60 protein-coding genes, 1 tRNA gene and 1 pseudogene (1 of these 62 cut by a window edge) are annotated in these 54,271 nt (G+C 67.0%); 29 read left to right on the forward strand and 33 right to left on the reverse strand.

Features of this window, described 5'->3' with window-relative positions:
- Window positions 1-79: 79 nt before the first annotated feature.
- From ACQP2T_RS60125 to ACQP2T_RS60140, 4 genes are all read right to left on the reverse strand, one after another.
- The gene (locus tag ACQP2T_RS60125) at window positions 80-370 is read right to left on the reverse strand and encodes a hypothetical protein (protein WP_433513575.1); all 291 of its coding nucleotides are present in this window, start codon (window positions 368-370) and stop codon (window positions 80-82) included.
- 4 nt (window positions 371-374) lie between these two features.
- The gene (locus ACQP2T_RS60130) at window positions 375-782 is read right to left on the reverse strand and encodes a hypothetical protein (RefSeq protein WP_433513576.1); all 408 of its coding nucleotides are present in this window, start codon (window positions 780-782) and stop codon (window positions 375-377) included.
- A 147-nt stretch (window positions 783-929) separates the two neighbouring features.
- Complete coding sequence (locus ACQP2T_RS60135; RefSeq protein WP_433513577.1) at window positions 930-1,319, reverse strand: hypothetical protein; 390 nt, start codon at window positions 1,317-1,319, stop codon at window positions 930-932.
- Window positions 1,316-2,074, reverse strand: coding sequence for an SAM-dependent methyltransferase (locus ACQP2T_RS60140; RefSeq protein WP_433513578.1), 759 nt, complete (start codon window positions 2,072-2,074; stop codon window positions 1,316-1,318). The genes ACQP2T_RS60135 and ACQP2T_RS60140 overlap by 4 nt, the downstream gene beginning before the upstream one ends.
- A 261-nt stretch (window positions 2,075-2,335) precedes the next feature.
- Between ACQP2T_RS60140 and ACQP2T_RS60145 the strand changes: the two genes are divergently transcribed.
- Entirely contained in the window at window positions 2,336-2,575 is a 240-nt protein-coding gene (locus ACQP2T_RS60145; RefSeq protein ID WP_433513579.1) for a GntR family transcriptional regulator, read from the forward strand.
- Between the two features lie 1,770 nt (window positions 2,576-4,345).
- Here the strand turns inward: ACQP2T_RS60145 and ACQP2T_RS60150 are convergent.
- The 3 genes from ACQP2T_RS60150 to ACQP2T_RS60160 form a co-directional block, all read right to left on the reverse strand.
- A complete protein-coding gene (locus ACQP2T_RS60150; protein ID WP_433513580.1) occupies window positions 4,346-4,858 on the reverse strand; it encodes an SDR family NAD(P)-dependent oxidoreductase in 513 nt (170 codons plus the stop codon).
- Window positions 4,859-4,954: 96 nt separating this feature from the next.
- Window positions 4,955-5,392, reverse strand: coding sequence for a hypothetical protein (locus tag ACQP2T_RS60155; RefSeq protein WP_358550202.1), 438 nt, complete (start codon window positions 5,390-5,392; stop codon window positions 4,955-4,957).
- 10 nt (window positions 5,393-5,402) lie between these two features.
- Entirely contained in the window at window positions 5,403-6,473 is a 1,071-nt protein-coding gene (locus ACQP2T_RS60160; RefSeq protein ID WP_433513581.1) for a DUF6745 domain-containing protein, read from the reverse strand.
- A gap of 140 nt (window positions 6,474-6,613) precedes the next feature.
- Here ACQP2T_RS60160 and ACQP2T_RS60165 point away from each other — a divergent pair, with 140 nt between their 5' ends.
- Both ACQP2T_RS60165 and ACQP2T_RS60170 read left to right on the forward strand, forming a co-directional pair.
- Window positions 6,614-7,156 carry an RNA polymerase sigma factor gene (locus ACQP2T_RS60165; RefSeq protein WP_433513582.1) on the forward strand — a complete coding sequence of 181 codons (543 nt, stop codon included), beginning with the start codon at window positions 6,614-6,616 and terminating at the stop codon, window positions 7,154-7,156.
- Window positions 7,153-8,082 (forward strand): hypothetical protein, encoded by a 930-nt coding sequence (locus tag ACQP2T_RS60170; RefSeq protein WP_433513583.1) that lies wholly within the window; start codon window positions 7,153-7,155, stop codon window positions 8,080-8,082. The genes ACQP2T_RS60165 and ACQP2T_RS60170 overlap by 4 nt, the downstream gene beginning before the upstream one ends.
- Before the next feature lie 9 nt (window positions 8,083-8,091).
- On the opposite strand, the gene ACQP2T_RS60175 is transcribed toward ACQP2T_RS60170, so the two are convergent.
- Window positions 8,092-9,300 carry a cytochrome P450 gene (locus tag ACQP2T_RS60175; RefSeq protein ID WP_433513584.1) on the reverse strand — a complete coding sequence of 403 codons (1,209 nt, stop codon included), beginning with the start codon at window positions 9,298-9,300 and terminating at the stop codon, window positions 8,092-8,094.
- Window positions 9,301-9,463: 163 nt separating this feature from the next.
- On the opposite strand from ACQP2T_RS60175, the gene ACQP2T_RS60180 reads away from it, so the two are divergent.
- The 6 genes from ACQP2T_RS60180 to ACQP2T_RS60205 all read left to right on the forward strand — a co-directional run bounded on the left by ACQP2T_RS60180 (window position 9,464) and on the right by ACQP2T_RS60205 (window position 14,216).
- Window positions 9,464-9,835, forward strand: a complete 372-nt coding sequence (locus ACQP2T_RS60180; protein WP_433513585.1) for a hypothetical protein — start codon at window positions 9,464-9,466, stop codon at window positions 9,833-9,835.
- A gap of 315 nt (window positions 9,836-10,150) precedes the next feature.
- Window positions 10,151-10,528: a DUF4180 domain-containing protein gene (locus ACQP2T_RS60185; RefSeq protein ID WP_433513586.1), complete on the forward strand. Its 378-nt coding sequence runs from the start codon at window positions 10,151-10,153 to the stop codon at window positions 10,526-10,528.
- 14 nt (window positions 10,529-10,542) lie between these two features.
- Window positions 10,543-10,614: transfer RNA gene (locus ACQP2T_RS60190), tRNA-Cys, on the forward strand.
- Between the two features lie 125 nt (window positions 10,615-10,739).
- Window positions 10,740-12,851, forward strand: a complete 2,112-nt coding sequence (locus ACQP2T_RS60195; protein WP_433513587.1) for a transglycosylase domain-containing protein — start codon at window positions 10,740-10,742, stop codon at window positions 12,849-12,851.
- A 162-nt stretch (window positions 12,852-13,013) separates the two neighbouring features.
- Window positions 13,014-13,430 carry a hypothetical protein gene (locus tag ACQP2T_RS60200; protein ID WP_433513588.1) on the forward strand — a complete coding sequence of 139 codons (417 nt, stop codon included), beginning with the start codon at window positions 13,014-13,016 and terminating at the stop codon, window positions 13,428-13,430.
- Between the two features lie 132 nt (window positions 13,431-13,562).
- Window positions 13,563-14,216, forward strand: a complete 654-nt coding sequence (locus ACQP2T_RS60205; RefSeq protein WP_433513589.1) for an HNH endonuclease family protein — start codon at window positions 13,563-13,565, stop codon at window positions 14,214-14,216.
- Window positions 14,217-14,227: 11 nt separating this feature from the next.
- Here ACQP2T_RS60205 and ACQP2T_RS60210 read toward each other — a convergent pair whose 3' ends face one another.
- The 5 genes from ACQP2T_RS60210 to ACQP2T_RS60230 form a co-directional block, all read right to left on the reverse strand.
- Window positions 14,228-14,641: a DUF2871 domain-containing protein gene (locus ACQP2T_RS60210; protein WP_433513590.1), complete on the reverse strand. Its 414-nt coding sequence runs from the start codon at window positions 14,639-14,641 to the stop codon at window positions 14,228-14,230.
- 27 nt (window positions 14,642-14,668) lie between these two features.
- On the reverse strand, window positions 14,669-15,175 hold the full coding sequence (locus ACQP2T_RS60215; RefSeq protein WP_433513591.1) for a cupin domain-containing protein: 507 nt from the start codon (window positions 15,173-15,175) through the stop codon (window positions 14,669-14,671).
- A 406-nt stretch (window positions 15,176-15,581) separates the two neighbouring features.
- The gene (locus tag ACQP2T_RS60220; RefSeq protein ID WP_433513592.1) at window positions 15,582-15,953 is read right to left on the reverse strand and encodes a DUF4267 domain-containing protein; all 372 of its coding nucleotides are present in this window, start codon (window positions 15,951-15,953) and stop codon (window positions 15,582-15,584) included.
- Between the two features lie 156 nt (window positions 15,954-16,109).
- Window positions 16,110-17,027, reverse strand: a complete 918-nt coding sequence (locus ACQP2T_RS60225) for an aminoglycoside phosphotransferase family protein (protein ID WP_433513593.1) — start codon at window positions 17,025-17,027, stop codon at window positions 16,110-16,112.
- Window positions 17,028-17,115: 88 nt separating this feature from the next.
- Window positions 17,116-18,708: a sensor histidine kinase gene (locus ACQP2T_RS60230; protein WP_433513594.1), complete on the reverse strand. Its 1,593-nt coding sequence runs from the start codon at window positions 18,706-18,708 to the stop codon at window positions 17,116-17,118.
- Window positions 18,709-18,838: 130 nt separating this feature from the next.
- On the opposite strand from ACQP2T_RS60230, the gene ACQP2T_RS60235 reads away from it, so the two are divergent.
- Together ACQP2T_RS60235 and ACQP2T_RS60240 are read left to right on the forward strand one after the other, a co-directional pair.
- Window positions 18,839-19,723 carry an ABC transporter ATP-binding protein gene (locus ACQP2T_RS60235; protein WP_433513595.1) on the forward strand — a complete coding sequence of 295 codons (885 nt, stop codon included), beginning with the start codon at window positions 18,839-18,841 and terminating at the stop codon, window positions 19,721-19,723.
- Complete coding sequence (locus ACQP2T_RS60240) at window positions 19,720-20,463, forward strand: hypothetical protein (RefSeq protein WP_433513596.1); 744 nt, start codon at window positions 19,720-19,722, stop codon at window positions 20,461-20,463. The genes ACQP2T_RS60235 and ACQP2T_RS60240 overlap by 4 nt, the downstream gene beginning before the upstream one ends.
- A gap of 55 nt (window positions 20,464-20,518) precedes the next feature.
- Here the strand turns inward: ACQP2T_RS60240 and ACQP2T_RS60245 are convergent, their stop codons facing one another.
- Together ACQP2T_RS60245 and ACQP2T_RS60250 are read right to left on the reverse strand one after the other, a co-directional pair.
- Window positions 20,519-21,175: a response regulator gene (locus ACQP2T_RS60245; RefSeq protein WP_433513597.1), complete on the reverse strand. Its 657-nt coding sequence runs from the start codon at window positions 21,173-21,175 to the stop codon at window positions 20,519-20,521.
- Window positions 21,176-21,213: 38 nt separating this feature from the next.
- The gene (locus ACQP2T_RS60250; RefSeq protein WP_433513598.1) at window positions 21,214-21,771 is read right to left on the reverse strand and encodes a TetR/AcrR family transcriptional regulator; all 558 of its coding nucleotides are present in this window, start codon (window positions 21,769-21,771) and stop codon (window positions 21,214-21,216) included.
- 103 nt (window positions 21,772-21,874) lie between these two features.
- Between ACQP2T_RS60250 and ACQP2T_RS60255 the strand changes: the two genes are divergently transcribed.
- From ACQP2T_RS60255 to ACQP2T_RS60280, 6 genes and pseudogenes are all read left to right on the forward strand, one after another.
- Window positions 21,875-22,522, forward strand: a complete 648-nt coding sequence (locus ACQP2T_RS60255) for a VC0807 family protein (protein WP_433513599.1) — start codon at window positions 21,875-21,877, stop codon at window positions 22,520-22,522.
- A gap of 40 nt (window positions 22,523-22,562) precedes the next feature.
- Window positions 22,563-22,838, forward strand: a pseudogene (locus ACQP2T_RS60260) (NmrA family NAD(P)-binding protein); the annotation flags it as partial.
- A gap of 91 nt (window positions 22,839-22,929) precedes the next feature.
- On the forward strand, window positions 22,930-23,094 hold the full coding sequence (locus ACQP2T_RS60265; RefSeq protein WP_433520015.1) for a hypothetical protein: 165 nt from the start codon (window positions 22,930-22,932) through the stop codon (window positions 23,092-23,094).
- Window positions 23,094-23,267: a hypothetical protein gene (locus ACQP2T_RS60270; RefSeq protein WP_433520016.1), complete on the forward strand. Its 174-nt coding sequence runs from the start codon at window positions 23,094-23,096 to the stop codon at window positions 23,265-23,267. The genes ACQP2T_RS60265 and ACQP2T_RS60270 overlap by 1 nt, the downstream gene beginning before the upstream one ends.
- Before the next feature lie 59 nt (window positions 23,268-23,326).
- Window positions 23,327-23,935, forward strand: coding sequence for an RNA polymerase sigma factor (locus ACQP2T_RS60275; RefSeq protein ID WP_433513600.1), 609 nt, complete (start codon window positions 23,327-23,329; stop codon window positions 23,933-23,935).
- On the forward strand, window positions 23,935-24,894 hold the full coding sequence (locus ACQP2T_RS60280; RefSeq protein WP_433513601.1) for a CU044_5270 family protein: 960 nt from the start codon (window positions 23,935-23,937) through the stop codon (window positions 24,892-24,894). The genes ACQP2T_RS60275 and ACQP2T_RS60280 overlap by 1 nt, the downstream gene beginning before the upstream one ends.
- 139 nt (window positions 24,895-25,033) lie before the next feature.
- On the opposite strand, the gene ACQP2T_RS60285 is transcribed toward ACQP2T_RS60280, so the two are convergent.
- Window positions 25,034-25,963: a CPBP family intramembrane glutamic endopeptidase gene (locus ACQP2T_RS60285; RefSeq protein ID WP_433513602.1), complete on the reverse strand. Its 930-nt coding sequence runs from the start codon at window positions 25,961-25,963 to the stop codon at window positions 25,034-25,036.
- Between the two features lie 428 nt (window positions 25,964-26,391).
- Between ACQP2T_RS60285 and ACQP2T_RS60290 the strand changes: the two genes are divergently transcribed.
- Entirely contained in the window at window positions 26,392-27,666 is a 1,275-nt protein-coding gene (locus ACQP2T_RS60290; protein ID WP_433513603.1) for a hypothetical protein, read from the forward strand.
- 312 nt (window positions 27,667-27,978) lie between these two features.
- Here ACQP2T_RS60290 and ACQP2T_RS60295 read toward each other — a convergent pair whose 3' ends face one another.
- The 4 genes from ACQP2T_RS60295 to ACQP2T_RS60310 form a co-directional block, all read right to left on the reverse strand.
- The gene (locus tag ACQP2T_RS60295) at window positions 27,979-29,739 is read right to left on the reverse strand and encodes an ATP-binding protein (protein WP_433513604.1); all 1,761 of its coding nucleotides are present in this window, start codon (window positions 29,737-29,739) and stop codon (window positions 27,979-27,981) included.
- Window positions 29,740-30,291: 552 nt separating this feature from the next.
- A complete protein-coding gene (locus ACQP2T_RS60300) occupies window positions 30,292-30,546 on the reverse strand; it encodes a GntR family transcriptional regulator (protein WP_433513605.1) in 255 nt (84 codons plus the stop codon).
- A 353-nt stretch (window positions 30,547-30,899) separates the two neighbouring features.
- Entirely contained in the window at window positions 30,900-31,232 is a 333-nt protein-coding gene (locus tag ACQP2T_RS60305; protein WP_433513606.1) for a YnfA family protein, read from the reverse strand.
- Complete coding sequence (locus tag ACQP2T_RS60310) at window positions 31,229-31,471, reverse strand: hypothetical protein (RefSeq protein ID WP_433513607.1); 243 nt, start codon at window positions 31,469-31,471, stop codon at window positions 31,229-31,231. The genes ACQP2T_RS60305 and ACQP2T_RS60310 overlap by 4 nt, the downstream gene beginning before the upstream one ends.
- A 102-nt stretch (window positions 31,472-31,573) precedes the next feature.
- Here ACQP2T_RS60310 and ACQP2T_RS60315 point away from each other — a divergent pair, with 102 nt between their 5' ends.
- Genes ACQP2T_RS60315 through ACQP2T_RS60335 form a run of 5 tightly spaced genes read left to right on the forward strand, consistent with a single transcriptional unit; the run spans window position 31,574 to window position 34,968 of the window.
- Window positions 31,574-31,987: a TOBE domain-containing protein gene (locus tag ACQP2T_RS60315; protein WP_433513608.1), complete on the forward strand. Its 414-nt coding sequence runs from the start codon at window positions 31,574-31,576 to the stop codon at window positions 31,985-31,987.
- 10 nt (window positions 31,988-31,997) lie between these two features.
- Complete coding sequence (modA, locus tag ACQP2T_RS60320) at window positions 31,998-32,813, forward strand: molybdate ABC transporter substrate-binding protein (RefSeq protein WP_433513609.1); 816 nt, start codon at window positions 31,998-32,000, stop codon at window positions 32,811-32,813.
- 6 nt (window positions 32,814-32,819) lie between these two features.
- Window positions 32,820-33,683, forward strand: coding sequence for an ABC transporter permease (locus tag ACQP2T_RS60325; protein WP_433513610.1), 864 nt, complete (start codon window positions 32,820-32,822; stop codon window positions 33,681-33,683).
- The gene (locus tag ACQP2T_RS60330; protein ID WP_433513611.1) at window positions 33,680-34,711 is read left to right on the forward strand and encodes an ABC transporter ATP-binding protein; all 1,032 of its coding nucleotides are present in this window, start codon (window positions 33,680-33,682) and stop codon (window positions 34,709-34,711) included. Before ACQP2T_RS60325 ends, ACQP2T_RS60330 begins: the two co-directional genes overlap by 4 nt.
- Entirely contained in the window at window positions 34,708-34,968 is a 261-nt protein-coding gene (locus ACQP2T_RS60335) for a hypothetical protein (RefSeq protein WP_433513612.1), read from the forward strand. The genes ACQP2T_RS60330 and ACQP2T_RS60335 overlap by 4 nt, the downstream gene beginning before the upstream one ends.
- A 35-nt stretch (window positions 34,969-35,003) precedes the next feature.
- Here ACQP2T_RS60335 and ACQP2T_RS60340 read toward each other — a convergent pair whose 3' ends face one another.
- Entirely contained in the window at window positions 35,004-35,474 is a 471-nt protein-coding gene (locus tag ACQP2T_RS60340; protein ID WP_433513613.1) for a hypothetical protein, read from the reverse strand.
- A 229-nt stretch (window positions 35,475-35,703) separates the two neighbouring features.
- Between ACQP2T_RS60340 and ACQP2T_RS60345 the strand changes: the two genes are divergently transcribed.
- Window positions 35,704-37,191 (forward strand): aldehyde dehydrogenase family protein, encoded by a 1,488-nt coding sequence (locus tag ACQP2T_RS60345; RefSeq protein ID WP_433513614.1) that lies wholly within the window; start codon window positions 35,704-35,706, stop codon window positions 37,189-37,191.
- Between the two features lie 113 nt (window positions 37,192-37,304).
- Here ACQP2T_RS60345 and ACQP2T_RS60350 read toward each other — a convergent pair whose 3' ends face one another.
- Window positions 37,305-37,517 (reverse strand): hypothetical protein, encoded by a 213-nt coding sequence (locus ACQP2T_RS60350; protein ID WP_433513615.1) that lies wholly within the window; start codon window positions 37,515-37,517, stop codon window positions 37,305-37,307.
- A 126-nt stretch (window positions 37,518-37,643) separates the two neighbouring features.
- Between ACQP2T_RS60350 and ACQP2T_RS60355 the strand changes: the two genes are divergently transcribed.
- Window positions 37,644-38,162 carry a PadR family transcriptional regulator gene (locus ACQP2T_RS60355; protein WP_433513616.1) on the forward strand — a complete coding sequence of 173 codons (519 nt, stop codon included), beginning with the start codon at window positions 37,644-37,646 and terminating at the stop codon, window positions 38,160-38,162.
- A gap of 13 nt (window positions 38,163-38,175) precedes the next feature.
- Here the strand turns inward: ACQP2T_RS60355 and ACQP2T_RS60360 are convergent, their stop codons facing one another.
- The 7 genes from ACQP2T_RS60360 to ACQP2T_RS60390 all read right to left on the reverse strand — a co-directional run bounded on the left by ACQP2T_RS60360 (window position 38,176) and on the right by ACQP2T_RS60390 (window position 48,673).
- Complete coding sequence (locus ACQP2T_RS60360) at window positions 38,176-42,312, reverse strand: molybdopterin-dependent oxidoreductase (protein ID WP_433513617.1); 4,137 nt, start codon at window positions 42,310-42,312, stop codon at window positions 38,176-38,178.
- 342 nt (window positions 42,313-42,654) lie between these two features.
- The gene (locus ACQP2T_RS60365) at window positions 42,655-43,890 is read right to left on the reverse strand and encodes a Gfo/Idh/MocA family protein (RefSeq protein ID WP_433513618.1); all 1,236 of its coding nucleotides are present in this window, start codon (window positions 43,888-43,890) and stop codon (window positions 42,655-42,657) included.
- A gap of 154 nt (window positions 43,891-44,044) precedes the next feature.
- Window positions 44,045-45,322, reverse strand: coding sequence for an ABC transporter substrate-binding protein (locus ACQP2T_RS60370; RefSeq protein ID WP_433513619.1), 1,278 nt, complete (start codon window positions 45,320-45,322; stop codon window positions 44,045-44,047).
- 34 nt (window positions 45,323-45,356) lie between these two features.
- On the reverse strand, window positions 45,357-46,226 hold the full coding sequence (locus ACQP2T_RS60375; protein WP_433513620.1) for a carbohydrate ABC transporter permease: 870 nt from the start codon (window positions 46,224-46,226) through the stop codon (window positions 45,357-45,359).
- Complete coding sequence (locus ACQP2T_RS60380; RefSeq protein ID WP_433513621.1) at window positions 46,210-47,193, reverse strand: carbohydrate ABC transporter permease; 984 nt, start codon at window positions 47,191-47,193, stop codon at window positions 46,210-46,212. Before ACQP2T_RS60380 ends, ACQP2T_RS60375 begins: the two co-directional genes overlap by 17 nt.
- 290 nt (window positions 47,194-47,483) lie before the next feature.
- A complete protein-coding gene (locus ACQP2T_RS60385) occupies window positions 47,484-48,047 on the reverse strand; it encodes a YdeI/OmpD-associated family protein (protein WP_433513622.1) in 564 nt (187 codons plus the stop codon).
- Window positions 48,047-48,673, reverse strand: a complete 627-nt coding sequence (locus ACQP2T_RS60390; protein ID WP_433513623.1) for a TetR/AcrR family transcriptional regulator — start codon at window positions 48,671-48,673, stop codon at window positions 48,047-48,049. The genes ACQP2T_RS60385 and ACQP2T_RS60390 overlap by 1 nt, the downstream gene beginning before the upstream one ends.
- A 113-nt stretch (window positions 48,674-48,786) precedes the next feature.
- On the opposite strand from ACQP2T_RS60390, the gene ACQP2T_RS60395 reads away from it, so the two are divergent.
- Both ACQP2T_RS60395 and ACQP2T_RS60400 read left to right on the forward strand, forming a co-directional pair.
- Window positions 48,787-49,785, forward strand: coding sequence for an NADPH:quinone oxidoreductase family protein (locus ACQP2T_RS60395; RefSeq protein ID WP_433513624.1), 999 nt, complete (start codon window positions 48,787-48,789; stop codon window positions 49,783-49,785).
- 89 nt (window positions 49,786-49,874) lie between these two features.
- A complete protein-coding gene (locus ACQP2T_RS60400) occupies window positions 49,875-50,594 on the forward strand; it encodes an SDR family NAD(P)-dependent oxidoreductase (RefSeq protein WP_433513625.1) in 720 nt (239 codons plus the stop codon).
- Between the two features lie 65 nt (window positions 50,595-50,659).
- Here ACQP2T_RS60400 and ACQP2T_RS60405 read toward each other — a convergent pair whose 3' ends face one another.
- The 4 genes from ACQP2T_RS60405 to ACQP2T_RS60420 form a co-directional block, all read right to left on the reverse strand.
- Entirely contained in the window at window positions 50,660-51,055 is a 396-nt protein-coding gene (locus ACQP2T_RS60405) for an MmcQ/YjbR family DNA-binding protein (RefSeq protein ID WP_433513626.1), read from the reverse strand.
- Window positions 51,056-51,193: 138 nt separating this feature from the next.
- The gene (locus ACQP2T_RS60410) at window positions 51,194-52,087 is read right to left on the reverse strand and encodes a hypothetical protein (protein ID WP_433513627.1); all 894 of its coding nucleotides are present in this window, start codon (window positions 52,085-52,087) and stop codon (window positions 51,194-51,196) included.
- A gap of 98 nt (window positions 52,088-52,185) precedes the next feature.
- The gene (locus ACQP2T_RS60415; protein WP_433513628.1) at window positions 52,186-52,371 is read right to left on the reverse strand and encodes a hypothetical protein; all 186 of its coding nucleotides are present in this window, start codon (window positions 52,369-52,371) and stop codon (window positions 52,186-52,188) included.
- Between the two features lie 22 nt (window positions 52,372-52,393).
- Window positions 52,394-53,071: a carboxymuconolactone decarboxylase family protein gene (locus ACQP2T_RS60420; RefSeq protein WP_433513629.1), complete on the reverse strand. Its 678-nt coding sequence runs from the start codon at window positions 53,069-53,071 to the stop codon at window positions 52,394-52,396.
- A 75-nt stretch (window positions 53,072-53,146) separates the two neighbouring features.
- Here ACQP2T_RS60420 and ACQP2T_RS60425 point away from each other — a divergent pair, with 75 nt between their 5' ends.
- On the forward strand, window positions 53,147-53,773 hold the full coding sequence (locus ACQP2T_RS60425; RefSeq protein ID WP_433513630.1) for a TetR/AcrR family transcriptional regulator: 627 nt from the start codon (window positions 53,147-53,149) through the stop codon (window positions 53,771-53,773).
- Window positions 53,774-53,816: 43 nt separating this feature from the next.
- On the forward strand, window positions 53,817-54,271 hold the 5' portion of the coding sequence (locus ACQP2T_RS60430) for a GNAT family N-acetyltransferase (RefSeq protein WP_433513631.1). Its footprint extends 82 nt past the window's final position; only the first 455 of its 537 coding nucleotides appear in the window; it begins with the start codon at window positions 53,817-53,819; its stop codon lies beyond the right edge, outside the window.

The following is a 54,271-nucleotide window of genomic DNA, read 5'->3' on the forward strand; positions in this document are numbered from 1 at the left end:
ATGGATGGCAGTAAGTCCCTGAGCGGGTGGAGACACTTGTGAGGAGTCGTTTCCTTCGATCGTGAAATTCACCTTTTTGTCATGCCCGTCTCTTAGGTTCGCTCTCAACCGGAGAGTTAGCGAGGCGGAGCCCTAGATCCGCCAAGAACTGACGAAGCAGTACGTTGGCGCGGTCCTTGGCCAGCTGCGTAGAGAAGAATTCCTCTGACTTGGGCTTCATCCCTTTCTCATCAGGAAGCCGGGGAGAAAGAACGCAACGCCCCTCTCCCGTCTGCCTTCTGGTGATCGAGAATGCCTTGACTTTTCCCACGAAACCGTATTCGGTATCGGCGAAATTGGACGCCTTCCATTCGATCCTGAATTCGAGCATTAATCTATTCTCGCGTTTCGCCTGGAGTCGTATCCTGAACGTAAATGGTTTCCGAATAGGTAGCGCTAACGGGTCGCAGCGGGCAGGCATGGGGTACATGCCGGTTGGGGCAGCAGACGACGGCAATAGAAATAAACATGCCGCCTTTTAGCCATTCGTTCCATTGCACGTCCATGGCGCGTGACAGGAGTGTCATTGCGAAATCAAGGCGGTGCTTTAGCTTCATGCGAACCGGCAAGAGGAATGACTTGTGCACCTGTAGATACTCACGTACCAGCCAGTCAGCGACCGGAGAGGGAGAAGAGAACGTCTCGGCGATTCGTGTTGCAGGTTTGAGTAGCCAATCGCCTACTTCAATCGGAGGTAGAGGTGAGTCGATGAAATGAGGCGATTCCGCATGGCGTTCTGCCATCCGTGCTCGCTCCGCTCCGGTTCCGGTCCAGGTATAGGCGTGCCAGTGCATCTGTCTAGCGCTCCCGTAAAGGTGGCGAGGTAGAGGCCCGAACCTGCCGTAATGTGGGGAAGGCGCATACGGCGGGCTCGGGCGGCTTTTGGTTTGTCAGCGGCCAGTACGAAAATCCTTCTCGTTGGAGACCGGGGCACAGGCGAGTTTCAATAGTCCCGACTGGGACATGCCCTGTAGTTCTCGATACCGTTGGTGAATCCGGCTGACTGCTTTCTCTAGAGCGTTGGCGTGACAGTAGGTCCATACTTTTAGTCCGATATCAGTGGTATCGCCTGACCACCACTTGAACCGATATCCGACCGGCCCCTTCTCGCACCACACGGACAGAGAAACGCCGTCCACCGGCACCGCTACCATTGCCACATCGACGCCTTCGACGTCGGTGTATAGTTCGGTCTCGATGTGGAGCTTGGCGAGTTTCCGGCATAGGTCGATTGCCATCCGATGCGTCCGGCTAGAAGCCGCATGACGTTGCCCGCTCACGATTTCGTCGCTACTCCCGCTAAGAAATCGATGTGGTCAGCCTCAGCGACCGCAAAGGGATCGATGTAGTCGGGCTGCCACAGAGGAACCCGCACCACCCCTGGATCTATCAGCGACAGGTGGGCATCGGTGAAGAATCGGTTGATCTCCTTTTCCGTGCGGAGGACGGTAGGTGCCGACGCGTTCTCGTAGGCTTTAATAGCGCGAATCGTTCTCGGCGCCTCTAATACATGTGTCAGTACTAGATAGCTTCCGGGCGCCATAGCCTCCATGAGACTCGCCACGATTCCGTGCGGATTGTCATCGGGCGGGATGAAATGCAAGACCGCCACGGCCAGCACGCCCACTGGACGCGTAAAGTCCAGCACGCTGAAGGCGTCAGCCTCGCACGCCCCACACCAAAAGAGGAAGTCGGGATCGCGTAGGTCGATTGGCAACATCTTCGTACGCGGATCGGTGGCCAGCAGTGCGCGCCCGTGGGTAACAACGACCGGATCATTGTCCACATACAGGGTGCGTGCTTCAGGGTTGAATTCTTGTGCGACCTCATGCACATTTCCCTGACTTGGAAAGCCCGTTCCTATATCAAGGAATTGGGATATTCCTTGGCGCGCCAGATATTCTACTACCCGCTTGATGAACGCTCGGTTTGCTCGTGCGCAGTCCTTTGCGTAGGGGTTCAGTTTAGAAGCTTGATCAGCGGCTTTGACATCTGCTTCGTAGTTGTCCTTGCCGTCTAACCAGTAGTCATACATGCGCGCCACATTGGGCACGTGTGGATTGACCTTGGAGGATGATAAGAATGGCAGCCCGTTTGCACCTACCGGGCTAGTCGGTGGCATAGAACCTCCCGTCGGGTCATGCGCGTTTGATCGCCTGCCTTCACTTGGGCAGTCGGGAACACAGCCGCTTCAGAAGCCTTTGGGCTTTGAGTTGGCCATGGGGACACCATACTTCAGGCTTGCTAGGCATGCTAGGGATGCCGCTATCGCTTGGCAGTCCTGGTGGTGCATAGCGTGTTGATCGTGATCGAGTGGAAGCCAGATACGCCCCGATGGATCCAGGTCTATGAGGCGATCAAGGCAAGGATCGAGTCGGGCGAGTACGCCCCCGGTGACAAGCTGCCCTCGGTTCTCAAGCTCCAAGAAGAGTTCGGGATCGCTACCGCAACCGGGCAGAAGGTCTTGCATCAACTTCGCGCGGATGGGCTGACCTACACGCAGCCAGGTATGGGGACCTTCGTGAAGAGGCCGTGAAGAGGCCGGGATGACTCCGGCCATGAAGCGGGACTCCAGCAGGCGACGATTAAGGACTAGAGCGCACCTGCGGGCGCGGGATGCCGCCTCATGGCGGAGTACCCACCCGACCCTGACGAGCCGTCCGCGATCCTGCCCCACCGCTCGCGTGAACAGGACCCGTATCCGGAGTCTCCGCAGGCCGAAGGGGTGTCCAAATCCGCCGGCAAGCCGCCTAAAAAACGATCTTGAAACCGTCGCTGACGGGTATGGAGATCAGTTCGGACGGAACTTAACTATCCCCCCGGAGTCAAGTGATTACGCATGGTTTCCGCCGTACGGTCAGGGAAGCCCCTGATTTAGGAGGATGCAATGCCTGGATGCGGCTCGTGTGATTGCTTCATCGTGGAGACCGGGGGTCTCTTGGTTGGCCAGGTAGACGGCGATTAGAGGGTCCGTGACAGACCCCGTGGAGCCCTAAAAACCAGGAAGCGGCATCGTGGCGTACGACCACGATGCCGCTTCCTGGCTGTTAGATGCCGTTTTGCCGTGCGTGTTGTTTAGAACACGATGCGGGCGCACGGGGCTGCGAGCCAGCCGCTAATACCCTGCCTGCTCACGGCGTACCACTCGAATCCTCCTTGACCACATTTGTTCGTGTAGCCGTTGACATTGTCTCCGAGTAGGACTTTGCAATTGCTGACGCGCGTCCCCGTACTTAGAACTGTGAGGACTCTGCCGTTCGCCAAGGGAACGGCGCGGATAGCGACTCGCGCCCCCGTGACCTGGAGTGTTCGATTGACGGTTACCGTTGAACCGGTCGTTGCGGATACGCTACTGCACGACTTTTGCTTCGTCGCGGCCTGGGCGCTAGAGGTCCCGATGAGAGTGGCAACAGCGGATGCCAGCACGGCGGCGGCGAAGATGGTACGGGCGTGCTGAATGGACTTGGACATTTCTTGTCTCCCTGTCTCGGAAGGGTTTGATGGAATGTGCCAAGCCGTACGTACAGTTCTCCGGCTTTGGTTCAATCCTGACTGCACTTTTTATCGTGAACCGGATTACTGGATTCTCTCTAGAGAGATCAGGCGTGCATATTGTCGATTCTCTAGAGAGATCAGGCATGCATATTGTCGCCGCGACTCGTCCATGTGTGGCGGAGTGAGCTGGCAGAACACCGACCTATCCACGATGCCGTGGGTTGTAGAGCAGTCGCGCGTTGGGGCGTACGGTTGGGGTCATGATGGCTGGTGAGACAGGCATGGCCATGATCGCGGTTGGCGAACTCAATTGGGGCACGTACCAGATGTCATGTCCTCAATGCCATGCCTCCCACAGGTGGACACTCGTCCTTGAACCGTCGTCAGACGTGCGTCGAGGTGAGTTGGCGTCCGCAGTGTGCGCCGAAGGACACCGAATGGTGCATCCCCTTGTCTACCCTCAGATGGTACAAAGCCTGATCGACTGGTCCGCCGCATCCGTGACGGCGCGTCCGGCGACCCCCGGTCAGGCGTTGCAGGCCATCAAATGGCAGCCGCACGATCCTCAGTGGTCGGACTCCGGCTACTCTGACATGCCGCCCCTGGTCATATACCGCCCGTGGGAGCTCTCAACGGTCGCGACCTACTGGCGAGACAACTGGCCTGAACTCATCGAAGCGGCGGAACGATCTGGCCAACGGCCAAGCTGACTCGCCATCGCTGACGGGGACGTCTGGCCAGTCACGTCATGCCGCTCTGAGAGGCGAACCACATCCAGAAGAAAATCTCACCATTTTCGCAGGTCAGCGCCCTAGAAAAAACTTACTAGAGGCAGAGTGGTGTTGGTCACGTTGTAGATGGGTTCGTACCAGAGCGGCTGGACGGCGCAGATCGACGCGTTGTGCAGGATCACCCCGCCGCCGCGTCGCCGCATGCCGGGCACGAGGCCGCGGGCCAGGCGTACCGCCGCCATGACGTGCAGGTCCCAGTACGCCTGCCACTTCTCGTCCGGGGCCTCGAGTATGGTCTCGTTGGATCCGGCCCCGGCGTTGTTGACCAGGATGTCGGCGCCCCCGAAGCCTTCTTCGGCCGCCTCGATCAGCGTCGCCGTGCCGTCCGCGGTCGCCACGTCACACGGGACGGGCACCACCCGCACGCCGTGCGCTTCGCGGATGCCGCGCGCCGCCTCCTCCAGGCGGTCGCCGACACGGGCGGCGAGTACGAGATGCGCGCCCTCTGCCGCGAGCCCCTGTGCCACGGCCAGGCCGATCCCGGAGCTGCCACCGGTGATGACGGCGACCTTGTCCCTCAACCCGAGTTCCACCGAACCTCCCGCAGATGTCCCACACGTGACCTCCCCATCATCGGGCACCACCTGCGGCGCACCGGGTTCGCGCGCCGCAGGGGTGTCGATGTGGATTCAGTCCGCCACGAGGCGGCTCCTCTGGCCCTCGTGCTCGCGCTGCCGCCGGATGACATACGTGCCCGGCGTGCAGCCCGTTGCTCCGTGTTCGGGATGCAGCAGGTAGGCGACGGCGGAGGTCTCGAAGATGCCGATCGCCAGCCGGTCGGAGTCCATCACGTCAACCGTCCAGCGGCAGGTGCCCGGATCGGCGACGAGCGTGTGCGGGTTGCCGCCGGCCGCGCCACGCAGGAGTTCGACCCCTTCGGGCGGTACGTCCGTCCAGGTAGTCGGGTTCCATGGCCGCACGGACGACGCGACGACGGAGAGCGGGATGACGATGAGGTCGCCCTGGGCCTGGAGCCCGTCGACGACAGGGATGCGCACCGTCTGCTCGAGGTGGTCGAGCACGGCGAGTCCGGTCTGCTGGGAGAGGGAAGCGAGAGTCACAGTCATGGAGATCACCTCAGGTTCGGCGTACGAGAAGGGAGTACTGCTCGGCGGACAGCCCGTAGGTCCAGCCGGCGGCGTCGATCGGGTCGTTGAGGAACCCCGGCACGGTCAGCCCGTACCGGCGGCGGTGCCCGTCGCGTTCGACGGACCCGTTGACCGCGAGGAGCACCTTGGTCTCCTTGCGCATGTCGTACAGCCGCAGTTCCGACCCGGGGTTGCCGGGGTCCGGCGCGGCGGCGATGAGCCGCAGGCCGGCCTGTTCGATGTACGAGCTCCAGCCGATGCGCTCGATCGCGCACCGCCTGACCTCGACGTTGGCCTCCTGGGCGATCCGCTGGACGTCCGGACCCGTGATCACCCAAGGGGGCACCTGGGTGCCGTGCCAGGCGTACACGTCCCAGCCGTCCGCGTAACGCACCGCCGGGCCGTCGGCACAGTGCAGCCGGACTTCGCCGTCGTCGCTCCACGCCTCCGTGTGCAGGGTGACGGGCCGTTCGGAGATGACGCACACGCCTTCACGAGGCCACCACCAGCCGCCTGACCGGGCCGCTGCCGCCCACAGATCGAGCCTCCTGGCCCGCTCGGTCCCGAAGACCACGCCGGCCGCTCGACGGAGGGCGTCGTAATGGGCGATCCAGGAGACGCACTGCACGCCGTACCAGCCGATCATCCGGCGCTCCCGCGGGCCATGCACCGCCTGGACCGGCACGAGGAGCGAACCTTGGGTGGATCGCGCGAGCGGGCCGACCACCTCCCGGCGGATCAGCCGGTCCATCGGCTGCCATCTGACCCGGGTGTCGAGTTCGAGGCACAGCTCTCTCATCAGGGCGGAGAGCTGATGTGGCAGCGGCCATTCGGACATGTGCCGGGCGGCTTCCGAGGCCCGTAGACCCGGCGGGACGGTCTCCAGCGCCGCGAGCGGTGACGGGACCCAGCGGAAACGCGGTGGAGCGAGCCCGATCAGGTGGTAGAGCTCGGAGATGGCGGCCTCTTTGGCCGACCGGTCGGCGGGCATGGTCGACAGCGTCGAGCCCAGCCATTCTTCGCGGATTGCGGCAGCTTCCCGCTGCTCGAGAGCGCTCACCAGATGAGGGTGGCGTCGTCCTTTCCTACGATCATGGTGGAAATGGTGACAGATCTGGGTGGCGGCTGTCCAGACGCCGGTAATGCTCTCGACGTTCCGGACATGGATCAGATGACCGACGATCCAGATGAGGAGACCGGATGGGAACCGATCCCCCCGACCGGTTCGTAGAGATCTACGAACAGGCATACCGCCCCATACTCGGGTACGTCCTGCGCCGCTGCCAGGACCCCGACGACGCGGCCGACGTAGTAGCCGAGACGTTCACGATCGCCTGGCGGCGGATCGAGGAGATGCCTGAAGGAGATGAGGCCAGGCTCTGGCTGTTCGGTGTGGCCCGCCGGGTGCTGGCCAACCACCGGCGTGGGGAACGCCGCCACGAGCAGCGGACCGCGGCGCTACGCGAGCAGCTCGCGGCCTCGCCCCTGCTCGCCCACCTGCCGCAGCAGGACTTATCCGCGATAGGCAGGGTCTTGGCCGACCTGTCCGATGATGACCGGGAGCTGCTGACCCTGGTCGCCTGGGAGCACCTGGACACCGCTCAGGTGGCGCGGACGCTCGGCCTCTCGCGCAACGCCGTACGCGTACGGCTCTATCGCGCCCGTAAGCGGTTCTCGCGCGGCCTGGCCAAGGCCGGGATCGACCACCCACGTGCCATCGAGTTCCAGGAGAGTGCGCTGTGAACCTCACCGACCACGCCCGTGTCCGCGACGAGGATCTGGCGAAAGATCCTCTAGGCCAGGCGTCCGGCGCGGGGGCCCGGACGCTGATGGAGGCGATCATGACCGAGGAGCGCCCCACCGCGTCCCTCCCTTCGCCGGGATGGCGCCTGTCGCTGCGGCGGGGCCTGGTGCTGAGCGTCGCTTCCGTCATACTCGCGGCGGCCGTCGCGATCGGCGTCGGCCTGCCGTCCGACAGCCCGGCCACCCAGTACGCCAACGCGGCCATGTCCATCACCAAGGCCGACGACAACTTCAGCATCGCCATCATCGACCCCGCGGCCGATCCCCAGCGCTTTGAGGAGGCCTTCCGTGCGGTCGGGGTGGAGGCCACCGTGAAGATGGTTCCGGCGATGCCGGGCCATGTGGGCAAGCTGTACGGCCCGGCCTTTCCCCAGGGGGCGAACGCCCATTGGCGCGGAAACATGACGCTGGAGCCCATCAAACCCTGCGCATCGGCGTTCTGCGCCAAGCTCACCATGTCGGGGGGCGCCCCTGCGAGGCTCGTCTTCGGAATCGGGCGCCCCGCCGCGCCAGGCGAGCCCTACGCCGACCTTTCCCCCTCCTTGGAGGGCAGGTGGGTGGAGGCCCTGGACGGTTACAAGGTGGACGGTTACCGAGTTCACGGCAAGACGGTCGCGGCCGTACGCGCCGAAGTGGACCGGCGCGGGCTGAAGACCGTCTACGAGCTGTGGTGGAGTTACCCCAACGGCGGCTTCTTCTCTCAGTCCGTCCCCGCGGACCGGATCAAGGACGACTGGATCGTCGAGAGCTCTCGCGCGTACAGCTCCGACACCATCGAGCTCACCGTCGTCCCCGGCCACGAGGCCGGCCCCGCCCCCTCACCGTCCCCCCGCCCCCATTGGTGGGACCTGCCTACGGGCAGCTGACAGACACCCTTACCAGGTGAGGAGGAGCGCCTCGGGAGAGCGGTGGATGAGGGTGGGGGCCATCGTGATGTCGGTGTCGGCCAGGCGCAGGCCGGGAAGTTCGCGGATCAGGATTTCCAGGGATATCCGGACCTGCTCCTTGGCGAGTTGCGAGCCCGGACAACCGTGCGGGCCGTGACCGAAGGACAGGTGACGGAAGGCGTCCCGGCCGATGTCGAACTCGTCGGCCCGCACGTCGCCGTCCGCCCGCACGTCGGCGTCGCGGCCGGCTGAGGCGAAGGACACGAAGACCACGTCGCCCTCGTGCAGCTCGGTGCCGCTCAGCGTCACGGTGGTGGTGACCGTACGCCGGAAACCCTGGACCGGTGCCTCGAACCGGAGTGCCTCCTCGATGGCCGCGCCGATGAGCCGCGGCTGCTCGCAGAGCAGTTCCCACTGACGGCGATCACGCAGCAGGTTCAGCACCACGGTGCCGAGCAGCGCGGTCGTCGTCAGGTGGCCGGCCAGCAGCAGGTTCTGGACATTGGACACGATCTCCTTGCGCTGGTCGAGCGTGAGGTCGTCGGACCCGGGGGCCAGGTCGCGGACCATCTCCGTGAACAGGTCGTCGCGCGGAGCCGCCCTCCGCGCGCGAGCGTAGCCGTCGAGCAGCCGCTGCATGTCCACGATCTCTTCCGCGACCTCGACCTGCTCGGCCTCCGTCAGCTCGGTGAACACCAGCGTCTCCGCGCCCTGCGCCCCGCGAATCGCGCCAGGCGCGTCGGCGGGGTCCAGGCCGACCAGATGGCCGATCACGGCGGCGGGCAGCGGCCTGGCGTACGCGGCCATCCACTCGACCTGACCGTCGCCGGCGAAGGAGCCGATGAGCGCCTCGGCCCGCTCGGTGACGAACGGGAGCGCGGCGGCTACCTTGGCGGACGACAGCCCTCTGCTGAGGGGGCGGCGCAGGCGCCGGTGCGCGTCGCCATCGGCGCCGAGCACCGTCCGCACGCCGCCGAACCCCTGGCTCAGCACCGAGAGCGCGGCCTTGCTCGGCAGGTGGTCGGGCCGCAGCGCGCCCGCCGACGAGAACCGCTCAGGATCGCCCAGCACCTCGCGTACGTCTTCACGCCTGCTCACCAGCCAGGCGTCCAGCTCGGGTACGAAGGTAAGCCCTTGCGTCCGGCGAGCCTCGGTGTAGACGGGGTACGGGTCGCGGTAGAACGCCTGTGGGTTCACGTGCCTATGGTCGCGGGTGGGATATGCGCCGGACAAGCTTTGCCCAAAGGCTCGATACGTTGCCGTTTAGTGGGAAATTTCCTCATTAATGTCGCCTCACATGCGCTTTGTCGCTTTTGAGGTCTAGTGAGAGGATCGGCGGACGATGCCCACAGATATTGTTGTGATCCTCAATGATCAGCCGGGTGAGCTGGCCCGACTCGGCAGGGTCACCGGCGAGGCGGGCGTGAACATCCAGGGTCTCGCGGCTTTCACCGGAGAGGGCAAGGGCGTCGTACACGTGCTCGTCGATGACGAGGCCGCCATCAGATGCCGGCAGGCGTTCGAAGGCGCCGGGATGGGGATCGCCGACGAGCGCTCCGTGCTCGTGGCGGACATGGACGACCGTCCGGGCGCCCTTGGCGAGCTGACCCGGCAGCTCGCCGACGCCAACGTCAACATCGACCTCGCCTACACGACCTTCGGCGGCGTACGGATCGTCATCGCCACCGACGACATGGCGAACGCGAAGTCGGTCCTCGAAAGCAGGCGCTGATCCTTCTCGCGAGTCGCGGCGATTGACGTCGCCGATATCCATCGCTATTGTCATATTGGAAAATGACGAACAGGCGTGAATTCACCGACCGCCTGAAGACGAAGGTCAGGAGCCGGACGATGGACAGGAAGGTAGCAGCCATGATGGCCTGCTCCGCCTGCGATCCGGCCGCTTCGTCCTGTTGTCGTTGTTGTCGCGCCTGACGCGCATCTCTCCCCCGCACATCGCCCCACCGGCGGTTTCTCGCCGCGCCGTCGAATGACGTCGCACGCGCATCTTCAGCTTTCTTCCCTTTTCGAGAGAATGGATATTCTCATGCCTGAAACGCTTTCCCTTATTCAGGGATTCCGCGTTCTCTCGTGCGTCCCTGATGGCGACCCGATAAAGGACGAACGCGCCGCCACCGATCTGGTGGGCGAGGCGTGGGGGCAGCGCGCCGAGGTGATCGTCATTCCGGTCGAACGGCTCGACGACGCCTTCTTCCAACTCCGGACCCGGGTCGCGGGTGACATCATGCAGAAGTTCACGATGTACCGGCTGCTTCTGGTGATCACGGGGGACATCTCCCGGCACACGGCGGCGAGCTCGGCCTTGCGCGACTTCGTTCATGAGACGAACCAGGGTGAGCACGTCTGGTTCGTGTCCAGCCTGGAGCACCTCGACGAGCGTCTGGCCCGGCGCGCCGGCGCCTGACCGCTCGTCTGCTTGGCCGTGTGCCCGAGTGGTTCAGGGAACCGCCTGCAAAGCGGTGGACGCCGGTTCGAATCCGGTCACGGCCTCTCAACTCGCCCTTTGACCAGGGTTTATATCGAATCAGATATTGATCCCTGGCGAATAGCGCTATTAGACATCATCTGATCGGTTCTGATTTGCTCCTGCCCTCTGCTGACCAAGAGGGGCTCTGATGGCGCGTCGGGGGACGAAGATCGTACGGCTCACCGCGGCCGGGGTGGCCGCGGGTGTGCTCGTGGCGGGGATCGCGGTGCCGGCCGTGGGGGGTGCGGCGCTCGGGTTCGCGTCGGCGGTGGGCGAGGCGGAGCTCAAGCCGGTCGCCCTCATCGAGCCGCCGCCGGCCGAGGTCACGATCGTGCGGGACGCCAAGGGGGGCGAGATCGCCCGCTTCTACGAGGAGTATCGGGAGGTCGTCGGCTTCGACCAGATCGCCGAGGTCATGAAGACGGCGATCGTCTCGATCGAGGACTACCGCTTCTACGAGCACGGCGCGATCGACATCGAGGGCACCATACGAGCGCTGGCCAAGAACCTGCGGGCGGGCAAGGTGAGCCAGGGCGGGTCCAGCATCACCCAGCAGTACGTCAAGCAGGTGCTGCTCAACTCCGCCGACACCGACGCGGAACGGAACGCGGCCCTTGCGGCCAGCTATGCGCGCAAGCTGAACGAGCTGCGGTACGCCATGGGGGTCGAGGAGAAGTACACCAAAGACCAGATCCTCGGGAAATATCTGAACATCGCGTACTTCGGGGCCGGGGCCTACGGTGTCGAGGCGGCGGCCAAGCGGTTCTTCGGCGTCAAGGCCGACCGGCTCACCCTGCCACAGGCGGCGACGCTGGCGGGAGCCGTACAGGACCCGAACGCCACCGACCCGAACATCGACAGGAAGCACCGCGAGAGGCTGCTGAACCGCCGTAACGTCGTGCTGAACCGGATGGCCGAGCTGGGCAAGATCTCTCCAGCCGCGGCGGCCGCGGCGAAGGCCACCAAACTCGGCTACAAGGGCACCAAGCTCCCCGGTGGCTGCGAATCCAGCAAATATCCGTACTTCTGCCTGTATATCCGGCAGGAGATCCTCAGCAACCCCGACTTCGGCAAGACCGCCGCGGCGCGCCTGGCGATGCTCAACCGCGGCGGCCTGACGATCAGGACCACGATCGACCCCGTCATGCAGCGGGCCGCGGATCGGGCGATCAGGAAGTACGTGCACGCCTCCGACGACCCCGTCGCGGCCGAGGCCTTGGTCCAGCCGGGCACCGGAGCGATCAAGGCCATGGCCGCGAGCAGGCCGTACGGTGGCGACCGCGCCAGGAACGAGATCTCCTACAACCTCGTCGCGGACGCCGTGCACGGCGGCGGCGCCGGGTTCCAGGCCGGCTCCACGTTCAAGACCTTCACCCTGATCAGCGCGCTGAAGAACGGCATGAAGCTCGACGACGGCCTGAGCGCGGGCGCCGGATACCGGGCCCCGGGCTATTCGACGTTCAAGAACTGCAAGGGCGAGAACATCGGCGACCCCACGCACACGGTCACCAACGACGAAGGCTCCCCGGGGTGGAAGACGCTGCGGACCGGCACCTGGGCCTCGGTGAACACCTTCTTCATGGAACTCGAGCGGCGGGCCGGGCTCTGCGAGACGGTCACCACGGCCAAGTCGCTGGGCATCCACCGCGCGGACGGGCGGAAGCTGCAGGAGTACGAGACGTTCACGCTCGGCATCAACGAGATGGACCCGGTGACCGTGGCCACCGCGTACGCGGCGATAGCGGCACGCGGCAAGTACTGCGCGCCGACGGCGATCACCCGGGTCACCGACCGCGACGGCAAGGCCACCCGGTACCGGCCGAAGTGCCGTCAGGCGCTCGACCCGGCCATCGCCGACGCGACGGCCGACGTCCTGTCCGGCGTGCTCACCAAGGGCACGATGCGCGAGGTCGGAGGCATCGGGCGCGACGCGGCGGGCAAGACCGGCACCACCGACGACTACGCGTCGGCGTGGTTCGCCGGGTTCACCCCGGACCTGGCGGCGGCGGTGAGCATCGGGGACCCGCGCGGCTCCCAGGACCACAAGCTGACCGGGGTGACGATCGGCGGGCGCTACTACGGGGCGGTGGCGGGTGCCACCCTTCCCGGGCCGATCTGGAAGGACACGATGATCGGCGCGTTGACGGGTGTGCCGCCGACGTCGTTCTCCCCCATCGACGCCGCTCGATTCGAGGGGTGCTCCCAGGGTTGCCGAACCGCGCCGACGTCAACTGAAGACGACAGCACGCCTGACCCCTGAAGCGGGCGGGCGTTCGCGCGAAACCGCTGGTTGGATGTCCCGTACGCGTGTGGCGCTGATCACCTTGGATGTGCGGATTTCTCCACAGTTGATCGCTGGCCGTCTCCCTAATGTCTGTCCTGCCGGACGAACCCGGCAGCACCGACAAGGGGGAGGAACCCAATGCGTAAGACCTTTGCGATCGCGGCTCTGGCCGGCTCGATGGCCTTCACCGGTATCGCTCTCAGCCCGGCCGCCCAGGCGACCACCCAGACCACGACCACCACCGCGAGCGCGACCAACTTCACGGTGAACTGGGGCAAGTTCTTCTCCAGTGACCGCAAGGCGTACACGTTCGGCAGGACGTGGAAGAGCGGCGGCAAGGTCTTCACGACGTGGCACGGGGTGGACAACGTCGGCGGCAAGAAGGGCTGGGTGTGGTTCGAGTACTACAAGAACGGCAGCTGGCACAAGTTCAACCAGTCGTGGGACGGCGAGGTCGTCGGCCGCTGGAGCGGGCGTGGGATCAAGAAGGTGTACACGTTCACCTGCTGGGCGGGCAAGTTCGACAACTGCGGCCGCAAGTACCGCATCTACTAGACCGGGCAACGTAACGAGCGGTGACCCTGCCGCACTGGCGACTTCTCCCACACGGTCCGTCAGCACCACGGACCCGCAGGGTCCCTCTCGTGAAAATCGCGGCCAGCGGAAGTAGCTGGTAAGGGTAGAAGCATGATCTTTTTGAGGCGGACAGTGGGAGTCGCCGTACTCACCCTTCTGGCCATCCCGATCACCGCTGCCACGGCCACGCCACCGGCGGCCGCCGGCGTGCGCGAACGATCGCAGGCCGAGGGCGGGACGGCGGGCCGCCGCATGCTGGCCCGGTTGAAGGTCGCCAAGCCATTATCCATCCGTGGTTACAGCCACCAGCGGTTCCTGCCCCGGTGGGCGCACCACAAGGGTAGGTGCGACTCACGAGAGGTGGTCCTGGCCCGCGACGGGCGACGCGTACGCAAAAACGCCGCCTGCCATCCGGTCAAGGGCGTCTGGTACAGCCCGTACGACGGCAAGCGGCTGAAAAGCGAGAGACTGGCCGACGTCGACCATGTCGTGCCGTTGGCGTACGCCTGGCGCTCCGGGGCGAGCAAGTGGAGCCAGGCACGGCGCCGCGCCTTCGCCAACGACCTCACCCGCCCCGAACTGGTGGTGGTCAGCCACTCCGCCAACATCGCCAAGGGCGGCCAAGGGCCGCAGAGCTGGCGTCCGCCGCGCCGCGCCTACTGGTGCCGGTACGCGACCTCGTGGATCACCGTGAAGCATCACTACCGGCTCCTCGTGACCCGAAAGGAGAAGGTGGCCCTGCTCAACATGCTCCGCACCTGCTGAGTGGCCCATGATCAGGATTCGTCTTTGGCGGGGATCCGCTTGCCGAGGTTGATGAAGAAGAGGACCAGGCCCACGGTCAGCACGATGTGCCCCAGCCCGGCGAGGCCGGAGATCATCGCACTGGTCTGAGCGCCCAGGACGGTCTGGGTGCCGTGGATGATCATCATGAGGACCGTTAACGCCAGACCCGCGTTGTAGACCCAGAAGAACCAGTTGAAAAGCCTGCCGGCCGACAAGGTGAACAGCTTCTCCAACGCCAGCACGACGAGGAAGAAGAGCATGCCGAGCGCGAGCAGGTGCGTGTGCACCACGCCGAGCTGGGTGTCGCCCGTGAAGTCGGTCAACTTGGTGAGCTCGCGATAGTACAGACCACTGATCACGCCAATGATCATGTAGATGTGCGCCGCATGGAGGAGCTTTCTCATGGTTAATACCTTTCTGGTGGTGGCGCTTCAGGACCTGGCGTCGTTCCAGGTGGTGCTGGTGAGGAAGTAGGTGTCGTAGAGCTCCTGCACGTCAAGGAGGCTCTCCGGCGGCACCTTGCCGTACGCGATGCGCTCCAGGTGGCGGAAATACTCGAACCGCTCGACGCCCGGAGTGATAACGATGAGGATGTCGGCGTCCTCTCCCGGCGCCGCGGCGAAGGCATGGGGAAGACCGGCCGGCACGATCACGAGGTCCCCACGCTCGGCGGTGACGACCTGCTCGCCGGACAGCAACTGCGCGGTGCCGTCGAGCATGTAGAACAGCTCGGCGGAGGCGCCGTGGCGGTGCGGTTTGGCGCCGTCCGCCCCGTTCGCGAGCGTGACCCGCTGGGTCGACAGCGCGCCACCGGTCGAACTGCTGTCGGCCAGCAGCCGGATGGTGGTGGGGGCCCGGCCGATCACTTCGGCGTCCCCGGATCTGACGATGACGGACTCGTTCGCGTTGTTGCTGGGGTTGGGCAGGATGAGCGACATTTCGGCGACTCCTTCAAGGTACGAACTGTTGCTGGCGCTCGCTATGCGAGCCGGTGGTTGCCGTTAGAACTGTTGTTGGATTTCTTCGGCTCGATCGATTGCAGCGGATAGTAATTGTGAGGTAATTTTCTGTTACAGCCGGGTGTCTGACTGAGCGCCCGGTCCCCGCCCCTGTTGGTGTCCGCATCAACGGGACAGCGTCCGGCGGGGCGGTGGCCCAAGAGGCGCACTCCCTCCAGGAGCGCGCAGTCAGGCCCTGACAAAGCGGTTCTCACCCACGGTCCGTCCAGCTTGCCGGATGGACTCGGCTTCGGCTTCCACCGGATTCCTATCCGACCTCGGCCGGGTGCGAAGAGACTACGCCGATGTCCGTTTTACTGAGGTAGACACAGGGAACCGAAGACGCTCAGGCGAGGAACAGCAGGACGGCGCCGATGAGGACGACCACGGCGGTGGCGAAGTGGATGCCGAACGCCACCGCCTTGGTGCCGCCATTGCGCAGGACGATGACGCAGTCGGTGAGCGGAAGGAGGGCGACGACCAGCATGAACCAGGCCTCGGCGCGGACCCCCACGAAGAAGAGCAGGGCCAGGCCGACGAGGCCGTAGACGGCGTCGCGCTGGCCCTTGATCGTCAGGTAGACGGCGTCCCCGTCTTTCTTGGCGGGCACGCCGTAGCCGGCGGCGGCGGTCTGCGGCACCCGCAGGAACTGCAGACCGATGAAGAGGATGAACAGGTCGAGCACGACAGCGAGTCCGTAAGCGATGGGGGTGAGCACGATCCACTCCAATTTCTAGCGCCGCTAGTTGCAAGAGTGACGCTAACATAGCCGCGACAGTTGCGCTAGCGGCGCTAGAATCGCGGTCATGGGCAACCCATCGCGGAGCAGGTGGACGGGAACCGCACTTCTGGGAAGGCGTCCCCGTACGGAAACCTAGATCGACGCCAGAACGCGGTCGATCGTCGAGCGACCCGCGGGTCCCCAGGTCTTCTTGCCACCGGGGAGGCCCCGGTCCCCGGCCCGGCCGATACTGATGAGCATCAGGCCGCGCAGGATCGCCCACCCTCGTGCGCGCCGGATCATCGCCTCGTCCGTGTCGGCGTACGCGGTGAGGAATCGGGTGTCCGCTCCTGAGGGCAGGAGCAGCCACGCGGCCGCGAGGTCCGACGCCGGATCACCGGCGCAGAGGGCGCCGAAGTCGATGATGCCCGCGAGGGTGCCGTCCACAGTGACGACATTCGCCGGATGCAGATCACCGTGGACCCATGTCGACGGCCCTTGCCAATCGGGGGCCGAGACGGCGTCCTCCCAGACCTCTCGTAGGTGGTCGCCGGTGCCGTTGACGAGATGGATCCACTGTTCGAAGCCGCGGGTGAGCGCTTTGAGGGGACCTCCGTGATCCAGATCGGCGGGCGCCTCGGCCGGCGCATGCTGATGAAGCACCCGGAGGAAGCCCGCCAAGCTGTCGGCAGCGTGCTCCCCACGGGTGATGGAGGCCCGGTCGGCCGGCTCGCCGGGAACCCAGGCCGTAATGGTCCACGGCCACGGAAAGCGTTCGGACGGTTCACCGATCCGCACGATGGTCGGCACCGGAAGCGGAAGACGAGGCGTCAGGACGGGCATCCACTGATGCTCCTTGCGCACGAAAGTCGGTGCGTCCGGCGTCCGCGGCATGCGCACGGCCAACTCGTCCCCGAGACGCCACATCTGGTTGCTCCAGCCGCCGTCCACCTCACGCAAGTCCAGCCCGGCGAGGTCCGGGTGCTGCTCGCGTACCAGGGAACGGACCAGGTCCTCATCGATCTCTAAGTTGCCCATGCGCTTACTCAACCATCGACGGCCCGGCACCACGCGACTTCTACCCCCAGCTCAAGCTCGGACTTCGCGCTGGCCAGGGGCTGATTCAGACGCACTTCATCCCCGCCACAGGCCACGGCCGTCAACGCCGTACGGTCGGCACCTCGTCCTTGTGCGACAGCCGACCGCCGGTGAAACACAACCGGTAGGCCGGCGACGGCGAGTTCGCCCTGATCCGGTAGAAGCGGCACTCGTCAGCGCCCCGCGGGTCCGCGGGCGCGCCCCGCGGCCGCCCGCCGTCATTCACCTGGTACGCCGGCAGCCGTGCCCCGAGTGACGCCAGGCTTTGGCCGACGCGCAGTTCCGTGTACACCCCGGCGTCCAGCACCGAGCGGTGCGCGGTGTAGAGGTCATAGCCGGAGGTCACCAGCGTCAGAGCGGTGGCCGCCGCGATCGGCATCCAGATCGCGTCGATCACTCTGCGCCGTACCTTTCGGCGAGCCAGGGCGAGCTCCCGCTGGGAGTCGGGTGGCGTGGCGGCGGCCCCAGCGGTGAGCGGCAGCCGGGCGGTGACGGCGAAGCCGCCGTCGGCGGGCCACGCCCGCAGCCTGCCTCCGGCCAGCCGGACCCGCTCGTCCAGACTGACCAGCCCGAAGCCACCGGACGGTTCCCCCGGGAAGACCGCCGGCAGTGGCCCGGCCGGGGGCGCCGCGTTGACCACGGTGACCTCCGCCTCGCGGGACGCGTGGTCCGTGCCCAGCCGTACGGTGACCGCGGCGCCCGGCGCGTGCTTGGTGGCGTTGGTCAGGGCCTCCTGAACCACGCGGTAGGCCGCCCGGTCGGCCATCGGCGGCAGCGGCTCCAGCTCGCCGTGGAGCGTCACCGCCATCCCCGACGCGGCGGCCCGCTCGACCAGCTCGGCCACGGTGTCCCCGGACGGCAGCACGGGCGCGCTCTCGCCGTCCTCCCGCAGTACCCCGATGATCTCGCGCAGCCGTTCAGCGGACCTCGCGGCGGAGCCGCGCAGCTCGGCGGCCGCCTGGCGGGCGGACTCGTCCAGCCCCGGATGTACCTGAAGCGCGGCAGCGCTCAGCGCGATCAGGCTCAGCTCGTGCCCCAGCGAGTCGTGCATGTCCCCGGCGATCCGGGACCGCTCCACCAGTCGCATCCGCTCGCCGATCAGGCTCTGCTCCCGCTCCAGCCGCTCGGCGAGTTCCCATCCGGTGCGGACGAGGCCGTCGTGCTGGCGGACGTACCGGCCGGCCAGCCAGGGCAGCAGGATGTTCGTCACCGCGGTGGTGACCAGCGACAACCAGTTCGACAGCGTGCCGCCGGGGGTGAGATTCACCGCCACAAGTCCCGCCAGGCACACCCCGGCGAAGAACAGCAGCCCGGCCCGCATGCCGGCGGTCCGCCGCCCCAGCAGGAACGCCAGCAGCAGCTGGGGAATCATGAAGGTGTCGGTGTACAGCTCCGGTGTCACCGCCAGAGCCAGCCCCACCGGCACGGCCGCGGCCACGACCGGCCGCCGTCGGCCCACGGCCACGGCCAGTGCCAGAAGCGGTACAGCGGCGATCCTCACCCAGGGCAGCGGCAGGCCGGGAGGCTGCCCCACCTCGGGCGACTCGTTCGCCAGGAACACCGGCACGGTGACCGCCAGCCAGAGCAGCAGATCGGCGCCCTGTTCGCTGCCCGGGAACGCCTTCATGACGAGGTCCCGGAACGACCGATTCATGGCGGTCACGCTACGCGGTGCCGCACGCCGCGACACCTGACGAAAGTAAGGGGCACCCGCTGCCGATCGTGCATGATCCCGGCCATCTCCGGATCCCTATGGTCGAGACCCCTGTCGGCGAAGGAGCCTGATGATCACCCTGCACGGACTGACCAAACGTTACGGCGACCAGACCGCCGTCGACGATCTCACCCTGGAGCTCACCCCCGGCACGGTCACCGGCTTCCTCGGCCCGAACGGCGCCGGAAAGTCGACCACCATGCGCATGATCATGGGTCTGGACTCCCCCACCTCCGGCACCGCCCTGATCGGCGGCCGCCCCTACGCGGACCTCGACCGGCCGCTGTGTACCATCGGCGCCCTGCTGGACGCCAAGGCCGTCCACCCCGCCCGTAGCGGCCGGGACCACCTGCGCGCCATGACCGTGAGCCAGGGCCTGCCTTCCTCCAGGGTCGAGGAGGTCCTCGCCCTCACCGGGATGACGGAGGCGGCCCGCCGCCGCGCCGGGACGTACTCCCTGGGCATGAGCCAGCGGCTCGGCATCGCGGGCGCGCTGCTCGGCGATCCCGAGGTGCTGATGCTGGACGAGCCGGTCAACGGCCTCGACCCCGACGGGGTCCGCTGGATCCGCACATTACTCAGATCGCTGGCCGCCGAGGGCCGTACCGTCTTCGTCTCCTCCCATCTGATGAGCGAGATGGAGCGCACCGCCGACCGGCTGATCGTCCTCGGCAAGGGCCGGCTGATCGCCGACGAGCCCATGGAGCGTCTGGTCGCCGGCTCGGAGGTGCGGGTACGCGGACCGCGGCTGCGACCGCTGGCCGACGTCCTGCCCGCCGCACGCTGGACCGGCCCGGACGAGCTGACCGTCAGCGGCCACACCACCGAGCAGATCGGCCGGCAGGCGTACGAGCTGGGGTTGCCGCTGTACGAGCTGCGCGCCATCGAGTCCTCGCTGGAGGAGTCCTACATGCGGCTGACCGCCGACAGCACCGAGTTCGGAGTCCCCGCATGAACGCCCTGACCCGCGCGGCCGCCGCCGAGTGGCTGAAGCTCCGCTCCGTCCGCTCCACCTGGTGGTTCGCCTGCGGCGCGCTCTTGATGATGCTGCTGGTGGCGATGCTGGAAGCGAAGGACACGGCCTTCTTTCTGCGCAAACAGGGCCTACCTGTAGAGCCGGTGTCGTCGGTCCTCGAAGGTCTGGACTGGGTGCAGCTCATCTTCGGATCGCTCGGCATGCTGGCGGCGACCAGCGAGTACGCCACTCGCAGCATCGTGGTGACGCTGGCCTGCACGCCCTCGCGCACCCGGCTGCTGCTGGCCAAGACGGCCGTCGTGGGCGCCACGATATTCGTCGCCGGCGGGCTCGTCGCCGTCCTCGGCGTGGCGGCCAGCGCGCCGCTGCTGCGGGACTACTGGGAATTCGACGCCGGACAGGTGACCGGACGAATCCTGGCCATCGCGACGTATCTGGCGCTCATCGCCGTGCTGGCTCTCGGACTCGGCACGCTGATCCGCAGATCGGCCGGGGCCATCACGATGCTGTTCGTCCTGCTGTACGTGCTTCCGATCGGGCTGCAGGGGTTCGCCACCTCGCTGGACGCCGAGTTCCTCAACACGCTCGCCGGCTACACGCCCGCCCCCGTCGGGGAGCGCTTCATCGCGGGGGAGGCGGCGTCCGGCCTCGTACTCACCGCGTGGGCCGCCGTGGTGGTCGCCGCTGGAGTGTGGGTGATGCGCAAACGCGACGCTTGAGCGGATCGCGGGGGTACGCCGTGCGGACTCACGATGTTTTGACTGGCTTATCCCGTCAGTCGTGCGGGACCAATCCGGCCTCGTACGCCAGCACGGCCGCCTGGACCCGGTTCTTCAGATCCAGGCGGCCCAGCACGGCACTCACATACGCCTTGACCGTCCCCTCCACCAAGAACAGCCGCCCGCCGATCTCCGCGTTGGACAACCCGGCGCCGACCAGCGCCAGCACCTCCCGCTCGCGCGGCGTGAGCACCGCGATCCGCTCCTTGGCCGCCGACTGCCGGCTCATCCGGCCGCCGCTCACCTGCTGGATCACCCGGTGGGCGATCTGCGGCGAGAGGAACGCCGCGCCGCCGTGCACAGCCCGTACCGCCGCCATCAGCTCGTACGGATCTCCCGACTTGAGCAGAAAGCCGCTCGCCCCGCCGTCCAGCGCCCTGGTGATGTACTCGTCTTCGGAGAACGTCGTCAGCATCACCACCGCGACGTCCGGGGCCGCCCGGCGCAGCTCCGCCGCCGCGCTCAGCCCGTCCAGCAGCGGCATCCGGATGTCGAGCAGGGCCACGTCCGGCCGGTGCGTACGGGCGAGTTCGAGCGCTTCACGCCCGTTGCCCGCCTCCGCGACCACCTCGATGTCCGGGGCGGCGCCGAGGATGGCCCGCACACCCACCCGGACCAGGACCTCGTCGTCGGCGAGCAGCACCTTGATCACGCCTTCGACGCTACCGCCGTGATCCGAGTAGCGGCAGGTCACTTTCCGAGGCGGAGCAGGCGGTCCACGAGGGTGCGGGCGTGGTCGGGGCCGATGGGGCGGTTGAAGAACATCGCGTGGTAGTAGACCGGCGCGATGATCACCTCCATGAACTCCAGCAGGTCGGGAGGAGAGCCCTCCCCGCGCTTGGCCGCCCGCTCCAGCATGTCCTGCAGCTGGACGGCCCGGTCGGTCAGGTAGGTCTGGTGCTCGTGGGTTCGGGTGCTGATCTGCGCGGCGCGTACGTACAGGGCGCCGAGCGGCCCGGCTACGTCCGCCGCCAGCTGGACCGCGTAGGCCTCCAGGTCGCCGCGCAGCGACCCCGTGTCGGGCACCGGCGACTCTTGCGACAGCCGTTCCATCACCACGTCGTCGACCAGCGCCTCCAGCGTCCCCCAGCGACGGTAGACGGTGGCCTGATGGACGCCCGAACGCTCGGCGATCTGGGGGATCGACAGGCTCTGCCAGTCCTGTTCTGACAGGAGATCGAGGACCGCTTCGTGGACCTGCCGGCGGACGCGTGCGCTGCGACCTCCTGGCCTTCGTGCCTGTTGCATGCTTCCACTTTAACGCGAAGTTCCTTGCATTAGCCCTTCCAGGAGCTTATCTTGAAGCGAAATTCTTCGCGATAAGGAGCCCCGCCATGGAAAGGACCTGGTCATGAAAGGCGGCTTCGTCAAGACGATCCTGGCCGATGTGGCACCACCCATCGCCGCGTACTACCTGCTGCGCGCCTTCAACGTGAGCGAGTACACCGCGCTGCTGACCGCCACCGCGGTCGGCCTCGCCCGCACCGCCTACGTCGCCCTCCGCGAGCGCAGGCTGGACGGCTTCGCCGCCTTCACCGGCCTGGTCTTCGGCATCGGCTTGGTGCTGGCCTTCTTCACCGGCGACGAGCGCTTCATGCTGGCCATCAAATCCGTCAGCACGTTCGCGATCGCCGCCGTCCTGACGGCCACCTGCCTGGTCGGCAGGCCCGCCGCGTTCGCGCTGGCCATCCGCTTCGGCGCCGAGGACGAGAAGACGGCGGCCCGCTGGCGGGTGCTGTACCAGGCGGAGCCGGCCTTCCGGCGCATCTATCTAGTGATGACCTTGACCTGGGTGATGGCTCTGGTCGCCGAGTCGCTGATCCGCATCCCGCTCATCTACCTGCTCCCCGTGGACGTGATGACCGGGCTGTCGACCGCCCTGCTGGTCGGCACGCTCTGCCTGATCGCCGCCTGGAGCGCCTGGTACGGCAAACGTGGCGAACTCGCCGCGCTCGCCGAAGCCGGTACGGATTCACCAGGCAGCCCTGCCCATTCCTGACTGACGCCGCCATCATCGACAGCTACCAAGGAGAGAGTGCATGAGTGATCAAAATGGGCCGATATTAGTCATCGGGGCCACCGGACAGCAGGGCAGCGGAGCCGTACGAGAACTGCTCGAACGGGGTTGCGCCGTCCATGCGTTCGTCCGCGACACCGACACGTCAGCCGCCAAGGCGCTGCGCGAGGCGGGGGCCGAACTCGTCGTCGGCGACCTGGACGATCCGGCGTCGTTACGGGCCGCGATGCGCGGGGTTCATGGGGTCTTCCTCGTGCTGACCATGTTGGAAGGCCGGAAGGTGACCGCCGGGGGCATCGCGGCCGAAGCGCGGCGCGGCAGGTCCGTGGTGGACATCGCCCGGGAGAGCAGCCGCGATCGCGTTCGAGCGCCCCAACCGGTTCCAGCAGTTGCCGATCGAGCACTTGCGGGCCTTCGACGAGCAGGTGGCCAAGTCGTTCGAGTGGTTCGATCAGGGTGCCGTGCGGGCTCCCGACTTCGCGGAGCTGCGGGCCGAGCACCCCGGCCTGATGACCCTGGACTCCTACCTGCGCGCGACCGGCTGGAGGCCGTGATGACCGATGGACTGATTCTCCCGCCCGGTGGCGGACATCGGCTCGAAGCCGCGGGCATGACCCTCAAGGTCGGCGCCGAGCGGTCGCAGGTGTTCTCGGCGTTCGAGAGCGAGGTCGCGTCCACAGCTGACGTCCGGGATGTGCATGGGAACCTTTCCCCCGCATCCGGATAAGTACGGCTGTGACACCCATTCCAGATGAGGATCCGACCCCGGCGGGCTTGACGCTCCGCATGGCGGCACCCACGGTTCCGGAGGCCTTCGACGTGCCGGCCCCGATTGAGGACTCGGCGATCATCGAAGCGTCGCTGCGCGAGCCGGAGCGTTTCGCCGAGTTGTTCAACCGGCATGCCGCCGTACTGCACCGCTATGTCGTCCGGCGGCTCGGTCCGGATCACGCGGAGGACGTGGTGGCCGAGACGTTCACCAGGGCGTTCGAGAAGCGGCGCAAGTACGCCTTCGACCGCTCGGACGCCTTGCCGTGGCTGTACGGCATCACCACGAACATCATCGGCACCCACCGCAGGGCAGAGGTACGCGGCTACCGCGCTCTCGCCCGAACCGGCGAGGACCCCGTGGCGGTGGCCTTCGACGAGCGGGTGGTCGCCCAGGTCTCCGCCTCGGCGACCCGGGAACGGCTCGCGGCCGCCCTGGCCAAGCTGGGTCGAGGCGAGCGCGACGTACTGCTGCTGATCGCGTGGGGCGATCTCAGCTATGAGGAAACGGCGCAGGCGCTGGGTGTGCCCATCGGCACCGTACGGTCCCGGCTGTCCCGCGCCCGTCGCAAGATCGCCCAGGCGCTGGGCGGCAGTAACCCGACCGACGTTACCGAGGAGGTCTGATGAACGATTTGGACATGGTCCGCGACCTGCGGTCGCAGGTGCGGCAGAGCGAAGAACGCGATCTCCACGGCGCCCGGCGGCGAATGCTGGCCTCGATGGCTCAGGAGCGACCGAGTCGCCGGCTCCCCCGTATGGCGCTGCGCGTGGCCGCCGTCGGCGTCCTCGGCGTCACGATCGCGGCCGGCGTCACAGTGGTGCAGTCCGTCCGTACGAATGACCCGGGCAAGGGAGGAACCACCACTGCCCCGGCATGGCTGGCCGCGGCGAACGCGGAGACCCTGGCCAAGCACGCGACAGCGGCGGCGGCCCGCCAGACGGACGTCTACCCGCGAGCCGACCAGTGGGTCTACACCAAAAGGGACTTCTACCGCACACCCAAGATCGCCTCGACGAACTCGCGGTACACCGCGGAAATGTGGACCCGGGGGGACGGCAAGGAAAGGGCCATGCGGGAACAAGACAGCAAGACGATCCAAAGGCGCAAAGGCGGGGAGGATCCCCGTGTACGGTTCGACCCCGCCTACCTACGCTCACTCCCCTTGGATCCGGACGCTCTGCTGGAACGCCTGAAAAAGGACACAGCGGGGGTGATCCCTCTGCCCGAGGCGCGGGCGGTCTCCCATCAGATCCTGATGATCCTGCAAGAGGGCGCCCCAGCGGCTCGCCTGCGCGCCGCCTTCTACACCGTCCTGTCGAAGTTGGACGGGGTCGGCGTGGAGAAGGTACGCGATCTGCTGGGCAGAGAAGGCGTGGCCATCTACACGGACGACGCCGACGAGGGGATTCGCCAGGAAATCATCATCGACCCGAACACCTTCGCCCTGCTCGGCGGGCGCCGCGTCTACATCGGCGGAGCGGATGCGCGGTCCCCGTACGCCAAGCTGCCCAAGGGCGAGGTGGTCCTCTCGGTGGCGCAGGTGGCCGTCGGCATCGTGGACGACGCGGGGGACGTTCCGTAACCGAGGCGGTGGCCGTCGGCATCGTGGACCACGCGGAGGACACCCCGTAACCGGGGCGGTGGCGATTCCGAGGCGAAGACGCACAGCGGGCGTGGGACCGTTTCCCGGTCCCACGCCCTCGCTTTTGTCTTGTGGTCGTTCAGCTCTGATGGGTGACCTCCGGCGCGGCTTCCTCGGCCTTGCGGTAGCCGAGACGGCCGCGGGTCGCGACGAGAATGATGATCGCCGCCGTACCGCTCGCCAGCAGGGTGACGTAGGACGACTGCTGCGCGTCGGCGATCGACGGGAACATGTCCGCGTAGGCGAGCGACATGAAGTTGTTGACGCTGACGTGCAGCACCATGACCAGCGGCAGACTCTGGCCGGTCCGGTTGAACACCCAGGTGACGATCACGCTGAACAGGCAGGCGAAGGCGATGAACTCGGCGACCGTGAGCCAGGTGACGTTCGGCCACCCGCCCCACTCGCTGAAGAACAGCGGCACGTGCCAGAAGCCCCACAGCGGGCCGAGGATGAGGGTGGCGCCCAGCGGGCCGTACTTGCGCTGCAGGCGAGGCAGGGCGAAGTCCCGCCAACCGGGCTCTTCCGCCAGCCCGGTGGTGACCATCTGGAGCAGCAAACTGGGCAGATAGGCCACCAGCACGGCGACGGGCGGCAGGTGGATGTCTTCGTTGGACAGCGCGAAACCGCTGATGATGATGGCGGCGGGAACACCGGCGGCGGCCCCGAGGTACCAGATCCAGCTGACCCGCCACTTCATCATCCGCCCGACCCACCGACGAAGACCCGCCTTGCCGTCCGCGACCGCGGTCACGATGAACGCGGCGAAGATGGGTCCGAGATAGGCACCGGGGAGAACACCGGCGAACTGCGTGGTCCCGAGCACCGAGGGGAAGGTGAAATCTAAGATCCCCAGGCCGGTCGCCGAGAGAATGTAGGGCGTCCAGGCAGCCCAGCTCATCAGATTCGCCAGTACGAAGAAGCTGAGCAGCGGACGGCGACTGATGAAACCCCGTAGCCCGGTCTGACTCGCGTGATGCTCGCTGCCCCGGCGACTGTCGACTGTCATTTCATTTTCTCCTGAGAGGTGCGCTTGACTGACAGTGATCAGCACACCAGTCAGGGGCCCTCCCGGTCGCTCCCATGTACGCCCCAATGGGGGTACAGCTAGGGGTACCTACGCCGTTTCACCTGGCCATACAGGCGCGTTGTCGCGAGCCCGTCCCGCGATTCGGATCCCTGGCTCACCCTCCGGGTCTACGCCCACGTGATCTGTCGCGAGCTCGCCGTCGCCAGGCTGGGCTGCCGGCTTGGTGCCATGGCCTACGTCGCGGAGTTCACCGTGGCCCGCTACCGCTTGGGCCACGATCCTGTCTCGTCTCCACCTCGACACCGCCCCACTTTGTAATGTCGACAGATAGGCGCCCGCGGGTAACGGGTCCGCTACTCAACGGGACCTACAGCCTTCCTTGATCCGCTCACCGTGAGGACCCCCTCATGACCGACGAAGCGGTACCCCCCGATGTCGACCCCGTCGCACCCGCCACAGCGGCCGACCCTCCGCGAGACAAGCGCCCCTGCCTGGCGGAGATGTTCGGCCTGGCCAAGCAGCTGGACGGCACCTGGCCGCTCTTCGCCCGGAGCCTGAACCCCGCCACCGACCCGGCACACCTGCGCGGCCGTTTCCGGGCGGCGGCCGCGTCCACCGCCCGCTGGTCGGCCCGGCGCAGCTACTTTGAGGGGAACCTGACTCTGCTCGCCGTGCTGTTGGTGCTCGCCGCGGCCTTCACCGTCCTGGTGGCGGTCTTCTCCATCAACTCCTGGCAGGAGTTCATCCTGGCCGTCGTGGGCACCGCGGTCTTCCTGACGATCGCCGGCTGGGTCGAGATGCGCCGGCATCACCCGCTCTTCCGCTTCATCGATACGCTGTTCGGCGTGGTGGGACTCGGCCTTTTTCCGGCCACCCTCTACATCCGCTACGCCAGCGGCCCTGCCTGGGCCGTCGACCTGGCGGACCGATGGTGGATGCCGATCCTCCAGGGCATCGGCACCGCCTGCGCTGCCCTGGTCCTCATGTGGATCCTGATCAACGCGGCGATGTGGCTGTGGGACCGCGAGTCTCACATCTCTTTGACCGAACCTCTGTTTGAGCAGCTGACGGCCATCCTCTCCCGCACCGAACTAGACCGTCGCGGCCATCTCCCGCCCAAGGCCCGCCAGGAGATCCACACCCTGCTGGCCAAGGTCGCCTTCCTTCTGCGGGCAGGCATCCCGACCGTAGCCCGCAGCGGTACTCCTCTGACCAGGGCCGTCGTCCGTACCCGTGCGATCGAGGCCTCCCAAGCCGTCATCGACCTCCAGCTGTGGATCGCACTGCCCTCCATGACCACCTACGACGACTTCCGCAGGCGCATCGCCGACTTGACCTGCATCATCCTCACGGGCGAATACGACCGGCTCCCCATCCGCAAGACCACCCCCGAAGCTACGCGCCGCACCTGGCACGTCCGCATCATGGATGCCGCCCGGACCCTGATCATCGCCCTGGTCCCCCTTGCCGGTCTTCTCATCACCGACCGGCTGGGTTTCACGCTCCCGTCTCCTCTCGACGGTGCAGCCTTGATCGCCGCACTGGCTTGGGCCATCGTCCTCTTCTTGAGTCTCCTCGACCCGCTTTTCCCCGCCCACCTGGCCGCCGTCCGCGACCTGATCACACTCGTCCCGTTCACCCGAGCCACAGGGAACAACCCAGGCAACCGACCAAGTCTGTGAGGGACGGCGTATACGACACCTGACCACCCGGTTCGTCGGCAAAGGCGGACGCCTCATCAGCGGGATCTCGCCTTGCTCAGATAGTTGTGCGAGTCGGTGGAGGGTGATCCATGGCGGCAACATACTTGAGCACGCTCACTTACAGCAGCAGCCTCACATGCAGGCCGCCCTACTCGATCCTGATCCTTCAGTCGCCATCAGCCATCTGGCAGAACGGCGGCTCGACGGCTTCCGTGGACCTCGTCCGGGACCGAGGCCCCTGGAAGAACGCCCGAAGCGAAGCGCAGGCCCTTGAAAAATCTCTTAGTCTCGCTACCGGGACCCGGACGGCGAGAAAAGGGATCCTTGTCTCATTCGGCGATACCGGGCGATCGAGCTTCTCGGCGAGCTTCCGATCAACTCCACGACGCCTTCGTCGCGCATGATCGAGAGCCAGCGCCGTACAGTCTGATCGGTCAGTCCGGTCCGCCGGGCCAACTCGGCTCGCGAGAGCGTCTCGTCACCAAGCGCGTCCAGCAATTGGGAGCGTCGATCGGTCCGCGTGGTTGCTGATGCGCTCCCCGAGGAACGACGGTGTCCCCGCTGGGACAACTCGTATTGTGCCCATCGCCTGCTCCCCGCCTGGGTCACAAGTTCACGTGCCACGAGATCCCGCAGTTCTGCCGTGGCGACACGCGAGTCCACGCCGGTCGTGCTCCGGTAGGAGCGGTTGTCCAAGATCTCTCCATTGCGGAGCATCGCCAGAGCGATGCACTGGCTGTCAGTGAGACCTCCTTCACCCAGACCTTCGATCCATCTCACGACTTCCTCATTCAGCAAGGCGTGGTTGGGGATGGTGACCGTGAAGGAGGACACTCGGTCATCGAACTGCGGCGGGCTCATTCCAGCCGCTCGGAGGGCGGAAACCATGGCGCGGATTCCAGAACCCCGATTCTCGCAGACGGTCCGGATCTCGCCCGGCAGAGGTACGTCTTCAAGCATCTTCATCAGGGTCGCGTTACGTGCAGATGAGATCCCCTCATCGGTGAGGTTGTCGATAGTCACCGGGCCGAACAATCCACCTGGGCTTCGCATTGTCAGTCTATCGGGATACATCTCGATCTGGATTTGAGTGCCACGGGCGGCGCTGGACAGATCCCTGTGTACGAGCGCATTCACCACGGCTTCCCGAAGGGCGGTCTCCGGGTATTCCCAGACGTCCTCTCGACCGGCTCCTCCGATGACTGCTCTTCTTGACATATTGCGCCGGATCGCAGCGAGTGCGTCGCGGACCATGACGGGGATGGGTCCCTCGATGGTGAGGTTGTCCAGAAAGCGGGTGCCGGTCGCTGATGGTTGGCCGGTAACCGACGGATAATGCACAAAGCTAATCATCAACTGGGGAAAATACTCCTGCGGGTAGGAGCCGAGCGCGAGCATGGCTGCCAGAGAGAGCGTTTCCGTGCCGTCATGGCCAGTTACTAGAATCTTGGCTCGTCTTAGCAGATTGTCATGGTCAAGATCTTTGAAGGCGTAGGGCCTGCTTGTCCGGAGCCTCGCGATGAACGACTCCAGGGCGATCGAGTCGAGTAGTTCGAGGCCGGTTCCTGGAACGGCCATTTCGTCCTCGCGAGGCTGCCCGCGCGAGGAGAGCATGATCTGAACCTCATAGCTCGACATTCGCTGATCGCCATCGCCCACGCGGACGAAACTGCCCCTGGTCATCCCGGCGCCTTTGTAGAAACATGGTCGCTGGGCCGGATCCAGTTCTGGGACTTCCGCCACGATGATTTTCACGCCTTCGAAGTCGTGGACGCGGATCAACGGCCGCAGAGCAGGTTCCATGTCCGTGGAACAGAGCGAGGCTAGGTCGTTGGACAGCTTCGAAGCATCATGGACACCGGTCGCTGTGAATCCTGTGCTCTCGCTCAGGCCGAGGATGAGCACTCCGCCGTGGGTGTTGGCGAAGGCCGACAGGGTTTCCCGGATCGTCTTCGGCAGCTCGCGCTGGGACTGCTTCACTTCCACGTCGCAGACGTCCCCGCCGAGTACGCGGAGGTTCGCAACGATCTCGGAGAGCTCTTCGTCGAGCACCGTATTCTCCCTGAGCAGCACGGACCAGCATGCGAACAACATGCTAGTTAGCATGTTAGTTAGCATGTCGAGACCAGAGGGCGGGAATGCCCTGGCCAAGGGCCCGCCCGAGAGGTCCTGGGCGCCCAGTTGGAGACGAGGTCGATACTGAGGACCGCGCAGGGGCGTCCGAGAAGTTCAGCCAAGCCGCAGAAACAACGGGCAGAACCCGCTCAGCTTGATCGACGGACGTCCTGCCATCCCCGCCGGCAGCCTCATCCTCGACGCACTGGCCGGCTTCCCGCTGACCCCGGGCACCGGCCAGTCACCCCCGGCCATCCCACCACCCACCGACGCCCAACTCCGTCTCCTGATCCTCTTTGACATCGATCCACGAGACCCTCTGACTGAAGATCACTCGCATGCGGGAAACAGGGTTAGTACGTCCCAGCTTTCCCGATCAGGCTCGTTTCTGTACATCGGGGTGATTCGGTGTCTCCGGTGCGCTGTCTGGCCGGCCGCGCGGTATGAGCTCGCCATCGCGACGCTGGGCTGTAGGCTCGGCGCCATGGCCTACCCCTCGGAGGGGCTGCTGACGTCGGGTGGGCTGACGAAGCTGCCCATGCCGCGGACGGTATAGATAGCCCCCTCTTCTCGGAGGGCTCTCATCGTCTTGTGGGCGGTCATCCGGGCGATGCCGAACTCCTGCATGAGATCGTTCTCGCTTGGCACGCGCGAGCCGGGGCGGTAGACACCTGCTGCGATGCGTTCGCGGATCACCTGTGCAGCCTGCTGCCACCTCGGCTGATCCTCACGGAACTCGATCACGATGTAACTGTAGGCAACTGTGAGCTGCAACCGAGGCTCGACGGCTTCCGTGAACCTCGTCTGGGACCGAGGCCCCGGGAGACCCCTGAGGCCACTCCATGCTTCCCTGCACATCAATGGCAAGCGATATCCCTTGCCTGTGAGGCCAACGGAGAACGCGCAGGCGAAGCCTGCGCCTGAGGAGGGCGTCCGAGCGTAGCGAGGCCCTGCAGGGGTCGGGGCTCCGGCCCGACTGGGAACAACGCCTGAGCTCCCGGAAGCGCGAAGCGCCGACTGCGAAGCCCGTTGTGCGCCGCAGGCGCCCCCTGGAAGAACGCCCGGAGCGAAGCGCAGGCCCTTTGTGCCGTGCGGGGTCAGCCGCGGGGCGCGTACATAATCACCAGGACGCCCGCCAAGCAGATCAGCGCGCCGATGACGTCCCAGCGGTCAGGACGGAAGCCGTCGACGATCATGCCCCAGATCAGCGAGCCGGCCACGAACACGCCACCATAGGCGGCCAGGATGCGTCCGAAGTGGGCGTCGGGTTGAAAGGTGGCGACGAAACCGTACAGTCCGAGCGCGATCACGCCCGCGCCGACCCAGATCAGGCCGCGTTGCTCGCGCATGCCTTGCCAGACGAGCCAGGCGCCGCCGATCTCGAACAGCGCGGCCAGACCGAACAACAGCAGAGAACGGGCGATCGTCATAGCAGCCATTGCACCAGGCCGGGCCGGGGCGGGTCCGTGCCGGGGCTGGTCAGCATTCGCACCCCGGTCGCCATGAGGACGGCCGTGCCGACGGCGCTCTGGTTGACAGAGGATGGACCGGCGGCGACCGCGGCCATGGCCGTGGTGGCGGCCGTGAGCGTGGGCGGCCAGGCGGCGGCGAGCGCGGATGTGACGGCCCAGCAGTGGGAGGAACCAAGGCCCAGGCGGGGGCAAACCAAGGCCCGATCTCGTGGATGCCATGGCAAAGCCGTAAACAATGCCGCTGCTGCGGTGGAAGACAGGTATTCAGGCTGGAATGTGCGGAAGGTATCGTGAGGCTTGTGATGACGTTTCGGATCAGCGAGGCCGCGGCTCTGCTCGGGGTCAGCGCCGACACCGTTCGCCGATGGGTGGACGCGGGTCGGCTGGGCGCCGAGCGGGATGAGCACGGTCACCGGCGGGTCGACGGCGCCGATCTGGCCGCCTTCGCTCGCTCGCAGATCGAGGAGAGCGATGGCGGTAGCCGCTCCTCGGCGCGTAACCGCTTTCGCGGGATCGTGACCGAGGTGATCCGCGATGCGGTGATGGCCCAGGTGGAGATCGCCGCCGGGCCGTTTCGGGTGGTTTCGCTGATGAGCCGCCAGGCCGCGGATGAGTTGGGCCTGGAGGTGGGGGTGGTGGCGGTCGCCGTGATCAAGTCCACCAACGTCGTCGTGGAGATTCCCGGTCACGAGCGCGTGGCCAGTCATTTGTGAGGAGCCCTCCTTGGTGTTCAGGCGTCTTTCCCGATGGGCGATCGCCCTGCCCGTCGCGCTCGCGCTGGCGGGCCTGTCCGGTTGCGGTTCCGGCCAACCGGCCACCTCCTCCACGGCGTCGGCTTCGAGCTCGGCGGCTTCCGCCGGTGGCGGCGCCAAGGAGGTGACCGTGTTCGCGGCGGCGTCGCTGACCGGGACGTTCACCGAGCTCGGCAAGACCTTCGAGGCCGCGCACCCGGGTACGACGGTGAAGTTCAACTTCGGCTCCAGCGCGACACTGGCCCAGCAGATCGTTCAGGGGGCGCCGGCGGATGTGTTCGCCGCGGCGAGCCCGGCCACGATGAAGACAGTGACCGACGCGTCGCTGGCGAGTGCGCCGACCACGTTCGTGCGTAACAAGCTGGAGATCGCCGTGCCGAAGGATAATCCGGCCAAGGTGGATGAGCTGAAGGACCTGGCCGACAGCAAGGTGAAGGTGGCGTTGTGCGCCGAGCAGGTGCCGTGCGGGGCGGCGGCGGTCAAGGCGCTGGACGCGGCCGGGCTGAAGGTCAAGCCTGTGACGCTGGAGCAGGACGTCAAGGCCACGCTGACCAAGGTCGAGTTGGGCGAGGTGGACGCGGCGTTGGTGTACAAGACCGATGTGATCGCCTCGGCGGGCAAGGTACGGGGGCTGGAGTTCCCTGAGGCGGACAAGGCGATCAACGACTATCCGATCGCCACGCTGGCCAAGGCTCCGGCCGGCGACCTGGCCAAGCAGTTCGTGGATCTGGTGCTGTCGCCGCAGGGCAAGGACGTGCTGACCAAGGCCGGCTTCGAGGCTCCCTGATCGCTGATGAACCCTTCCGTGCCGGAGCAGGTCGACCTGTCGAGCTCGCCACGCGGGCCCGGCAGTCGGCCGGCCGCGGGGCGCGAGGTCTCCGGGCGCCTGCCGTGGATGCTGGTCGTGCCCGCCGTCGTGGGTCTGGTCTTCCTCGTACTGCCGCTGGCCGGGCTGCTGATCCGCGCCCCCTGGTCCACGCTGCCGCAGCGGCTGGCCGAGCCGCAGGTGCTGGAGGCGTTGCGGCTGTCGCTGGTGTGCGCCACCATCGCCACCGCTGTGTGCCTGCTGCTCGGAGTGCCATTGGCCTGGCTGCTGGCCCGGGTGTCGTTTCCCGGCCGGCGGCTGGTCCGGGCCCTGGTCACCGTTCCGCTGGTGCTGCCGCCGGTGGTCGGCGGTGTGGCGCTGCTGCTCGTACTGGGGCGGCGCGGGTTGGTCGGGCAGTGGCTGGAGGCCACGTTCGGCATCACGCTTCCGTTCACCACCGCCGGGGTGATCATCGCCGAGGCATTCGTGGCGATGCCCTTCCTGGTGATCAGTGTGGAGGGGGCGTTGCGTGGCGCCGACCGGCGTTTCGAGGAGGCGGCGGCCACGCTGGGCGCCTCGCGGTGGATCGTGTTCCGGCGGGTGACGCTGCCGATGGTCATGCCGGGTGTCGTGGCCGGGGCGGTGTTGTGCTGGGCGCGGGCGTTGGGCGAGTTCGGCGCGACGATCACGTTCGCGGGCAACTTCCCCGGCACCACCCGCACCATGCCGCTGGCGGTCTATCTGGCGCTGGAGACCGAGCCGGAGGCGGCCATCGTGCTCAGTCTGGTGTTGCTGGCCGTCTCGGTGGTCATTCTGGCCAGCCTGCGGGATCGGTGGGTGAGCGCGCCATGACCCTGTACGCCCGGCTGGTGGTCACCCGGCCCGCCTTCACCCTTGATCTCACCCTGGAGGTCGCTCCGGGCGAGGTCGTGGCGCTGCTCGGCCCCAACGGCGCGGGCAAGACCACCGCCTTGCGTGCCCTGGCCGGGCTCACCCGCCTGTCCGACGGGGAGATCGTCCTGCGCGACAGGCCGCTGCACACCCTGCCCGCCGAGGAACGCCCGATCGGCATGGTCTTCCAGGACTACCTGCTCTTCCCGCACCTGACGGCGCTGGACAACGTCGCGTTCGGGCCGCGCTGCCATGGCGTGCCCAAGGCCGAGGCCCGCCGTACGGCCGCCGCCCTGCTGGAACGCGTCGGCCTGGCCGAGCGGGCCACCGCCAGGCCACGGCAGCTGTCCGGCGGACAGGCTCAGCGGGTGGCACTGGCGCGGGCGCTGGCCGTACATCCCGATCTGCTGCTGCTGGATGAGCCGCTGGCCGCGCTCGACGCCCACACCCGGCTGGAGGTCCGCTCCCAGCTGCGCCGTCACCTGGCCGACTTCGACGGCGCGACCGTGCTGGTCACCCACGATCCTCTCGACGCGATGGTGCTGGCGGACCGGCTGATCGTGATCGAGAACGGCGCCATCGTCCAGCAGGGCGGTCCGGCCGAGGTGGCCCGCCGCCCCCGTACCGACTACGTGGCCCGTCTCGTCGGGCTCAACCTGTATCGCGGCGTGGCCGACGGATCCCGGGTCAAGGTCGGCGAGTTGTTGCTGCACACCTACGAACACCTCGACGGGCCCGCGTTCGTCGCCTTCCCGCCCTCCGCCGTCGCCCTCTACCGAACCCGCCCGGACGGCAGCCCGCGCAACCTGTGGCAAGCCCGCATCGAGGGCATCGAACGCCACGGCGACAACGTACGCGTACACCTCGACGGCCCCATCATCGCCTTCGCCGACATCACCCCCGCCGCCGTCGCCGACCTCGACCTGACCCCGGGCCAGCGGATCTGGGCCTCGGCCAAGGCCACCGAGACCCACGCCTACCCCGCATGAACCCGCCCGCGCCGGACGACCGGCATGACTGCAACGCCATCTGCCTCGGCGGGCCCTGCCACGGCCTGCTCACCCATGTCGACCAGGACATCGGCATGCTGACCATCCCCGTACCGCGCCGCTCACCGGACGAGCCCGAGCAGTGCGCCGGCTACCGCGTCACCCGCGAACGGGTGCGCTACTGGGGCCAGGCCGAGCCGTACATCGCCCTGCACTGGGCCGGCCAGCCCTGCTCCTGGGAGTGCTCAGCCCCATAACCTCACTGGGAGTGCTCAGCCCCAAAACCGAGTGCTCAGTCCCATAACCGGTCGTCGGCGTACACCCTGATGTCGGTGACCTGGCTGATGTGCCGGCCGCCACACCGATCGCCCGGCATCACCAGGTGCGGCCCCTCGTCGTCGAGCCCCCGGCAGTCCATGCTGACGGCCAGCAGCGCCGGGGTGTGGCCGAAGTCCGGGTCGATCTCGCCCCATGACAGCACCGCGCGGTGGCCGTCCCGGCCCAGTACCGAGATCAGGAAACGCAGCCGGTCCTTACGCTCGCCCGGATCGAACGTCGGCTCGGCCGCCCGCAGCACGTCGAGGAGCAGCGGCCCGGAGAAGTAGTGCCGCCGCAACCCGGAGGTGCGGCACTCGAATCTCACCGTGGTCTCCCGCTGCGGCATCGAGCGGAGTGTCGCGACGCTCAACCAGGCAGGTACGCGTACGTCGCCCGACAGAGCCACCTGGCCGTCCGTTGGAAGATCGGTTGACGTGGGCTGCACAGGCACCCTCCTCGCCTCGCCATGTCTGCTCTTCGCATGCCCGCCGCCGAACAAGGTCACACTCAACTGCGAGGCGCATTCATCTTTGTCGTGGCAGATGAGAGGACAATCGCCTGATCCAGGCCGCTCATGCCCTCTTGCCTTCTCTCGTCTTCAGTAGTCTCATAGGGACTACCAAGCGCTGGCTCGGATTACCAAGCGCACGTTCATCGACAGGAAGCCGACGCTGATGACGGTGACCTTGGACAAGAGCGTCGAAGACTTCGTGGCGACGCCTCGGCAGCTCTTCATCGACGGCCGGTGGGTGGACGCCGCCTCCGGCAAGACCTTCGCCACCCCCAACCCCGCAACCGCTCAGCCACTCGCACATGTGGCCGAGGCCGACGCCGAGGACGTCGAGCGGGCCGTGGCCGCCGCCCGCCGCGCCTTCGACGGCCCGTGGTCGCGGCTGACACCGTCCGAGCGCGGACGAATGATCTGGAAGATCGGCGACCTGATCCTGGAGCACGCCGAAGAGCTCGCCCAGCTCGAATCGCTGGACAACGGCAAGCCCCTGACCGTGGCGCGCGCCGCGGACATCCCCCTGGCCGCCGACATGTTCCACTACATGGCCGGATGGGCGACCAAGATCGAGGGCAACACGATCAAGCTGTCCGTGCCGTACATGCCGGGTGCCGCCTTCCACGCCTACACCCTGCGCGAGCCCATCGGCGTCATCGCGCAGATCATCCCGTGGAACTTCCCGCTGCTCATGGCCGCCTGGAAGCTCGCACCCGCGCTGGCCACCGGCAACACCGTCATCCTCAAACCGGCCGAGCAGACCCCGCTCACCGCGCTGCGCCTGGCCGAGCTGATCGCCCAGGTCGGCATCCCCGACGGCGTGGTCAACGTCCTGCCCGGGTACGGCGAGACGGCCGGAGCCGCCCTGGCCGCCCACGACGGCGTGGACAAGGTGGCCTTCACCGGCTCCACCGAGGTCGGCAAGCTCATCGTGCACGCGGCGGCGGGCAACCTGAAGAAGGTCACCCTCGAACTCGGCGGCAAGAGCCCGAACATCGTCTTCGACGACGCCGACCCGGAGATCGCCGTTCAGGGCGCGGCCAACGCCATCTTCTTCAACCACGGCCAGTGCTGTGTGGCCGGATCCCGGCTGTTCGTCCAGGAGGAGCGCTTCGACCAGGTCGTCGAGGGCGTCGCCGAGATCGCCCGCGGCATCAAGCTGGGCTCCGGGCTGGAGCCCGACACCCAAATGGGGCCGCTGGTCTCCGAAGAGCAACTCCAGCGCGTGACCGGCTACCTGGACTCCGGACACCGTGAAGGGGCGCACACCGTGGTCGGCGGCGCCCGGCACGGTGACCAGGGCTACTTCGTCCAGCCCACCGTGCTCATCGGAGCGCACCCGTCGATGAAGGTGGTCCGCGAGGAGATCTTCGGGCCGGTCGTGGTGGCTTCGCCGTTCTCCGACCTGGACGACCTCGCCGCCCAGGCCAACGACACCACCTACGGCCTCGGCGCCGGCATCTGGACCCGCGACATCTCCAAGGCGCATGCCCTGGCGGGCAAGATCCGGGCCGGGACGGTCTGGATCAACTGCTACAACGTCTTCGACGCGGCCCTGCCGTTCGGCGGCTACAAGCAGTCGGGCTGGGGCCGGGAGATGGGCCACGAGGTGCTGGAGGCGTACACCGAGGTCAAGGCGGTCTGCACCCAGCTGTGACAAGCCTCCGGGCCGGCTCGGGAAAGGCGGACCCGGGGAACGAGGGGCGGACGCGGCGGATCACACCGGCCGCGCCCGCCCTTCGTGTGCCGGGGCTCCTGCGTGTGCCGGGGCTATGGATGGGTCGTGTCGACCCAGGTGAGCACGGTGAACGGGACGGCGCTCGAGGGATGGTGGAGGCTGCCGAAAGTGATCCGGTAGGCGATGTCCTCGGTATCGCCGGGCGGCCCGAAGGGCACCTGCACGATGCCGACGTCCTGGTGGATATAGGTGAGCATGCCGTCGCAAGGCCCGCCGACGCAGATGGCGTTCGGAGCGGGTTTCATCGCGGGCCGACCCGTAAGACGCGCACGTTGTTTCCTGTCACCGGCAGTTCTCCGAAGCTGTCAGCTAGTCTTTATGAGACTAGTTGGCCGCTCTCTGATTGCCGCTGTCGCCCCTACCCTGGATGCGTGGACTCTCGCGGGTTGTCGCTCACCGAGTGGGTCGTGCTCGCGCTGGTCGCGGAGGGGCCGACGCACGGCTTCGCCGTCTCCCAGCTCACCGGGCCGGCCGGCTCTGTCGGCACGATCTGGCAGGTGCCTCGGCCGCGCGTCTACCGCGCGCTCGACCAGCTCGCCGACCTGTCGCTGATCGAGCCGTCGGGTACGGAGCCAGGCAGGGGCGGCCCCCCACGCACGCTGTACGCGATCACCATGCCGGGGCGAGCCGCCGTGGACGCGTGGCTGATGCGGCCGGTGGAGCACATCCGCGACATCCGCACCGAGTTCCTGGTCAAGCTCGCGCTGCTCGACCGGATCACGAGGGACTCACGACCGTTGCTGGAGGCGCAGGCGGAGCGGATCAAGCCGATCATCGCCAGCCTGCGTGAGCAGCGTGACCAGGCATACGGGTTCGAGCACATGGTGGCCTCCTGGAGATATGAGACGGCGGAGGCGGCCCTGCGCCTGATGCAGACGGCTAGAAGGTGAACGTGAACCGTCGTCAATACACGTCACGTACGTAGCGCTTGCTCGCGGCCAGCTGCTTGACGTAAGCGGTCGCGTCATCAGGAGAGAGGCCGCCATAGCGGGCCGTGATGTCATGCAGAGTCTGGTCGACGTCCTTGGCCATCCGGCCGGCGTCGCCGCACACATATACGTGGGCCCCGTCCTGCAGCCAGGCCCAAAGCTGGGCACCGTGCTCGCGCATGCGGTCCTGAACATAGACCTTGGCGCGCTGGTCACGAGAGAAGGCCAGGTCGAGGCGGGTCAGCAGCCCGTCGTCGTGCATTTGGGCGAGTTCGTCGCGGTAGTAGAAGTCGGTGGCCCGGCGCTGCTCGCCGAAGAAGAGCCAGTTACGGCCGTGGTGGCCGAGGGCGCGGCGTTCGTCGAGGAAGCCGAGGAAGGGGGCGACGCCGGTGCCGGGGCCGATCATCACCATCGGGGCGCCCGGGTCCGAGGGCGGGCGGAAGTGGGTGGTGTGCTGGACGTACACCGGCACCTGGGTCCGCTCGGGGTTGTCGGCCAGGTAGGCCGAGCACGCGCCGCTGCGTGGGCGGCCACGCAGATTGTCGAAGCGGACCACCGAGATGGTCAGGCGTATCTCGTCGGGGCTGGTCAGCGGGCTGGAGGAGATGGAGTAAAGGCGCGGCTGGAGCCGTTTGAGCACGCCGATCCATTCCTGGGCGGCGGCGCGTACCGGGAGTTCGGCGATGACGTCAATGGCCTGGCGGCTCCAGGTCCACTTGGCCAGCTCGCCCTTGTTGCCTGGACGTAGCAACCGGGACAGATCGCGGTCGCGAGTACGTTCGGCGACGAACTTGAGCAGGCCCGAGGTGATCTTGGTGATGTCCAGATGGCGGTGCAGCGCCTCGCCGAAGGGAAGCGAGCCGAGGCCGGTGAGCTCCACGTTGTCGACCGGGCTGAGACCGGTCACCGCCAGCCATTCCATGACCAGATCGGCGCTGTTGACGGGAATGACGCCGAGCGCGTCCCCGGCCTGGTAGGCCAGCTCGCCGCCGGTGTCGAAGGTGAACTGGCGAACCTCTTTGGCCGAGCCGGGCAGGCTGAGCAGCCGGTTGCCCGACAGGGTCGCGGTGAAAGGGGCCGTCTTGCTGTGGCTCGGCGTGGGCGGCGAGGCGGGCGTCGTCTCGGTGAGCGTGGTGAGCACATGGTCGAGCCAGCTCAGCGCACGCTCCTGGTCGTCGGGCTCGCAATCGGCGCGCGGCGCCAGGCGTACCGCGCCGAGCTCCTCCAGACGCCGGTCGAGCTGGCGTCCATGACCGCAGAAGTCGTCGTAGCTGGAGTCGCCGAAGGCCAGCACCGCATAGCGCACGCCGTCGAGCCGCGGCGCTCCGGGCTCGGCGAGCGCCTTCCAGAAGGCGGCACCGTTGTCGGGCGCTTCACCGTCGCCGAACGTACTGGAGATGACCAGCAGGTCCGCCTCCGCCGGAAGAGCGGCCGGGGTGCAGTCGGCCATGTCGACGAGCCGGGCCTTGCGGCCCGTGTCGGCCAGGCGGCGAGCGCTGGCGGCGGCGAACTCCTCGGCGTTTCCGGTCTGCGAGGCCCACAGGACGATGAGCTCGCGCACCGGCGCCTCGGGCGCCTCCGGTACGAGGGCAGGGGCCGCGACACGAGAGAAGGCGCCGGCCAGCGCGCCGTTGATCCACGGAGCATGGCTCGGGTCGATGGGGGCGTGGCTTGGCAAGATCGGTACGGCCGTACCGGTAGGCGGCGCATCGCTCAGACCGGCCAGGAACCCGGCCAGATACTGGCGTTCGTGACCTGCGAGCACCGGCGGGGCCAGCTCGCCCAGTCCGAACAACCCGGCCAGCGCCGCGACCGGACCGGGCACCGCCGCCTGCGCCGCGACCGGACCGGACACCGCCGCCTGCCCCGTGCTCTGAACGGCCGGCTCGGGTGCTCGTGAGGGCGCGTCGGTGGCCTGCTCCGTGGCCACTCTGGCCAGGGAGACCGCGCACACCTTCAGCTCGGGCTGGAACGAGATCGGATCCACGGCGTCGCTGGTGACGGCGTTGACGCTGAGGTACTCGCCGAACAGGTCGTTCCAGTGGAACGGCGCGAAGCTGTTGCCCGGCATCACCCGGTCCGTTACGACCGCGGGCAGCACGGCCCGGCCGCGCCGTGAGGAGATCGCCACCAGGTCGCCCTCGCCGATGCCGAGCTCAGCCGCGTCCTGCGGGTTGATCTCGACGAACGGGCCGGGGTTGAGCTTGTTCAGCTTGGCGACCTTGCCGGTCTTGGTCAGGGTGTGCCATTGATGCGGCAACCGACCGGTGCTGAGTACGTACGGGAAGTCGTCGTCGGGCAGCTCGGCGGCGGGTAGGTGCGGGCGCGGGAAGAAGACGGCGCGACCGTCGGCGGTGGCGAAGGCCAGGCGCGGGCGGCTGCCGTCCTCCCGTACGAGCGGCGCCTGGCTGAGACCGTCGTTGAGATAGCGGATCGGGTTGCGCGCGCCGGAACCGGGCGCGCTCGGCCACTGCACCGGCGTCTCCCGCAGCCGCTCGTAGGTGACGCCGCGCAGGTCGTAGCCGGTCGCGGGATTGCCCGCCCGCTTGATCTCCTCGAACACCTCCTCCGCGCTCTCATAGGAGAAGTCAGCCTCGAACCCCATCTCGCAGGCGACCCTGGAGATGATCCGCCAATCTGGCAGCGCCTCCCCGACCGGCTCGACGGCCTGCTGGAGCAGGGTGAGGTTGCGCTCCGAGTTGATCATCACGCCTTCGGACTCGGCCCACAGGGCGGCCGGGAGGACGACGTCGGCGTAGGCGTTCGTCTCGGTGGCCGCGAACACGTCCTGGGTGACGACGAACTCGGCGGCCTCCAGACCGGCGATCACGGTCTTGCGGTTGGCGACACTGGCGATCGGATTGGTGCAGATGATCCAGCACGCCTTGATCTCGCCCTCGGCCATCCGCGAGAACATCTCGATCGTGCCCTGCCCGGCCTCGGTCCGAAGCGTACCGGGCGTGATCCCCCACAGCTCCTCGACGAACCGGCGATCCTCCTCCACCAGCGCCGACCGTTGCCCGGGCAGGCCGGGCCCCATGTAGCCCATCTCACGCCCACCCATCGCATTGGGCTGGCCGGTCAGCGAGAACGGGCCGCTGCCGGGGCGGCAGATCGCGCCCGTGGCCAGGTGCAGGTTGCACAGCGCATTGGTGTTCCAGGTGCCGTGAGTGCTCTGGTTGAGGCCCATCGTCCAGCAGCTCATCCACTCGCCGGCTTCACCGATCCACTGAGCCGCCCGACGCAGGTCGGCCTCGGGTATCCCGGTGATCTCCGCGACCTTGGCGGGCGGGTAGTCGAGCAGGAAGTCCGGCATGGCCGCCCAGCCGTTGGTGTGCTCCGCGATGAACTCCTGGTCGATGTGGCCGTCCTCGACCAGGAGGTGCAGCAGCCCGTTGAGCAGGGCCAGGTCCGTGCCCGGCCGGATCTGCAGGAACAGGTCGGCCTTGTCGGCCGTGGCCGTGCGGCGCGGGTCCACCACGATCAGCTTGGCCCCGGCCTTGACCCGGTCCTTCATCCGCAGGAACAGGATGGGGTGGCAGTCGGCCATGTTCGCACCGATGACGAAGAACACTTCGGCGCGCTCGAAGTCCTCGTACGAGCCGGGCGGGCCGTCCGAGCCCAGCGACAGCTTGTAGCCGCTGCCCGCGCTGGCCATGCACAGCCGTGAGTTCGACTCGATCTGGTTGGTGCGGACGAACCCCTTGGCCAGCTTGTTCGCCAGGTACTGGGCCTCCAGCGTCAGCTGCCCGGACACATAGAACGACAGCGCGTCGGGCCCGTGCTCGTCCAGGATCGTGCGCAGCCGCCGGGCGGTCGCCGTGATCGCCGCGTCGACACCGGCCTGCTCCGGCTCCGCGCCTCGATCCGGCCGGACGAGCGCCCGCTCCAGCCGTCCCGGAGCCGCGAGCATCGCCGCGCTGGTGGCTCCCTTCGTACACAGACGACCGGCGTTGGCCGGGTGGCTCTTGTCCCCCGAAGCCTTGACCACCCTCCGCCGCCCATCGGCGCCACGCGTTACGTCGAGCACGATGCCGCAGCCGACGCCGCAATAGGAACAGACGGTCTTCACACGCGTGGCCGTGCCGTCGTCCGGGTCTGTCGCCGTCATCGGCCCTCTTCTTCTACAGGGCCTGAACGCTGTCCCGGGCAGTGGGCGCGTCGCAGCCGCAGCGGGCAGATCCAACACGCAAAAGGTAAGAAGCTGGTGTTACAGGGACGTCACATCAGCCGGCTGCGGCCGGTTACCTTCACATCACCACCGATCCCTGCCCGCCACACCTGCTACTTCAGCCCGATCCCGGCCGAGCACCCCGCCTGCGGCAACTCCGCCTCGACCCCGATCGGGCGTCCACCGCCCATCCCACCACGCTTCTCCACATGGATCCCGGACAGCACCGCTGACGCCCGGTCAAGGGACGACGGAACCCTCGACCGGGCGACCGGTCGTCGGTCAGGCGTCGGCCAGGCGGGTGCCGTCGTCGGTCAGGCGGACGGCCTGGCCGGTGGTGGCCGAGCGGGTGGCCGCGGCTCCCACCAGTACGCTGCGGATGCCATCGCGGTACCCGGCGGGGCGGCCCAGCGGGTCCTCGCTCGGGCCGCGGAAGACGTCGTTCAGGAGCAGCCGGTCGCCGCCGCCGTGACCGCCCTCCCCCTGCTCGATGATGATCTCCTCCGACTCCTGCCAGTGCCGGTGCAGGGTGAGCTTCTCCCAGGCGCCGGCCGCGTGTTGCTTGGTGGCGGCGCTCGGGTCGATCGCGGCGTGCGGCGGTGTCCAAGATCGCTCGCACACCTCCAGCTCGATCCGGCCCTCCGTGCCGTTGAACACCACGCGGTAGCCCTCGTACGGGGCGTGCGCGGTGAGCGAGTACGTGAGCATGGCCCGGTTCGCATAGCGGACCAGGACCGACATGTTGTCGTCGATCGTCACGCCCGGCCCGAAGACGTCCTGGTCGCGGATGTAGCCGTCTTCGTGCTCGGCGTCCAGGTAGAGGCGCTTGAGATGCTCGTCGGTGGAGATGTCCAGGATGAACGGGTCGGTGCCCAGGCCAGGAGCGCCCTGGCCGCGGGCGGGGCGCGGGCCTCTGGGCAGGGCCTGGCCGTAGAAGCGCAGGTCGGTCTGGGCGAAGACGAGCTCGGGCGCCGCCGCGAGCCACCAGTTGACCAGGTCGAAGTGGTGGGTGGACTTGTGCACCAGCAGGCCGCCGGAGTTGGCCCGCTCGCGGTGCCAGCGGCGGAAGTAGTCGGCGCCGTGGATGGTGTCCAGCGCCCAGTCGAAGTGGACGGAGGTGACCTGGCCGATCGCGCCCTCGCTGATCAGCTTCTTCACTGCCGAGTTGCGGGGCGAGTAGCGGTAGTTGAAGGTGACCACCAGTTTGCCCGGGTTGCGCTCGGCGGCGGCGGCGATGGCCTCACAGCCTTCGGCGTCGACGGTGAGCGGCTTCTCCACGATGACGTCGAGGCCCGCGTCGAGGGCGGCGACGACGTAGCGGGCGTGGGTCACGTCCATCGTGGTGACCACGACGGCGTCGGCCAGCTCCAGCAGCTTGCCGAACTCGTCCGGATGGAAGCGGGGCACGTCATCGCCGATGCGCTCGGCGTAGTAGTCCATGCGGGTCCGGTTGGTGTCGCAGAGGCCGACGATCGTACCGGTGTCCCGCCAGTCGCCCAGCAGGGCGTCGATGTACATCCGGACACGGTGACCAAGGCCGACGAAGGCGTACCTGGTGCTCAACTTCTCTCCCCGAGTAGCGAAAATGATGGGCCGGAGCCACTGACGACCCCGGCCCTGCCGTACCGGCCTCGGCCTTGCCGTACTGGCCCCGGCCTTGCCCGTACCGAGCTCAGCCGGCGAGGGCGGCGTTGGCTTCGGTCAGGAACTTCTGCGCGGCGGCGTCCGGAGTCGTCTTGGCGAAGACGACCTCCTCGGTGACGCGCTTGAGAATGTCGTCCACCTGGAGGGCGCCCTTCGGCGGAGCGGCGATCGGGCTCAGCTCGCTCCTGACCTCGTCGATGAAGCCCAGCGTCTTCTGGTCGACGGCCGGCAGCTTGTCCTTGACGGCGGCGAGCACCTTGGCGTTGGTCGGCAGGCCACGGTCACTCAGCAGGATCGAGGCCGCGTCCGGGTCGTTGACCATGAAGTCGATGAACTTGGCGGCTTCCGCGGGGTGCTCGGACTTGGCGGCGACGGTGTAGAACATCGACGGCTGCAGGAACATACCGCTGGTGGTCGCCTCCTTCACCTTGGGCATGCGCAGCAGGGTCAGCTCCTGACCGGACGCCTTGGTCAGGCCGCCCAGCTGGTTGCTCCACCACATGCCCGTCGCACCGGCGTTGGTGCCCAGCGGCGACTGTTCGACCCCGCCCGCGATCAGCTCGGAGCTCTTCGCCGCGTCAGGCGAGCCCTTGGTCTGGATGAGCTGCTGGTGGATGGCCCACCAAGCCTTCAGCGTGTCAGGCGAGACGCCCAGCTTCTTACCGTCGTACAGCTTCTCGCCCCGCTGCGCCGCGAAGATCTGCAGCCAGGCGGGGTTGTAGTTGTACTCGGCTCCCGTGATGCCGCCACCGCTCGCGCTGATCTGCTTGGCCAGGTTGATCCAGTCGTCCCAGGTCCAGGACTTGTCGTCGGGCACCTTCTGCTTGGCCTTCTCGATCGTCGCCTTGTTGACGAGCATGGAGAAGGCGTTGACGCCGGAGGGAATGGCGTACTGCTTGCTGTCGATGTTCCCGGCGGCGAGCGCCTGCTGGTCGAGGTCGGTCGTGACCACCTTGCCCGCCAGGTCGGCCAGGGCGCCGCGCCCGGCGTACTCGCCCAGGCCGCGGATCTCGATGCTCATGACGTCGGGGGCGTCGTTCGCCGCCACCTTGGTGGCCAGCTTCTCGTAGTAGTTGTTGAAGTCGGAGAAGTCACCTTCGACGTTGATGGTCGGGTTCTTCTCCTCGAACTTCTTGATCACCTGCTCGGTGAGCTTCTGCCGGGAGTCGCTGCCCCAGTACGAGAAGCGGAGTTCGACCTTGCCGCCGTCCGCCTTGTCGCCGCCGCCGCAGGCGCCGGCCGACGTCATCACGGTGGCCGCGAGCAGGGCAACCGTCCAAATCTTCTTGCGCGAGCTGAAACTCACAGCTCTACCTCCTGGTGAAGAGTTGCGGGGGGTGTTACTTGAGTCCGGTGGTCGCCATGCCACGGATCAGGTATTTCTGGCCGGCCAGGAAGAATCCGAAGATCGGCCCCAGCGACACGATCGACATCGCGAACATCGGCCCCCACGAGGACTCACCACTGGAGTCCAGGAACTGGCGCAGCGCGACGGCGACCGTGAGGTTGTCGGAGTTCGTCAGGTACAGGTTCTGGCTGAAGAAGTCGTTCCACGTCCAGATGAAGGTGAAGATGCCGGTTGTCGCGAGCGCCGGGGTGCAGAGCGGAAGGATGACCTGGAGGAAGACCCGCCAGTAGCCCGCGCCGTCGATGGAGGCTGCCTCGTCGAGCTCCCTCGGCAGGGTCCGGATGAACTGGACCATGAGGAAGATGAAGAACGCGTCCGTGGCCAGGAACTTGGGCACGATCAGCGGCCAGATCGTGTTGATCCAGTCGAGGTTGGAGAACACGATGTACTGCGGCACGACCGTCACATGATGCGGCAGCATGATCGAGCCGAGCATGACCGCGAACCAGAGCTTCTTCAGCGGGAAGTTCAGCCGGGCGAAGGCGTACGCGGCCAGGGAGCAGGCGATCAGGTTGGCCGCCACCGACAGACCGGTGATGACCGCGGAGTTCCACAGGTAGAACCCGAAGGAGTGCTTGAGCGAGGTCCAGCCCTCGCTGTAGTTCTCCAGCGTGAAGGTGCTCGGCCACAGGCCGGGCTCGCGGAAGATGAGCTCCTCGGGCTTGAGCGAGCTGGACACCATCCAGAGCAGCGGATAGAGCATGACCAGGCCGAACCCGATCAGCAAGATGTGCTTGAGCAGCCGGCTGCCCCGCGGAAGCGGGCGGAACAGCAGCGGGACGGCCTTACTTGGTGTCGCCATAGAAGACCCAATACTTCGACGCGAGGAAGTTGACGCCGGTCAGTCCGGCGATGATGAGCAGCAGCACCCAGGCCATGGCTGCCGCGTAACCCATGTCGTAGCTCTTGAAGCCCTTCAGGTACAGGTAGAGCGTGTAGAAGAGCGTGGAGTCGACCGGTCCGCCCGTGCCGCTGCTGACGATGAACGACTGGGTGAAGGACTGGAACGACTTGATCACTTCGAGCACGAGGTTGAAGAAGATGATCGGCGTGAGCAGAGGCAGCGTGATCGAGCGGAATTGGCGGAGCTTGCCCGCTCCGTCCACCTGAGCCGCCTCGTAGTAGCTCTGCGGGATCTGCCGCAGCCCCGCCAGGAAGATGACCATGGGCGCGCCGAAGGTCCACACGTGCAGGAGGATCAGCGTCCCCAGCGCGGTGTCGGGATCGGAGACCCAACCGGCACCCTGGATGCCGAAGACGTCCAGCACCGCGTTGACCAGGCCGTCGCTACCGAAGATCTTGCGCCAGAGGATCGCGATCGCCACGCTGCCACCGAGCAGGGACGGCAGGTAGTAGATCGAACGGTAGAACGACAGACCGCGCAGTCCCCGGTCGAGGGCCAGCGCCAGCCCGAGCGCGAAGGCCAGCTGCAGCGGCACCGACACGACCACGTAGATCGTGGTCACCTTCAGCGAGGTGAGGAACCGCGTGTCCTCGGTGAACATCTTCGCGTAGTTGTCGAGCCCGATCCACTTGGCTGTTTCCAGCATGTTGAAGTCGGTGAACGACAGGTAGAGCGACGCCAGGATCGGGCCGACCGTGATCACGAACAGGCCGAGGAACCATGGTGCCAGGAAGAGGTAGGCCGTACGGGCCTCTCGCCGTTTGTGGGCGTTCACCCGCTTGGCGCGCCCCGCACCCGGCGGCTTGGCGTGGGCTCGCCTGGGAGCGAGCGCCCGTTTGGGGGTTACCGCGATCGAATCGGACATAGACGCATGTGTCCCTCATTCCTGGCCGTCCGGGCACGGCGGGGATTGGATAGCGCTTTCCTATAGGTGCGCCAAAAGTTTCGTCAACCCTTTGCAGGCGTTACGTAGATGTTACCGATATATCGTGATCTATGTTTTCCCAGCTCACGCCGCTATCCGAGCAATTAGCTTCCCAGCTAAATTTTTCCGCGAACTACAACCGGTTGCATCATTCGGCCCACCAGGAGCCGCTCAGCTCCTTGATCGTGAAGGCGCGGCTCACCCGGTCGCGCAGCGGCCGCCAGGCAGCATCAGGGGTGGATCTTCTTCTGCTCGGCCAGCATCGTGACGTACTGCTCGATACGACGTGCCCGAGTCTCGGGCTTCTTGGCGTCCTGCACGCGATACAGCACCGCGTACCGATTGCGGCTGTCCAGCGTTGCGAAGAATTCCTGCGCGGCGGGATTCTGCGCCAGGGCACGCGCCAAATCCTCGGGTACCGTGGCGGTCCGCGGTCCGTCATATGCGGCGTCCCAGCGGCCGTCCTCTTGCGCGCGCTGGATCTCCAGCAGGCCAGCGGGCCTCATCCGACCCTGGTCGATCAGCGCGGTGACCTTGTCGCGGTTGACCTTCGACCATTTGCTCCTCGGCCTGCGGGGAGTGAAGCGCTGCAGCCAGTGGTCATCGTCGAACTTGGCCTTTTGCCCGTCGATCCAACCGAAGCACAGCGCCACGTCAAGCGCCTCGGCATAGGTCAGCGACTGGCCGCCCGCCACCTTCTTGTCGAGCTTGAGCCAGATTCCGGACGAGGAGGCATGGCTGACGGCGAGCCATGCTTCGAATGCCGCGGCCGAGGGGAACCAGCGAGTTTCCATTAGATCACCTGCTGTGATGGCGCTGACGTGAGGGTGTCCCAGGCGGCCATCGCGCAGGTGATGACCGTTTCCAGTTCGGCGCGGGTGGCACCGTCGCGGGCTTGTATGGAGAGGCCCTGCACCACGGTGGTGTAGTAGCGGGCGATGGCGTCGAGGCTGGTGGGTGCCGCGGTGAGGTCGCCGTCGGTGACGCCGCGGGCAAGCCGGTCTTTGACGGTGGTGAACTGGTCGTGCCGGCGGTCGGCGAGGAATTCTCGGACCGCGTGGTTCTCCACGGCGCCGGTCGGCGCGGCGAGGATGAGCATGCAGTAGTGCGGGCTGTCGGGGCGGGTGATCTCATCGGCGGTGGCACGCAGCATGGCGTGGATCGCGGCGCGCGTGGTCGGTTGTTCGCGCAGCGCGCGCCTGGGCGGCTCGCCTGAGGTCGTGCCGTAGAGCGCCATGACCTTGCGGAACAGGTCCTCCTTGCCGCCGAAGCAGGCGTAGATGCTGGCCGAGGCGATCCCCATGGCCTGGGCCAGGTCGTTGAGCGAGGTGCCCTCGTAGCCCCGTTCCCAGAACAGGTCCAGCGCCTGGCGCAGGGCGATGTCCGGGTCGAACGTGCGCGGCCTGCCGCGAGCAGCCATCGGGACGTGCCTCCATACTTGTTTGTCGTTCGATCAAGTTTACCTTGACCTGCGTCGTACGGGCGTGCCACGATTTATTTGCCGTTCGACAAACAAAGAGGAGGTCGATCGTCATGAGCATTCCCGCGACCATGCGCGCCTTGGAGCAGACGTCACTGAACGGCCCGCAGGACCTGCGCCTGATCACCGACGCGCCGGTACCGAGCCCAGGCCCGGGCGAGGTCCTGATCCGGGTCACCGCCGCCGGCGTCAACTTCGTCGACATCTCACAGGCCCGCGGCACGTTCGCGGGCGGCCCGCGGCCGCCGTACCTGGCGGGCATCGAGAGCGCCGGTGAGGTCACCGCCGTCGGTGAGGAGGTGACCGGCCTGGAGCCCGGCGCCCACGTCATCGGCGTCGACGTCACAGGCGGCGCCTTCGCCGAGTACATGGTGCTGCCCGCAGCCGGGGCGGTGCCCGTGCCGGCGGGCTGGGCCGACGAGCAGGCGCTCGGCCTGGTCGTGAACTGGCCGACCGCGCTGGCGGCGCTCAAGCCGCTGGGCCGCGTCGCCGCCGGGCAGACCGTGCTCATCCACGCCGCGGCCGGCGGGACCGGCCAGGCCGCGGTGAAGATGGCCAAACACTACGGCGCGACGGTGATCGCCACGGCCTCGCCAGGCAAGCACGAGGTGGTACGGGCTCAGGGCGCCGACCACGTCATCGACTCCCGCGGCACCGACATCGCCGCCGAGGTCCTGCGGCTGACCGGCGGCGCGGGCGCCGACCTGGTGCTGGAGTCGGTCGGCGGCGCCACCCTCGATGGCAGCCTGGCCGCGGCCAAACGGGTCACCGGCCGGGTCGTCGTCTATGGCCTGGCCGGCGGCGAAGCCGCGATCACCAACTGGGAACTGATCTACAAACACCAGATCCACCTCATCGGCCTGAACATCGGCACCCTGATCCAGGCCGCACCACAGATCTTCGGCGAGGTCATGGGCGAGATGTCCGGCCTCCTCGCGGCCGGTGTGCTCGGCCCCGGCCGGCCCACCGTCTACGAGCTGGCCGAAGGGCCGAAAGCGCTCGCGGAACTGGAAGCGCGGGCCACCGTGGGCAAGCTGGCCCTGCTGCCCTGAACAGACCGCGACGCCAGGCGGCTTCTGCCGCCGACAGGCACGAGCGCAGGCTCGCGCCCGATCACACCGAAATGGCAGGAGCAACAGGCATGACCATGAAAGACAAGACGGTCCTGGTGACCGGGGCCAACCGCGGCATCGGGCAGGCGCTGGCAGCCGAAGCCCTGGCCAGAGGCGCCAGGCAAGTGTATGCCGGCACCCGCCAACCGCTGGCCCACCCGGACGACCGGGTGACGCCCCTGATCCTCGACATCACCAGCGCGGCGCAGATCCAAGCGGCTGCCGATCAGGTCGAGTCACTGGACATGTTGATCAACAACGCCGGCATCGCGCTGCCCGATGACCTGACCGACCCCGCCGTACTCGAACGCCATCTGGCCGTCAACCTCTTCGGGACCTATGCCGTGACCCAGGCCTTCCTGCCGGCGCTGACCCGCTCCCACGGGGCCATCGTCAACATCCTCTCGGTGAACTCTCTCGCTGCCTTGCCGTTCATACTCCCGGCCTACTCCGTCTCGAAGGCGGCCGCGTTCTCCTTGACCCAGTCGCTTCGCGCTCAGGTGGCCGGGCAGGGGGTAAGGGTTCACGCCGTCCTGCCCGGCCCGGTGGACACCGATATGATCCGCGACTTCGACATACCAAAGGCATCCCCGGAATCGGTCGCGCTGGCCGTCTTCGACGCCATCGACAATGGCGAGGAGGAAATATTCCCCGATCCCGCCTCAGCGCCCATGGCTGCTCTCTGGCGCGATAGCGCGGCCAAGGTGCTCGAGCGCCAGTTCGCGCAACTGGCACCCGTCAGCTCGTAAGCGAGAGGAAATGCTCAGCCCCGGCCAGGCAATCACGCTCGCCGAGGTGTGCAACGAATAGCCCGTCAGTGCTCCGGCGGACTACCCAGCTTCTCCCGTTCAGCCCTGGTCAGACGGGCCACAACCAGGTCGTAGGAGTGATCGACCAGGTCGAGAAGTTCGTCGTCGGGCACGGAGCCGTCGAGCGTGATCGTGTTCCAGTGCCGCTTGTTGAGGTGGTAGCCCGCGGTGATCGCGGCATACCGGCCACGCAGACCGACCGCGAGGTCCGGGTCGCATTTGAGGCTGATGCTGCCGGGAAGCGAGCCCAACGCGACCAGCGCGAACATTTTGCCGGCGACTTTGAACACCGCCACCTCGTCGCCGAACGGGTAGTCCTCCACCGATCCTGGCTGAGCGCCGCACGCCGCGATCATCCGGTCACGCCGGGAGCTGTGCGCCATCGCGTACTCACCTGCCATCCTCTGGCTCCACGGCCGGTGCCAAATCCTAACTTTCCCAGCGTCCGCGCAGGAGACTCGGTGAGTCTTAGCGGGCCGAGATTCATCATCGCCGATGACGTCGGTGCGAGGGACAGAACGGGCACGCTGTGCAGCAGTTCACCCCCACACGAGGTCTAATACCGACCCCGCGATGAAGAGGATCAGGGCCGCCCACTTCACCGGATCGCCGGTTGCCTGCCGCCCGAGGAGAAACAGGCCCCATGAACTCAGGACCTGTACAGCGGCCACGGTCAGGCGCAAATGAGTGTTGATTCGGGCCCGCCGATGTTGCAGAGCAAACGCAAAAGAGCTGCCAGCAACGAAAATTCCGAACCCCACGACCGTCGTGATGACCTGTTGCAGGTAAAGGAAGAACAGGGCAACCCCTGCCGCACCGACGGCGACCATCCCAGGAATGATGCAGCCGGACAGACCACCATCGGTGCTGTACCTTCTGTGTTGCGCGGCCAGGAAAGAATTCGCCTGGTCCGGCAACTCGAGTCGGCGAGCGACCTCCTGTACGGCTTCCGCTTCGATGAACGCCGCCTGATCAGGGCATATGCGGTCGCCGTGCTGCTCGCTACACGGGCACTCCGCTCTCATTCGGGCGCTCGCTCGTGCGATGAATTCCTCGACGTTGGCAACCGACAGCAGCGGCGGCACCGCCGCCGGCGGAGACTCGGAGAACCGATACCCCTTTATATGAGGAATGACAAACCCGTTGATCGGAACGGTACCCGGGACGATGGGCGCCTCGATCGCTGCGCCCAGGATCGTTGCGGCCAGCTGTTTCGGTAGGTGGTCATACTTCGCGAACTTCCGGATCTCGCGAAGTAATGCGCGTTGTCGCGTCGCCCGCTTGTGGGCTCGCCGTAACCGCTCGCGACCCACAAGATCGAGTGCGACCGCCAGTCCGGCGAGAAACTGGAGCAGCTTTCCCGACTTGGCCAACCACCACGCTGCCGGATACTCACCCGATGCTTGCGACAGTCCGTAGAGGAGGGTGGCCACGACATCGACCTTACCCAGCCGCGCGCACCGCGGCATTCGGCCTTTGTCACCCGGCAATCCAGCTGATCAACCAGCCCAGACCAACGCGTAGATGGCGATCAGCTCAGCCTTTGCGGGCCCGGGATCCTCCTCGTGGATCGCTGGGTGCGGGTGGTCACCACCGCACCGGCGTACGAGCCGATCAGGGTGGCCTTCTCGCGGGTGACGTCGCCGGTCGGCCGGTCGCCGAACTCGCGCTGGAACTCCTTGAAGTCGGCCGGCTCAGGCAGGCCCTCGCCGTCCACGACATGACCTCGCACTTCAGGCTCAGGCGGCGCCGAGTTCGGTGAGCAGGGCGTCGAGTACGTGCATGGCGCGCCATGCCTTGGTCATGCCGAACTGCGCGGAGAACCGTACGACAGCACGGGCCTCCTCCGGCGTGGCGCCGGCGGCGAGGGCGCGCGTCAGGTGGGCGCGGAAGCTCTCCTCCAGGGTCTGGAAGAGCACGTCGACGGTCATCGTCATGAACGCGCGCTCACGGACCGACAGCAACCGCATGTCTGCACGCATCCGCGACTGCAGGTCCATGTAGCTGCCGAACGGTGCGTCGAGGGCGGCCACGGCCTGCCGCAACGGCTCGGGGATCGGGCTGCCCGTGCCGCCGGCGTTCACCTCGTGGCCCTGGCCGGTGGGGGCGGGCAGGGCGTACTCCCGTTCCAGGTCGGTCAGGCGGGCGAGCGCCGCCAGGGCGGCGGGATAACCGCTGTCGTAGGCGACGAAGCGGAGCACTTCGCGCAGGTGGTCGGCCGACAAGCCGCAGTCTGCCGCCATCATCACATGCTGCTGGAAGGGCAGGCCGAGGGTCTGCTGACAGACGTCGGCGGTGAGGCACAGCAGCACCTTCTCGCGCGTGGTCAGCTCCGGGCTCTCGTCCCAGAGCAGGCGGTCGGTGGCGGCGCTCATCTCGGCGAACACCGAGTCCAGTGCCTTGACCTGGTTATCCATAGAAAACCTCTGTTATGTGAACGACTGTAGTGCTACGACTGTAGCGCTAAAGTCGTTCGCCTACAATGGGCCACCATGGACACGATCCCCTCCGCTCCGGCCAGCCCTTCTGGCGGCAGGCGGGGCCGCAACCCGCGCGGCCAGGGCGAGCGGCTGCGCGAAGACATCGTCGGCGCCGCCCTGCGGCTGCTGGACGAACACGGCGACGACCAGGCCTTGTCCATGCGCGCGGTGGCCCGGGAGGTCGGCGTCGCGGCGACCTCTGTGTACATTCACTTCGCCGACCGGGACGCGCTCGTACTGGCCGCCCTGGAAAAGTTCCATCGCGAACTCTTGGAGGCCGTCGATCAGGCGGAGACCGGTGCCGCCGATCCGGCGGGGAAGCTGCGTGCCCGCGTCCTGCTGCTGGGCAGGTGGGTGCAACGGCACCCCGGCCTGTACAAGGTGCTGCACGAGAGCACACTCAACCAGCGGGCGGCCATGTCGTTCAAGCAGGAGCTGGCCGAGCGCACCACCGCCGCGGTGCAGCGATGCATCGACGCCGGGCTCGCCCCGGCCGACGACGCCGCAGTGGTCTCGCTGGACCTGAGGGCGGCGGTTCACGGGTCCGTGTCGATGCGGGTCAATCAGCCCGACCTGCCATGGCCGCCGCTGGAGGAGCAGGTCGATCGTTTCCTGACCAAGCTGGTCGGCCTCGGGTGAAAACCAGATGCGGGCGGCGAGACAGATCGTTTACCCTCCGGGCGTGGAGCTTCGAGAAGAGCGGCCGGGCGACGCGGACGCTGTGCGTCACGTCCATCTGCGAGCGTTCGGCGACCACGGCCGAGTTGTGGCCGACCTGGTCGACAGCCTCCGCTCCGGCGGGGGGCTCGCCCTGGTGGCCGAGGCCGACGGACAGGTCGTCGGGCACGTCATGTTCACCCGCAGCCTGCTCGACGCGCCGCGGCGGCTGGTCGACGTACAGGTGCTCAGCCCGCTGGGCGTGCTACCCGAGCACCAGCGGCAGGGCATCGGCTCGGCCCTGGTCCGCGCCGGGCTCGCGACTCTCTCCGAAGGAGACAGCCCCCTCGTCTTCCTGGAAGGCGACCCCCGCTACTACTTCCGCCTCGGATTCACCCCGGGGGCCGAGCAAGGCTTCCGCAAGCCGTCCCTGCGCATCCCCGACGACGCCTTCCAGGTGATCAGGCTTCCGGCGTGCGA

The sequence above is a fragment of the Nonomuraea sp. CA-143628 genome (assembly GCF_050942315.1).
GTDB lineage: Bacteria > Actinomycetota > Actinomycetes > Streptosporangiales > Streptosporangiaceae > Nonomuraea.

Excerpts from the sequence above, each read along its gene's own strand:
- ACQP2T_RS60140 (WP_433513578.1), bottom strand. The coding sequence starts at position 2,074 with ATGTATGACTACTGGTTAGACGGCAAGGACAACTACGAAGCAGATGTC.
- ACQP2T_RS60255 (WP_433513599.1), top strand. The coding sequence starts at position 21,875 with ATGAAAGGCGGCTTCGTCAAGACGATCCTGGCCGATGTGGCACCACCC.
- ACQP2T_RS60385 (WP_433513622.1), bottom strand. The coding sequence starts at position 48,047 with ATGGAAACTCGCTGGTTCCCCTCGGCCGCGGCATTCGAAGCATGGCTC.
- ACQP2T_RS60405 (WP_433513626.1), bottom strand. The coding sequence starts at position 51,055 with ATGGCAGGTGAGTACGCGATGGCGCACAGCTCCCGGCGTGACCGGATG.
- ACQP2T_RS60185 (WP_433513586.1), top strand. The coding sequence starts at position 10,151 with ATGCCTGAAACGCTTTCCCTTATTCAGGGATTCCGCGTTCTCTCGTGC.
- ACQP2T_RS60235 (WP_433513595.1), top strand. The coding sequence starts at position 18,839 with ATGATCACCCTGCACGGACTGACCAAACGTTACGGCGACCAGACCGCC.
- ACQP2T_RS60215 (WP_433513591.1), bottom strand. The coding sequence starts at position 15,175 with ATGTCGCTCATCCTGCCCAACCCCAGCAACAACGCGAACGAGTCCGTC.
- ACQP2T_RS60420 (WP_433513629.1), bottom strand. The coding sequence starts at position 53,071 with ATGGATAACCAGGTCAAGGCACTGGACTCGGTGTTCGCCGAGATGAGC.
- ACQP2T_RS60425 (WP_433513630.1), top strand. The coding sequence starts at position 53,147 with ATGGACACGATCCCCTCCGCTCCGGCCAGCCCTTCTGGCGGCAGGCGG.
- ACQP2T_RS60250 (WP_433513598.1), bottom strand. The coding sequence starts at position 21,771 with ATGCAACAGGCACGAAGGCCAGGAGGTCGCAGCGCACGCGTCCGCCGG.
- ACQP2T_RS60195 (WP_433513587.1), top strand. The coding sequence starts at position 10,740 with ATGGCGCGTCGGGGGACGAAGATCGTACGGCTCACCGCGGCCGGGGTG.
- ACQP2T_RS60390 (WP_433513623.1), bottom strand. The coding sequence starts at position 48,673 with ATGGCTGCTCGCGGCAGGCCGCGCACGTTCGACCCGGACATCGCCCTG.
- ACQP2T_RS60305 (WP_433513606.1), bottom strand. The coding sequence starts at position 31,232 with ATGACGATCGCCCGTTCTCTGCTGTTGTTCGGTCTGGCCGCGCTGTTC.
- ACQP2T_RS60375 (WP_433513620.1), bottom strand. The coding sequence starts at position 46,226 with ATGGCGACACCAAGTAAGGCCGTCCCGCTGCTGTTCCGCCCGCTTCCG.
- ACQP2T_RS60345 (WP_433513614.1), top strand. The coding sequence starts at position 35,704 with ATGACGGTGACCTTGGACAAGAGCGTCGAAGACTTCGTGGCGACGCCT.
- ACQP2T_RS60200 (WP_433513588.1), top strand. The coding sequence starts at position 13,014 with ATGCGTAAGACCTTTGCGATCGCGGCTCTGGCCGGCTCGATGGCCTTC.
- ACQP2T_RS60325 (WP_433513610.1), top strand. The coding sequence starts at position 32,820 with ATGAACCCTTCCGTGCCGGAGCAGGTCGACCTGTCGAGCTCGCCACGC.
- ACQP2T_RS60155 (WP_358550202.1), bottom strand. The coding sequence starts at position 5,392 with ATGACTGTGACTCTCGCTTCCCTCTCCCAGCAGACCGGACTCGCCGTG.
- ACQP2T_RS60165 (WP_433513582.1), top strand. The coding sequence starts at position 6,614 with ATGGGAACCGATCCCCCCGACCGGTTCGTAGAGATCTACGAACAGGCA.
- ACQP2T_RS60280 (WP_433513601.1), top strand. The coding sequence starts at position 23,935 with ATGAACGATTTGGACATGGTCCGCGACCTGCGGTCGCAGGTGCGGCAG.
- ACQP2T_RS60125 (WP_433513575.1), bottom strand. The coding sequence starts at position 370 with ATGCTCGAATTCAGGATCGAATGGAAGGCGTCCAATTTCGCCGATACC.
- ACQP2T_RS60380 (WP_433513621.1), bottom strand. The coding sequence starts at position 47,193 with ATGTCCGATTCGATCGCGGTAACCCCCAAACGGGCGCTCGCTCCCAGG.
- ACQP2T_RS60270 (WP_433520016.1), top strand. The coding sequence starts at position 23,094 with ATGACCGATGGACTGATTCTCCCGCCCGGTGGCGGACATCGGCTCGAA.
- ACQP2T_RS60285 (WP_433513602.1), bottom strand. The coding sequence starts at position 25,963 with ATGACAGTCGACAGTCGCCGGGGCAGCGAGCATCACGCGAGTCAGACC.
- ACQP2T_RS60290 (WP_433513603.1), top strand. The coding sequence starts at position 26,392 with ATGACCGACGAAGCGGTACCCCCCGATGTCGACCCCGTCGCACCCGCC.
- ACQP2T_RS60395 (WP_433513624.1), top strand. The coding sequence starts at position 48,787 with ATGAGCATTCCCGCGACCATGCGCGCCTTGGAGCAGACGTCACTGAAC.
- ACQP2T_RS60230 (WP_433513594.1), bottom strand. The coding sequence starts at position 18,708 with ATGAATCGGTCGTTCCGGGACCTCGTCATGAAGGCGTTCCCGGGCAGC.
- ACQP2T_RS60330 (WP_433513611.1), top strand. The coding sequence starts at position 33,680 with ATGACCCTGTACGCCCGGCTGGTGGTCACCCGGCCCGCCTTCACCCTT.
- ACQP2T_RS60350 (WP_433513615.1), bottom strand. The coding sequence starts at position 37,517 with ATGAAACCCGCTCCGAACGCCATCTGCGTCGGCGGGCCTTGCGACGGC.
- ACQP2T_RS60205 (WP_433513589.1), top strand. The coding sequence starts at position 13,563 with ATGATCTTTTTGAGGCGGACAGTGGGAGTCGCCGTACTCACCCTTCTG.
- ACQP2T_RS60400 (WP_433513625.1), top strand. The coding sequence starts at position 49,875 with ATGACCATGAAAGACAAGACGGTCCTGGTGACCGGGGCCAACCGCGGC.
- ACQP2T_RS60360 (WP_433513617.1), bottom strand. The coding sequence starts at position 42,312 with ATGACGGCGACAGACCCGGACGACGGCACGGCCACGCGTGTGAAGACC.
- ACQP2T_RS60240 (WP_433513596.1), top strand. The coding sequence starts at position 19,720 with ATGAACGCCCTGACCCGCGCGGCCGCCGCCGAGTGGCTGAAGCTCCGC.
- ACQP2T_RS60275 (WP_433513600.1), top strand. The coding sequence starts at position 23,327 with ATGGCGGCACCCACGGTTCCGGAGGCCTTCGACGTGCCGGCCCCGATT.
- ACQP2T_RS60130 (WP_433513576.1), bottom strand. The coding sequence starts at position 782 with ATGGCAGAACGCCATGCGGAATCGCCTCATTTCATCGACTCACCTCTA.
- ACQP2T_RS60210 (WP_433513590.1), bottom strand. The coding sequence starts at position 14,641 with ATGAGAAAGCTCCTCCATGCGGCGCACATCTACATGATCATTGGCGTG.
- ACQP2T_RS60335 (WP_433513612.1), top strand. The coding sequence starts at position 34,708 with ATGAACCCGCCCGCGCCGGACGACCGGCATGACTGCAACGCCATCTGC.
- ACQP2T_RS60365 (WP_433513618.1), bottom strand. The coding sequence starts at position 43,890 with ATGTACATCGACGCCCTGCTGGGCGACTGGCGGGACACCGGTACGATC.